The organism is Pseudomonadota bacterium (assembly GCA_026388255.1).
Lineage (GTDB): Bacteria > Desulfobacterota > Syntrophorhabdia > Syntrophorhabdales > Syntrophorhabdaceae > JAPLKB01.
This window is the reverse complement of the sequence record JAPLKC010000042.1, coordinates 1-57,671: the sequence shown is the minus strand read 5'-3', so window position 1 is coordinate 57,671 and position 57,671 is coordinate 1. Positions and strand designations below refer to the sequence as shown.

Here is a 57,671-nt window from a genome sequence, read left to right as displayed (position 1 = left end):
GTATTTGAACATTCCGGAAAAATATTCGGATATTACAACTTTAGTCATGGACGATACAAGCCATTTTACGAGCGAGAACGGCTTCTTGCCGTATACGAGGACAGGTTTATCCTTCATATTCAAAGCCTTTTTCATGTCATCTACCGTATCATAAAAAGTGCCTATCTTATCGACAAGCTTTAAATCTTTTGCCTGTGTCCCGATAAAAATTCTTCCGTCGGAAAGCTTCTTTACAGTATCTATGGGCAGTTTTCTCTCCTGAGCTACAACCTTTATAAATTGCTCGTGGATACCGTCCAATATACCCTGAAAATATATCTTTTCTTCGTCTTTCATCTTCCTGAATGGAGTGCCTGCATCCTTGAATGCGCCTGACTTTATGGTATTTGGCTGTAAACCGATCTTCTTAAAAAGGTCTTCTATGATCATATGCTCCATAATGACGCCTATGCTGCCGGTTATTGTAGCAGGCATGGCATAGATTTTTTCCCCTGCAACGGCAATATAGTATCCACCCGAGGCACATACGGAACCCATAGATGCATAGACCTTCTTTTTTGCCTTCAACTTTATGACTTCACTGTATATCTCCTGGCTGGGGCCAACAGAGCCTCCGGGGGAATTTATCCTGATGATCACCCCTTTTATGCTGTCGTCTTCTTTAAACCTGACTATGTCTTCCATAGCGTCTTTTGATTCGGTAATAACACCGCTTATTTCCACAACGCCGATCTTATCCCTGAACATTCCGTCGCTAATGCCTATTGCCATAGAGCCAAAAACGACTACTGCAATAAATATCAAAACTACCAGAAGAATTATCCGTGCTTTTCTGCTCGGCATATTTTAACCTCTCTTTAGTATTTAGTTTTCCCTTCTCTTAAGCACTATCTTCCCGAAAGGTTTTCGCTGAGAAATGGTTGCCATTTTTATCTTCGTGAGTTCAAGCATCCCGAGCATGGTAGCAACTTTATCGGCCTGCTCAACCGGGTCGTTTATAGACCATACAAAAAGGCCTGATGAGTCAAGAATGGTTTTAAGCATCTGTAATTTTTCTTCAAGTGTCGGCTTTATTTCCCTGATTACGATAAACTGTTCTTCATTGTTTTTTAATACTTCGAGGAATATATTGCAAAGCTCAAGCAGATCATACTCCATCTGCCCGTCAACTGTTTTTATTCCTCTACCGAAGGTATCCCTGTCGAGCATGGAAAGGTTGTCTATTTTCTCAACCATACCCCGGACTTTCTCGTATTCGATAATCCTATCAATAAGCTCTTCCCTCGGGTCATCTTCGTCCTGCACGGTAATTGCCGGAAGGAGCATCTTTGATTTAATAAATATCAGAAGAGAAGCCATCTCTATAAAATCTTCAGCTATCTTCAAGCTCATGTTGCTAACAAGCTCCACGTATTTTAAAAACCTGTCCGTAATCGTTGCAAGCGGTATATCCCAGATGCTTACCTTGTTCTTTTTTATGAGGGTAATCATAACGGCGAGAGGCCCTTCATAGCATTCCATTTTTACTTCAAGTGCTGGTACTAAAAGATCCATTTTCCCTTGCTCTCGTTTTGGATTTTGTATATTAAGATGCTTAGTTCCAAAAATTTTCACTTCGCACATTAAAATTTGGTGTCATAAAGCTTTCTTTTCAGTGTACTCTTTTAGAAAGTTTATCTCATCCTCTTTTGTTTTCAAACCCATATCTATTTTTGCTTCTTTCAGTGCATCCAGAATTTCTTTATAAACAGGTCCTTCTTTTATTCCCATTTTTTTGAGATCTTCCCCTGTGAGGACAGGGGTGAAAGTGTCTATGTAGGTAATATAATTTGAGATAGTTTTCTTGATCGCTTCGGACCTGGTTTTTGCCATAATAAGCAGCTTCGCTTCCTGCGAAAGCGGTTCCAATTGCTTGCAAACTTCGCTCTTTTTCATTGTTTTAAAATCAAATGCAAATTTTAGTATTGTATCTTTTATCTTTTTCCAGTTATCAAGTGTTTTTCTTTTTAATGCTTCCGACATTTCTGTTATTTTACAGAATTCAATGACCTCATCATCTTTCATCTGATCAATAAGCCCCAAAAGAAAGTACTGTATCCTGTCGCACTGTATGCCCCTGTAAAGCAGCTCGTACCATTTAAACACCGCGTGCATCTGACTAAAAAGTTTTTCCTTATCTTTCCCGAAGGTAAGGCCGGGGTATATGAATCTCAAGAGGTCAATATCCTGTAGTCTTTTTAATATCTTTTCCGGTTCATCTTCCAGCAGAATGAGGGTGAGTTCGGTCCATACCCTTTTACCGCGTATTTTTGAAAGGAAATTCATCTTTACAGCATTTTTTATCAGGTTCATGGTGTGTTTCCCGATATGAAAACCAAATCTGATCTCAAACCTGATAGCCCTGAACACCCGAGTCGGGTCTTCAACAAAACTCAGGCTATGCAGAACCCTGATTGTTTTTTCTTTTATGTCTCTTTGCGCCCCAAAAAAGTCAAGCAATTGCCCGAAGGAATTTTTGTTAAGGGATATTGCAAGCGTGTTTATTGTAAAGTCCCTTCTGTGAAGGTCAAGCTTTAATGAGCTGTGTTCCACGGTAGGGAGCGCTGCCGGGGCCTTATAGTATTCCAGTCTTGCTGTCGCAATATCTATTTTGAAACCGTCCTTGTAGGTAATCTTTGCAGTGGCAAATTCCTTATGCTGCCGGACCTTTACGCTGAATGCCCGCGACATCTCTTCTGCAAAGAGTATCCCGTCGCCCTCTATTACAATATCAATATCGAAGTTTTCGTTTCTGAGCAAAAGGTCTCTTACAAAGCCGCCGACTAAGTAGGCGTGATATCCCATTCTGTCTGCCAAACCCCCAATATCCGCAAGCTTATTCAGCGCTTTCTTGTCAAGCCTTTCATCCATAAGTTTCTTTACGTTCTTCTTTTTTTCATACATATCATGGATTTCGAGCTTTCCGAGGACGGTCTTTGATATCTCATCCTCAAGAATCCTTAAAAGGTCTGTTCTGGTGATTGCGCCTACAAGTCCTTCCTCTTTTGTTACGGGGAGAAACCGCTGGCCATTGCCGATGATGATCTCTTTTACCTTTTCTAGGGAGTCATCCGGTTTAACGGTTGAAGTCTCTGTGGACATATATTCCTTTACCGGTATATTTTCAAGTTTATGGAAGGCCGCTTTTTCCACAATCTGACGGGTGATAACGCCTACAACTTTTTCATTCGATAAAACAGGGAGGGCATTTATGTTGTACTTTACCATAATGTTGTTTGCTTCACTGATGGGACATTCGGCATCTATGGACTTAACAGGGAAAAACATAATGTCCTTTGCCATCCAGAGGGATTTTATGTTGTGTTTAAGGAGTTGTATGAGCCTTTCTCTGGCCTCAATTATCGTCATATCCTTCACTGTTGAAGAGGCAGCTTCTTTATGACCGCCGCCGCCAAACAGGGAAAGGATGTGTCCAACATCTACTTCAGCTATCCTGCTCCTGCCGATAATATATACCCTGTCTTCCATCCTGAAAATAGCAAAGATCACGTTTATATTTTCCATATCACGAAATTTATGAACAATAACAGCAAGGTCTCCAACATAATCTTCCGTGCTAACTTCTGTTATCACGATATCAACACCGTTGATGTTTAAGACAGATGCGTTACTTATCAAATCATTGAGTAGGAAGACCTGTTCCGGTGTAAGCTCCTTGACGAGCATATCCGACACAATATTCACATTGGCGCCTTTTGACAGAAGAAATGACGCTGCGGAAAAATCTTCCACCGTAGTGGACGGAAACTGAAAACTGCCTGTCTCTTCATATATGCCGAGCATCATAACTGTTGCTTCCTCAGGGGATATGTCAATGTCCTGTTCTTTAATCATGGACACGAGCATTGATACGGTTGCGCCTATGTTTTTTATATATTCTACGTCACCCTTTATATCATCATCAGAGGCAGGGTGGTGGTCATAAATATGAATCTTTGCTTTTTTTAAATCAATAACATGCGCAAATTCTCCAATTCTGTTTTTCTGCCTTGTGTCAACAAGGATGAGGGTGTCTATGGTGCTGTAGTCGATATCCTTCATTCTGGCAATATCAAATAGGTACAAGGTAGAGTGGATGAGAAATTCCCTCAGTGTTTTTTCCTGTGAACCGGGGAATGCAAAGATCGCATCAGGATACAATTTTTTTGCAGCAACCATTGAGGAGAGAGAATCGAAATCAGCGTTATTATGGGATGTGATGATCTTCATTATCCCCTCGGGTGGTATTTTTTATGAACTTCCTTCAACCTTTTTCTGTCAACATGGGTATAAATCTGGGTCGTTGAGATATCTTCGTGTCCGAGCAATATCTGCACAGAGCGTAAATCTGCTCCGCCTTCAAGAAGATGCGTTGCAAAGGTATGCCGTATGGTGTGAGGAGAAATATGGGTTTTTTCCATTTTGTTGCCATATTTTCTGATAAACTTCCATACTGTCTGCCTTGTAAGCTTTTCACCCTGTTTGTTTGGAAAGAGGAATATGCCTTTCGGTTTTTCTTTTTCAATGTACTGCTTTATCGCCTGTCTGGAAAACTCACCGAGCGGCACAACCCTTTCTTTTGACCTTTTCCCGGAGGCAATAAGGAAACCGCCTTCAAGGTTGATATCGCTCTTTTTCAATTGGATAAGCTCTGATACCCGTAAGCCTGTAGCATATAGCAGCTCAATCATTGTCCGGTCCCGAACAGATGTCCTTGATTCGCTCGGCATCTGGAGTAGAGTAAGCATTTCCTCTTCGCTTAGCACGTCGGGAATGGGCATTCTAAATTTCGGAGTCTCTAATTCTTCAAGGGGATTATGTGCAATGTTGCCATCAGCCAGAAGAAAATTAAAAAAACCTCTGAGAGCTGAAACCGCCCTTACGATACTTCTCGCTTTTTTCCCTCTGTCTCTTAGATTGCCCATGTATGCCTCAACGATATCAGGGGTTAATGTACAAGGGGTCAAATCTTTACTCTTTGACATATTTTCAATAGATAAAGATTTGACCCCGGTCTCTTCTGTCTCTGATAAAGATTTGGTCTCATCAGTTCCTTGCTCGAGGTATTTGATGAACCCCATAATATCCCTGTTATATGCGTCTATAGTATGAAGCGATGCGCCTCTCTCGGCTGTTAAGTAACTTATATAGCTGTCAAGGAAGGCATATAGGTTCATAATAACTCTTTAATGGGGTCATGACATATTGTCAATAGATAAAGATTTGACCCTGGTCTCTGAACAGGTATAATTCACTTTTGTGAACTTCCGGTATCCGGGTAGGCAAATGTAATTTGTAAATTTTCAGTAAAATTGATACCTGTAGAGCCGAATCCCCCTTCTCCCCTTGGTGTCTCGGGCAGCTTTTCAACTGCTACCCAACTTGCCTTAATGACATGCTTAAAGACCATCTGGGCAATCCTGTCCCCTTTTTGGATAGTAAAAGATTCTTTGCTGAGATTTATCAGCAAGATCTTTATCTCGCCCCTGTAATCACTGTCTATGGTGCCCGGTGTGTTAAGGATTGTAATGCCGAATTTGTGTGCAAGACCGCTTCGCGGCCTGATCTCTGCTTCGTACCCTTCGGGGATACTTATATATACACCCGTTGGGACAAGTATCCTCTCAAATGGCTTTAAAGCTATAGACTCATCTATAAAAGCCAGCAGGTCCATACCGGACGAAGCATCTGTGGCATATTCCGGAAGCATGGCGCCTTCTTTAGCTGTGATTAAAACTTTCAGTTCTTCCATATCGCTTTAACATTGTTTTCATCTGCTTTTTTTATTCTGCCAAGTATTGTAAGGGGTATATTTTGTGGATCCTCAAAAATTTCCCTTCCTATACTGTCTACCTCGGATTTTTTAATACTGTCTATCTCCCGGATAGTCTCCTTCAGGGGTATGTATTCACCGAAATAAATCTCGTTTTTTGCGAGTCTCCCCATTCTTGCTTCAGAGCTTTCCAGCGATATAAAGAGATTCCCTTTGATGTGTTCCTTTGAGAAGGCAAGCTCGCTTTCAGTGATACCGTTGTCCCGTATCCTTTCTATTTCTTCTTTTACAAGGGTTATCACTTCTTTCATTGACTCCTGTGACGTTGAGGTGGATATGCCGAATGTGCCAGTATCATGGTAGCAATTAACGTAAGAATAAATGTTATAGACAAGTCCCCTTTTCTCTCTCACCTCCTGGAAAAGATGCGAGCTCATGCTTCCACCCATAATAGCGTTCAGCACATAAAGAGCATATCTCCGCTTGTCAACCTGGCTTACACCTTTTGTTCCGATGCAGAGATACATATGTTCAAGGTCCCTTTCGTAAATATTCATATTTTTATAGGGGACCGGTTCAATTATAGGCGTCTTCTGAATGTCCTGTTTTTTTACATCACAAAAAAACTTTCCTACTTTTTCCACAAACATATCATGGTTAATTCTACCGGTTGCGGTTATAATCAGGTTGTCCGGTGAATAATAAGTTGCAAGATGTTCTACGAGCGCATCCCTTGTAAAGTGCTCTATGTTCACCTCTTTGCCGAGGATCGGCAATCCGAGAGGATGTCCCTTAAAGTAAGATGCATTGAACATATCGTATATATATTCTTCCGGGTTATCCTCGATCATCTTTACTTCCTGCATGATTACATATTTTTCTTTTTCGATGTCGTCATCTTTAAAAAGCGAATGTTTATGCATATCGGATAATACATCAAAGGCAAGGTCCATATCTTTTCTCAGCGTCCGTGCATAGAAGCAGGTATATTCTTTTCCGGTGAATGCATTTATTGTTCCTCCGACAGCATCCATATCCTTTGCTATATCAAAGGCAGTGCGTTTTGACGTCCCTTTAAAAAGCATGTGCTCTATAAAATGGGAAATACCGTTGTTTAACTCATTTTCGTGCCTTCCCCCTGTTTTTAGCCATAGCCCCATGGATACGGTTGGAAAATATGGAATAGACTCGGTTACTATGGTGATACCGTTTGGTAAGGATGTTTTTCTATACATTTATTTTATTGTCCTTATATATGACATAGGATTCAGAATACATCAGATAGAATCCAGGATTCAAGGATTGGCGGTCAGGAATCAGAAAGAATTCTGAATCTTTTATTCAAGATTCTTAATTCTGACTCCTGAATTCTATTGGGAAGCTATCATGCATCCTTTTGCCAGCCCTTCTCTTCATTCAGTAATGCCTTCCGTGACAGCTTGATTCTGCCGTTAGGTTCAACAGCTATGACTTTCACCATAAACTCGTCGCCCTCTCTGACAACATCCGATGTCTTTTTTATGTAGCCGTCGGCAAGCTGGCTGATATGGACAAAACCATCCACTCCGGGCGCTAATTCGACAATAACACCTGCATCTAAGACCTTTACAACCTTACCGAAGTATGTCTCGCCTATTTCAACTTCTTTGGTCAGTTTTCTGATTATTTCTATTGCCTTGGCTGCAGAATCTTCATCGGGCGATGCAATCGTAACAATGCCTGAATCTTCTATATCTATTTTCACGCCTGTCTGCTCTACGATACTCCTTATCATTTTTCCGCCGGGACCTATAACATCCCGTATCTTGTCGGTATTTATTCTGATGGTAAACATCCTCGGTGCGTACGGGGATAGCGATTCCCTTGGGCCCGGCAATGTTTCGGCCATTATGCCGAGTATCTTTTCTATACCTTCCTGGGCCTGGGTGACCGCCTTTGACATAATTTCTTTGGTTATCCCTTTTATCTTTATGTCCATCTGGATGGCGGTAATGCCTCTTTTTGACCCTGCGACCTTGAAATCCATATCACCAAGATGGTCTTCATCGCCCAGTATATCGGTGAGGACTATTTCCACTTCGCCTTCTTTTACAAGACCCATTGCAATACCTGCTACAGGTTCTTTTATCGGCGCCCCTGCGTCCATAAGCGACAAACACCCGGCGCAGACGGTTGCCATAGATGATGAACCGTTAGATTCGAGGATTTCCGATACTATCCTTATCGTGTAAGGAAAATCATCTTTCGTGGGCAGCATTGGAGTAAGGGCCCTTAAGGCAAGGTTGCCGTGGCCTATCTCACGTCTCGACGGCGCCCTGAGCATGCCTACTTCGCCCACTGAAAAGGGCGGGAAGTTATAGTGCAGCATGAAGGTTTTGTATAATTCCCCTTCCTGGAGGGATTCAACTTTCTGTTCGTCACTAGAGGTTCCAAGGGTCGTTATTGCAAGCGCCTGGGTCTCTCCCCTTGTGAAAATGGCTGAGCCATGTGTCCTTGGAAGCACACCGGTTTTGCAGGTAATATTCCTTACTTCGTCAGGCGATCTCCCGTCTATTCTTTTCCTGGTTGCAAGGAGTTGCTGCCGCAGGATATCCCTTGTTATGTCTTCAAATATCTTGTTCAGGATACTTGCTTCCGTACCCTCATACTCTTTTACCAGTTTATCACGTATCTCATCCTGCCTGCCGTATCTATCAAGCTTACTCCTTATAGCAAAGGCTTCCAGCAGGTCTTGCTCGATTTTTCCTTTTATTTCATCTTTCAGTCCATAGGGAATTTCCATTTCCCGAACAACCCACTTTTCCTTCCCGCATAACTCCCTTAACTTTTCCTGACATTCTATCAACGGTAACAGGCTTTGGTGACCGAAATGAATTGCCTCAATCAGGTCGCTGCTGGGTGCAAATTCTGCTGCACCTTCAACCATAAGTATCGCTTCTTTTGTACCCGCTACTATTATATCAATATCGCTTTCTTCCAGATCAGCATTAGAAGGATTTATGATAAAGGATCCATCTTTTCTACCTATTTTTACGCCGGCTATGGGGCCGGCAAATGGTATCTGTGAAATAGTAAGGGCGCAGGAAGCGCCGATGATACCGAGTATTACAGGATCGTTTTCCTGGTCAACCGAAAGTACGTTGGCTATTATCTGTGTCTCATTCCTGAAACTTTTTGGGAATAACGGCCGTAGCGCCCTGTCTATAAGGCGGGATGTAAGTGTTGTTTTATCCGTTGTTCTCCCTTCTCTTCTCAAGAAACCACCGGGAATCCTTCCGGCAGCATAAGACATCTCCTGGTAATTTACCGTGAGGGGGAGAAAATCCCTGTCAATAGGCCTTTTATCTGCAACTGCTGTAACGAGCATTACAGTGTCGCCGTATTGAACCAATACGCTGCCATCTGCCTGTTTTGCAACACCGCCTGTGCTTATTGTCAGTGGTCTGCCTGCATAATCAATTGTAATGTGTTCTTCCATGTAATATCTTCCTTTTTTTATTTTATTTTCTTAGTCCAAGTCTCTCGATGACCTTTTTGTATCTGTCCATGTTTTTCTGTTTCAGATAACTGAGCAGCTTCCTTCTACTTCCAACAATGATAAGTAGTCCTCTCCGTGAATTATGATCTTTAGAAAACTTCTTAAAGTGTTCGGTCAGGGATTTAATCCTTTCCGTGAGAAGCGCAATTTGAACTTCAGGAGAACCGGTGTCTTTTTCATGGATTTTAAATCCTTCTATAATCGTCTTTTTTTCTACAGTTCTTAGTGCCATGTAACGCCTCCTTAATTGTTTATCAACCTTTTGATTTTTATCGTCTTCGAAGCCAGATCTGTCATACCGATTCCTATGAGGGTACCTTTATTATTGAGTAGTTTCGTTGTTTCGCCATCCTTCCATCCCCTGGAATTGCCGAGTAGTGGAATGGGCATCCCGTTTTTCATGAACCTTTCTATGGCCTCCAACACCAAAATCCCATTAAAAGATTTTAAAACATTTTCCAGTGATATTAAAGAGTTTAATATATCATCCTTACTATTGAAAGTCTCTATATCTGTGCTCATCTCCTGGGTAAATTCGCCATGTTGGGTCCTTTTTAAAGAAAACAGGGTTGCGCCACAGCCAAGCATGCCCCCAAGATCGTTTGCAAGCGCCCTTATATATGTCCCCTTGGAGCATACAACTTCTATATCTATATGGGGATGTGAATAATCAAGGAGTTCTATGCTGAAGATCTCAACTTCTTTTTGGTGTGGATCTATGGCTATCCCTTTGCGCGCCAGTTTATACATGGGTTTTCTATGGATTTTCTTGGAAGAGTAAATAGGGACCTGCTGTGTAATTTTACCCTTAAACCGGCCCAGCAGGGCTTCTATAGTTTCTTTCTCAAATTTATCAGGGGTTACAGTTGTAAGCACCCTGCCTTCAATATCAAAGGTGTCTGTTGTGACCCCCAGAAGTATTTTTGCCCTGTAGGCTTTAATTTCATTTTCAAAAAAAGGTATCAGCTTTACCCCTTCGTTAATTGCAACAGGCAAAACTCCTGTAGCGTTTCTGTCAAGCGTCCCGATATATCCGATTTTTTGGAAAGGGCTCAGTTTTTTCAATCTTCTAATGACATCGTATGAAGACATGCCCGCACCTTTATTGACAATTAAAAAACCATTCATATAAATTCCTTAAGGAAACATTCATTAAGTTTATTTTTTACTTCTTCAAGTGTTCCATCCATTGTGCAACCTGCTGCATTTTTATGGCCACCGCCGCCGAAGAATCCACAGATGGCAGCAACATCTACAAACCCTTTTGACCTCATACTGATCTTGTATCTTTGTTTATTAATCTCCCTTATGAGGATTGCCGCTTCAACACCCCTGATTTCCCTAAAATATTCTACAAAACCATCGGAATAATCCTTATCAGTGTTAGTTTTTTTAAACATCTCCTCTGTTACGCATGCAATTGCCACCTTGTCCTGATAGTATGTTTCCATTGTCGAAAAGACCAGACCAAGCAGCCAAAATCTTTCTTTCGGGTGATTTTCGTGAACCATTTGGGACACATAAGCAGGCTTTACGCCAAGCCTTGTCATTTCCTCGCAGATGAGGAATGCGCTGGAACCCGTATTGTCATATCTGAAAGAACCTGTATCGGTAAAGATTGCAGTATAGATGTTTATTGCCATATCAAACGTTATCGGTATCTTTAGTGCGCGAAAGAGCCCGTAGAGTATTTCAGCCGTGGATGAAGCGTGCTCATCTATCAGGTTAACAACGCCGAAGGCCTCGCTTGTTCTGTGGTGGTCAATATTTATGAAAGCGCCCATACCTTTCAACCTTTCAAACCCGTCTCCTACCCTGTAAAGGTTTCCACAATCAAGGACAAAAATTGCATCATATTGATCAACGGGAAACTCATGGGTCATCTGCAGCGGTTTTGGTAAGAACCTATACATGTAGGGTACCGGATCTTTTAAAAAAACAGTTGCTTTTTTACCAAGCGCTTCCAAGGCATAATACATTGAGAATGACGAGCCCAGGGCATCGCCATCAGGATCCATGTGGGTGGTTATGAGGAATTTATTCCCTTTATCTATAAGTTGCCTAATTTCCTCGATCATGAGCTTCCTTTTTTATGATTTCTTCTATCCTGGCAATCTTCTCATAGGAATCATCAATAACAAAGCTGATATCCGGTGTATACCGCAGTTTCAATCTCTCTCCCAGGAGGACTTTCATATACCCCTTGGCTCTTTTCAGCGCTTGTATTGTTTTCTTTTTTTCCTCATCGCTTCCGTATATTGAGCACAGTACCTTTGCATATCTGAGGTCTTCAGTTATGTTCACATCGAGAATGGTTATAAAGCCTAATCCCGGATCTTTTATGTCTCTCTGGATCATCAAAGAAATTTCCTCGCGAAGGAGGTCCTGAAGTTTAAGCCGTCTATATCTCATTGCCTATTACTATTATTTCAGTCCGTGTGTCTATTATTTTGCCGATATATAAAGACTCTATATATGCATAAACATTATCGATAGCCTGGTTTACATGGTCTTTTTTTACTCCGACTATTGAAAATCCTATCTTTACCCTTTGCCAAAGGTTTGTCTGCTCTATTTCCATAATAGATATGTTAAACCTTGCCCTTGTTTTTTCCACTATCCTTTTTACCGCATGCCTTTTGTCTTTTAATGAATGATTTTCCGGTAAAAAGATCTCTATGCTTGAAACACCGACTACCATTTTTTTTAACCATCAAGAGTCTGTTTTTCCTTCTCCTCTATGAAAAGAACAAGGGTATCTCCTTCCTGAACGTCGTTGAAATTTTCTACTGAAATCCCACATTCATACCCTGTCAAAACCTCTTTTGCATCGTCTTTGAATCTTTTAAGGGATGCCAGCTTACCTGTGAACAGGGTACTATTGTTTCTCAATACCTTCACAAAAGCATTTCTGGTCGCCTTTCCCTCAACCATATAGCAACCGGCTATTATACCAAGCTTTGAAACACTGAATACCTTTCTTACTTCTGCTTTTCCGATGATTGTTTCTACGATTTTCGGCGCCAGCATACCTTCCATAGCCTTTTTCAGGTCGTCAATCATATCATATATGATGGAGTATGTCCGTATCTCTATTTTCTCATGCTCTGCAAGTGATTGAGCCTTTCCTACCGGTTTTGTATTAAATCCTATAACAATTGCCCCTGAAGCCATGGCAAGGTTTATATCCGTTTCTGTAATCGCACCAACGCCACTGTGTATGATTTGAATCTCCACAAGTTTGTTGGACATTTTATCCAATGTTTCAATAATTGCATCTATCGTTCCCCTTACATCACCTTTGACTATTAAATTCAAAACCGTTTTTTCAGATTCACCCATTTTAGTATAAAGCTCTTCCAGAGTTGTTCTTGAGTTCTTCAACGCCCCCTGTTCTTTCAACTTCTCCTGTCTGAATTTTGAAAGTTCCCTTGCATATCCCTCCTCTGTGGTAACAATGAACCTGTCACCGGCATGAGGAACATCTTGAAAACCTACTACCAGGACAGGGGTGGAAGGAGGCGCCTTCTGTATCCTGCGTCCCTTATCGTCAAACATAGCCCGCACCCTTCCGAACATGCTTCCTGCAATAAAAGGATCCTGGATTTTCAGGGTTCCTTCCTGGATAATAACCGTTCCAACAGGGCCATGGCCTTTATCAAGTTCTGACTCGATGATGATGCCTTTTGCTGCTTTATCCGGGTTCGCCTTCAATTCGAGCATCTCTGCCTGAAGAACAATCAATTCAAGAAGTTCCTGTATGCCTTCCTTCTTTTTTGCAGATATCTTTGAGAATAATGTTGTACCTCCCCATTCTTCAGGTAAGAGGCCAAACTCGGCAAGGTCTTTTATCACTTTATCCGGATTTGCATTCTGTTTGTCTATTTTGTTGATTGCAACAATTATTGGAACATTCGCAGCTTTTGCATGATTCATTGCCTCAATTGTCTGTGGCATTACACCATCATCAGCAGCTACAACAAGAATCACTATATCCGTAACTCTGGCGCCCCGAGCCCTCATGGCTGTAAAAGCTTCATGCCCCGGGGTGTCTATAAAAGCAATTTCTTTTCCATTTACATCAGCAACATATGCCCCGATATGCTGGGTAATGCCGCCTGCTTCTCCTTCAGCTACCTTTGTGTGGCGTATTGTATCGAGAAGTAGGGTTTTACCGTGATCGACATGACCCATTATAGTCACCACCGGCGGCCTGGGTTTCAAGTTTTCAACGCTTCCCTTCTCATCTTCTTCTTTTGCTATAAACTCATCTTCTATTGAAAGGGACCTTTCCGTCTCAAAACCTAATTCTGTTGTTATAAGATATGCAGTATCAAAATCCACAGTCTGATTGATCGTCGCCATCACCCCAAGGGATAGCAGCCTTGTAATGACTTCCTGGGCTTTTACGCCCAGTTTTTTTGCCAGTATATCAACCTGAATTCCATCCCCGATTTTTATAGTCTTTTTTGCCGGCTTTATCTCAAGCCGTTTTTCCTCTTCCGTCTTCCTTTCGGTTCCCCTTTCCTGCCTGTCTTTTCTGAAGGTCGCAGGCTTTCCTTTCCGTCTTCTGAATGCATACAGGTCTTCTTCTTTTATGATCACCTTTCTCTTAAGGGGACTTTTCTTTTTTAGTTTCTGTTCTTCAAGTTCCTGTTCTTCAAGTTTTTTCAGAAGTCTTTCTGATTTTTTCTTTTTCCGTTCCTCTTCTTCTTTTTCCTTGTCACCAAGGGTGACGTCCTTTTCAAGGTCATGCTTATATGCTTCTTCCAGTACCTTTGTAATCTCTTTCTTTTTTTCTTCGGCAATGACCTCTGTATCGCCCTTTAGCTTTTCTTCCTGGGGCTCCTCTGCAATCTCTTCTTTTTTGACCTCTACCATAAGAACTTCAGATAGTGGTAATGGTTTTTTCTTTAAGGCTACCCCTTCAGTTTCCAACGGTTCCTGTGGCATTAATATTGGCTTTTCAGAAATAACCCGCGCTTTTTCTCTCTTTTCTTTAATTATTTTATTCGCCGCGGTTTCTTTCTCCGGAGATTTTATTGTTTCTTTAGATACCGCTGCTTCTTTCGGCAGAGGGGGAGGTGGTTGAACTCTTCTCCTGATGATTGAGGATGCGATTCTCTTTTCTATAACCGTTTCGCCTGAAACTGGTGTTTTATCGTCTTTCCTTTCCTGAAGCACTTCTTCTTTATCTTTCTCGTTAAATTTAACCCCGATGTTTTTCAGCTTAGCAAGGATTTCATCATCGCTCATCTTATCGGTAAGGGTTGTTAATTTTATCTTCGCCATATAATTACCTAAGTCCTTACTTGATCGTTCAGGGTTCACAGTAATAACAAAAAATCTTGCTGTAAACCGTGAACTTTATTTATCTTTAAACGTTCTCTTTACCTTTAGTCCCCGCAATATTCATTATTGATTTTGCTTTATCAATAATCCGCGTACAATCCTCAACAGAAATGCTTGTTATTTTGTTTAATTCTTCCGGCGTCAGCTTGGCTATATCCCGCATGTCTCTTAAGTACTCATCGTGCAAAATCCGTGCAAGGATTTCACTGACCTCCAAATCCCCCATGAGCTCGTCTATTATCCTCTGAGATGTTTTTTCTACCTCAGACTCGCTGCTGATATCTATTTTCCACCCTGTGAGTTTTGATGCAAGTCTGACATTCTGGCCTTTTTTCCCTATCGCAAGGGAAAGCTGGTCATCGTTGACAATAACCTCCATTGAGTGTTCTTCCTCATTGATATATACCTTCGACACGCGCGCAGGCGCAAGGGTATTGCACACAAATTTTGCGATATCTTTTGTCCATGGTATTATATCTATTTTTTCGCCCCTCAGTTCCTGAACAACTGCCTGAACTCTTGAACCTTTTACGCCAACACAGGCTCCTATCGGGTCAACATCGGAATTTTCGCTGTATACGGATATTTTTGCCCTTTCTCCGGGTTCCCTTGCAGCACTTATAATTTTTATAATGCCTTCCTGAATCTCCGGCACTTCCAGTTCAAAGAGCTTCTTAAGAAAATCAGGGTGGGTTCTCGACATGAGGATTTTGCAGCCCTTTTGATCCTTTTCTGTGTCGATAATGCAGGCTTTAACCCTATCTCTTTGCCGGTAATTTTCACCAGGAATAGTTTCTTTCACCGGGAGAATGGCTTCTGTTTTTCCCAAATTAATAATATAAAGGTTTTTCTCTACCCTCTGGACCACGCCTGTTACTATTTCACCTTTCTTATTTTTATATTCGTTATAGATCACATCACTCTCTGCATTTCTTACTTTTTGCAGAATTACCTGTTTCGCTGTTTGTGCTGCAATCCTTCCGAGGGAAGATGTGTTCATTTTTATTCCTATGCTGTCACCTGTCAGGCAATCCGGATCATGTATTTTTGCCTCTTCAAGGGGTATCTCTGAATCCGGGTCATTGATTTCCTCGACTACTGTTTTAAACTGGAAGACTTCTATTTCTCCAAGCTCTTCATTGTATCGTGCTTCCAGATCAAGGTGGTTGCCGAATTTTTTCTTTGACGCTGAGAGTATCGCCTCTTCGAGGGTTTCTATGAGAGTATCTTTTGATATGCCCTTCTCTTTTCCCACCTGTTCAATGACATAATTTAAATCAAAATACATAGTTACTCCTTAAATCCCGAAATCCAAATGTGCCTTTTTTATATCACATATTGGGATTGTAAATACATCAATTTTTCCCTTGAGCTCTACTTCGTCTTCAGTTACATGGATAATTTCACCGGAAAACTCGTTTCTCTCCTGTAACGGTTTCGAGGTTATTATTCTGCATTGTTTTCCAACATATCTCTTAAAATCATTAATATTTTTTAGCGGTCGCGTAAGTCCTGGTGAGGAAACTTCGAGCGTGTACGGATGCTCGATAATATCTTCTATTTCAAGGGTTCTACCGAACTCCCGATTGACTTTTGCGCAGTCTGAAATTGTTACTCCGCCATCTTTTTCAATGTATATTCTCAGCAGCCATCTTTTCCCTGACGGTCTAAACTCAATATCAATAAGTTCTAAGCAGTCCTCTTCGAGGATAGGCGTTAAAATACGTTCGATCTTTTCTATTGTTTCCCTTTCGGATACCATTGTCCCAAAAATTAAAAAAGCGAGTCAAGCCCACTTCCATATATATTTTTTAACATACTACGAATGGCAATGCAAATAAAATGCGGAAGATAGAAGCTGGAAGGGGGTATTAAAGCCTGTTGCTTCAAATCCTATCTTCTGCTTTTCCTGTTGACTTTAAGGGATGTTGCAGGGTAAAAATAAAGAAAAAAACAGGAGGTTTAATGCACATTTCTGTTATTGGCGTAGGATATGTCGGTCTTGTATCAGGCGCTTGTTTTGCAGAAACAGGCAACGATGTTATATGTATCGATATTGACGGTGAAAAGATAGATAAGCTAAATCAGGGTATAATACCTATTTATGAGCCCCAGCTTGAAGAAATTGTAAAAAACAACATAAAAGAAGGAAGACTGAGTTTTACAACAGATATAAAAAAGGCAGTCGATCATGGCTTGATCATGTTTATCTGTGTTAATACTCCTCAGGATGAGGATGGCTCTGCCGACCTCCAGTATGTAATGGATGTTGCAGCCAGTATAGGGAAGATAATCGAGAAATACAGAATAGTTGTAGTGAAATCGACAGTCCCTGTAGGGACATGCGAAAAGGTGAAGGATGCGATAACAAAAGAGTTGAAGCAACGTGGGGTCGATGTGCCCTTTGATATCGCCTCAAACCCTGAGTTCTTAAAAGAAGGCGTGGCAGTAGATGATTGCATGAAGCCGGAAAGGGTGGTTGCCGGTGTGGAGCACGGCAGGGTGGAGGAGATCTTGCGGGAACTCTACGCGCCTTTCACGCGAACCGGAGCCCCATTTCTCGTCATGGATGTAAAGTCGAGTGAGATGACAAAGTACGCTGCCAACTCGATGCTCGCAGCGAGAATATCTTTTATGAATCAGATTGCAGAAATCTGTGAAAAGCTCGGCGCCGATGTAATGATGGTCATGAGAGGCATGGGCAGCGACTCCCGTATAGGCCCAAAATTCTTGTTCCCTGGCGTGGGATTTGGCGGTTCCTGTTTTCCGAAAGATGTGAGGGCACTTATAAAAACATCACAGAATTACGGATATGAACCCTCCATACTGAAGGAAGTAATGGATGTCAACGAGCGCCAAAGGATTTCCTTTACAGATAAAATCAGGGCATTTTACAGCGGCAGTATTAAGGGGAAAAGGTTTGCCGTATGGGGGCTTGCATTTAAGCCAAATACGGATGATATGAGGGAAGCCCCTTCTATTTATATAATAGATACCCTTACAAAAGAGGGGGCATTCTGCAAACTTTTCGACCCCAAGGCAATGGAGGTTGCCTCAAAGTATTTTGAAGGAAATCCGGATATCAGTTTTGTAAAAAATCAATACGAAGCACTTGAAGGTGCGGATGCCTTGATCCTTGTCACAGAATGGCTTTCCTTCAGAGAGCCGGATTTTGAAAGGATGAAATCTCTCATGAAAGCCCATGTTGTATTTGACGGCAGAAACCAGTACAATCCGAAAGTAATGGCAAAGATGGGCTTTAATTATGTATGCATAGGAAGGCCTGAAGTACAAGGAAAGTAAAAGGTTGAAGGTTAAAGGCTGAAGGAATTAAAATGTATAATTATTGCACATATAATTCCCCTAAAAAAGTGCTTGTCACCGGCGGAGCCGGTTTTATAGGTTCTCATCTGTGCGACAGGCTTATTAAAGACGGGCATGAAGTCTTATGCCTCGACAATTATTTTACCGGCGCCAAAGAAAATATTTCACACCTTTTTGGTCATCCCCGGTTTGAGTTCATCAGACATGACATAACCCAGCCTGTGCATCTTGAGGTAGAATGGATATTCAATCTTGCCTGCCCCGCAAGCCCCATCCATTACCAGTATAATCCTGTCAAAACAACAAAAGTGAATGTACTCGGCGCTCTTAACGTGCTCGGCCTTGCAAAGAGGGTAAGGGCAAGGGTTCTACAGGCATCTACAAGTGAGATATACGGCGACCCCGAAATTCATCCGCAGAAGGAAGAATACTGGGGGAATGTTAACCCTGTCGGCAGAAGAAGTTGCTACGATGAAGGAAAACGTGTGGCAGAGACGCTTTTTTTCGATTATCTAAGGCAAAATAAGGTGGACATTAAGGTTATACGAATTTTCAATACTTACGGGCCGCGGATGAGGCCGGATGACGGCCGTGTGATAAGTAATTTTATTATCGAGGCCCTTGGCAACAATCCGATCACGGTTTACGGAAACGGCGCCCAGACAAGGTCTTTCTGCTATATAGACGACATGATTGAAGGTATGATTCGCATGATGGACTATGAAACCGGGGAGCATGAGCGGGGAAGGGATTACACAAAATCATACCTTTCCGGATTTCCCGGTCCTGTAAATCTCGGCAATCCTCAAGAAGTTACAATACTGTCCATAGCCAAGAAAATAATTGAAATGTCCGGCTCTAAATCCGATATAATATTTGAAAAATTACCGGAAGATGACCCGAGGAGAAGATGCCCGGATATCTCAAAGGCAAAGAAATATCTTAAATGGCACCCGAGGATATCGCTGGAAAAGGGATTGTCTAAGACAATTGATTTTTTTATAGCTAAAATAAAAGAGTAACATTATGAAGAGAGAGGAAGAGCTTGCAGCAGCCGGTTGGGAAAAAAGATTTGTTGCATGTGAACCAAGATTATCAGAAATGGTTGGGGTGTATGACGAAATAGGGTTTGAGGTACATCTTGAGCCATTGCCTTCAAAAGAAGAGATAGACACCGAAAGCTGCGAAGCAAGCGGTTGTACAGCCTGTTTTGAAGTAGACAGGGAGTGCTACAGAATAATATTTACAAGACCGGCTGGTAATTAGCAGCAAGTGGGTTCAGACATTAAACGATAACGCAGAGGCCGTTGACTTTTTAGAGACACTTGTCTGAAGTATTATTAAGAAGAATAAAATGTAAATGGTGAATATTCTGAAGTTATTTACGGGAAAAAAGAGAAGAATAGACGACGATCCACGGATTTATGTAAAAAAAGACATATCCATAGAGGATTTTATTCGGGTTAATGACCAGTCTTACGAATACAGGGAAAAGGTTCTCCCTGCTGCCCTGACCGTTGAATTCTGGAGGGGCAGCGGTCTTGTAAACTTTTTATTGGACGGTCGTTTTTTGAAAAGCGAGATTCTCGATGTAGGTTGCGGCAGCGGCGAGATAGACATCATTATCGCCGAGAAAGATTACATAATTACAGCTATCGATATATCTCCTTACGCAATACATCTGGCACATAAACTTGCAGAGGGCTTCCCCGAATGTAAGGGAAGGTTTGATTTTTTAGTCGGTAATATCGAACAGATGGATTTCAATAAGAAATTTTCCTCGGCAATCATTTCTCATACCCTTGAGCATGTAATTAATCCGGAAAAAATGATGGAAAGGGTTATCAAGCTTTTAAATCCCGGATCATATATTTTAGTGGCAGTCCCGAACAAAAAAGCCTGGAATGACAGGACACATTTAAGACATTACAGCGAACGAGGTTTAAGAAAATTCCTTTCTCTATATTCTCACGAAATTGAAATTAAAATTGATAAGGTCGAAAAAATGATTTTTGCGGTGTTAAGGGTTCCTGACAGTCAACACTTGAAAACTCAATAAACAAAAAAGATCTTAAAATATAAAAAGTTTCAACTTTTCGGTTTCTTAAATGCATTTTCCCACAACCTTTCGGCCTCTTCCTTGCCTGATTTGTTTGCCTGATCATCCTTAAATCTGAAATATTCACAATAATTCGCCCTGTCTCTTTCTTTTACATAATCTGCCTGGGGCTCCCTGCATTTGTTGGCCTTGCCTTCATCGTAGAATATGCAGTTCAGGCATACGTGAAGGTCTGACCTGCATTGAAGACATTCTTCCCTGAAGGATACCTTTTCCGTGGACACAAGAGCCTTGCATTTAAAACATGTTTTCATATTTTATCCAGAAGCTCCAGAAGGTTTTGTATAACCCTTCCGTTGTTTTCCCTTGGCCCCTTGTCCATGTTTCCAGACCCGGAATTCCTGAAGTAATATGCCTCTATCCCCATGTCTGATGGAACTTTAAAATCAAATATTTCATGGTCTCCCACATGTATAACCTCTTCAGGCAATACATTAAGTATGCTGCATACCATTTCATAAAATGCCGTCTCTTTTTTCACCATATTATAATCTGTCGTTGCTGAAATGCTATGACTGAAGTATCGGGCAAGGTCTGTATATTCAAGCTCTTTCTCAACAAATATTCGGGCCGCATTAGAGGCTATAACAAGCGTATATGTTTCCTTTAATCTTTCGATAACCTCTTTTGCACCGGGAATAAGCTCAATAAATGTCTCATACTTTTTCAGTAGTTCACCGGCTGTAACCTGGAGGTTAAACTTCTTCAGCCAGTAGTCTATTTGATACCAGAGAATGCTTGAATCACCGACAGATGCATATTCTTTCGTAATGAGCATCCGTGCATCATCAAAGGGCATGGAATATTTTTTTGCATAAGCTTCGGGTATACCGTGATTCCACACCATATCGCCGAATCCGGCGTTGACGAGAGTCCCGTCAAGGTCAAAGGAGAATACTTTTTTCATGGGCGAAGTATATCATCTTTTCACAAGAAGAGTGCGTATTAATATTTCTACAGGCAAGCATGCGGGGATGAATGATGTACCTGGCGCATATTACCTTGTAATATTATATTTCTTGATCTTGTACCTTAGCATGCGTTCGCTTATCCCGATAATAGATGCAGCCCTTGTCTGAACCCAGTCGGCTTTCATGAGGGCTTCCATTACCATCCTCTTTTCCGTTGCCCCAACAACATCTTTAATAGTCCCTTCCGTAACAGAATGTTCGCCTTCTGCCAGAGACGGCAAGTCCTCCTTGGATATATATTCACCTCTTGTGAGCACTATTGCCCGTTCGACTATATTTTCAAGTTCCCTTACATTGCCGGGATAATCATATTTTATCAATGCATCCCTTGATTCTTTTGTAAATCCCTTAATGCTTTTCTTATGCCTGTCATTATATTTTTTCAGGAAAAAGTCAAGGAGCAGCGGTATGTCTTCCTTCCTCTCCCTCAAGGGAGGTATATCAATGGTAACTACATTCAACCTGTAGAAAAGGTCTTCCCTGAATGCCCCTTTTTTTACCTCTTCTTCAAGGTTTTTATTGGTTGCCGTTATTATCCTTACATCCACCTTTACCGGATGCAGCCCGCCAAGCCGTTCAACTTCCCTTTCCTGTATTACCCTTAATAGTTTTGACTGGAGCAGAAGCGGGATATCGCCTATCTCATCGAGAAAGATTGTCCCTTTATCCGCCAATTCGAACTTGCCTGCTTTTCTCTGATATGCCCCTGTAAATGCACCTTTTTCGTATCCAAAGAGCTCGCTCTCAAGCAGGGTTTCAGGTATGGCCGCACAGTTGACCTTCACAAGGGGCTGGTTTTTTCTCTCGCTCAAACCGTGGACGAGGTTTACAACAACCTCTTTTCCCACACCGCTCTCACCCCGTATCAGACAGGTAGAATCCGTCTTTGCGATCCTTACGATAAGGCTTACAACGTTGTGCATCTTTTCGCCGGAATAGATGAGGTCTTCTGCTTTAAGTCTGTCTCTCAGAGTTTCCTTGAGCACCATATTCTCCCGCACCAAGTGCCTCTTTTCCTCTATTTTTTTCAACTTGAAAAGCAGGTCGTCAAGGTCTATGGGCTTTGTTAAATATTCGGTAGCACCTGCTTTCAGCGCGCTGACCGCGTTTTCTATGCTTCCGAAGGCCGTAATCATAATGATTTCCACTTCAGGGTTTATCTCTTTGAACTCCTTGATGAGGGAGAGACCATCCGTATCGGGCAGTTTATAATCGAGAAGGGCGATATCAAGAACTTCTTCCTTAAATCTCTCGATTGCTGTTTTGCCATCACCGGCTTCCTTTACGGAATATCCTTCTTTTGTTAAAAGACCCCCAAGGAGTGATCTCTGTGCGTCTTCATCCTCAACAATTAATATACTTGCCCGTTCCATACTTTACCCCTTTTCTCGCCTTCTCATTCTCTTATTTTCTGCCCTTCTGGCGGTTGGTTCATTGGTAAGCTTATTAAAAATGTCGTGCCCTTCCCTGCATCGCTGAAGGCCCTTATGCCGCCTCCATGATCTTTGATTATTGTATACGAGATAGGCAACCCTAATCCAATGCCCTTATCCTTTGTAGTGTAATAATATTCAAATATCCTGAGAAGTTCTGTTCCCTTAATGCCCTGGCCTGTGTCTCTTACGCTGATATCGACATTTCCATCCTTGACGACCGTTGTTATATCAATGGATCCACTGTTATCTATAGCCTCGATTCCGTTTAAAATAATGTTATATAAAGCCTGCTTGAGCCTTTCTTTTTGTGATTGAATCACGATATCACAGCCAGCTTTATTGATAATTATATCAATGCCTTTTGAAGCAGCCTTTTCCCTGAGAATGACAACTACCTCCTCAATGATATTATAAAGGTTTTCATGAAAAAATGGTGCATGGGATTTGGTTGAGAGAAGGAACTCCTCAACGATCCTGTCAATCCTTGACAGCTCACTTCTCACAATATCAATAAATTGATAATATTCATCTTTTTTCTCTTCTATCGGCAAAAACTCCCTCTTTAACCTCTGTATCGACATGCTCACGGCATTCAACGGGTTTCGTATCTCGTGCGCCATACCTGAGGCAAGCTTTCCGAGCGACACAAGCCTTTCTTTCATCTCCAATTCTTTCTCAAACTCGCGCACTCTTTTTTCATGCCTCCTTTCCAGAAGGAATATCGCGTATGTACTCATTGCGCCCGATATTGCCAAAAGCACAAGGATAAACAGGAAATTCATGGTAGTTCTTTTTAAGATATCCCGGGCAAGTCCTTTTGATACAAGTATCTCAACAGTGAATTTTGAAAGGTATTGTGAGTCCAGTTGCTTAGACACAACATAAGACTCTTTATTATTTCCGTCGGAAGATATATATGGTACTCCCTTTGCATCATATATATTGATGCCTGCAATATTGAATCTCTTTTCCTCTGCTTCTACAATCTCTTTTACGGTAAGCTTTTTTCTGAGTGCATCAAGCTCAGCTTCATCAAGACTGAAGAACACGGCATTGCCTTTTGTCTTAATGCCCATTGTAAGAAATTTATCATTGCCGCTCGGTGTTTTGACAAAGGTTTTCTTTTCCCCTGACTGGAACGTCCTTATATAAGACTGTGTTATTTTTACCGATCCCTTTTTCACAACTGTTTTACCGCCACTGTCTATTACTATGAGATTCGAGATTGGTATCTTTTCTGCATCCATAACCTCTATATTGCTGAAAAGATTGTAGAGATCATCTATGATTGCCTCGTCATAAACCATGGTATTCAGAAAATTAGGCGTAATGATGGATGGAGATTTCTCAAGAAGAGTTATATATTCAAGGTTTATATCGATTTCCCTTTTGAGGTGACTAAAAATAATTTCCCCTTCGTTTTTAAGCAGCACCTCGATATTTTTCTTTATAATTCTGATCTGAAAATATCCTGTTATTGCAATGAGGAAAAAGAGCGTCGCAAACAACAGAGAGGGAAAGAAGAAGGTCCTTTTATCTCCCATATCCTCTCAATCCCAAGGGGCGCATGGATCTTTTTCTTTCGGAATCGCAGAAGTTGTTATATTTTTCGCGTTGCTCCTCGTTTAATATGCGTGAAATTTCTCCTCTGTATTGATTGTACAGATTTTCCCGTGAGATTTCTATTTCCAGAATCTCATTCTGAAGCTTCTCAATCCTGTCTCTATTAAGTGAAGGATTCTTGTACAAATCCCTCAGTTCCAACCTTTTTTTCATAACTTCCCTTCCTGATGCGCGCCATTCATCCATATATTTTCTCTTTATATCTTCTATACCGTTTCTTTGGGCATCCGATAGTTTGAGTCCCCTCTCGAAGTCGAAATATGAATGCTGGGCATAAAGAGGGGATACAATAAGAATAGAGAGCAGGAGTAAGGCACATAAGCATTTCATGGATTTATCGGCACCCATGCTCTATGGGTAGGAATCCATTTTCCGCCAACCCACTGCCCGGGAACTTCTACCCACTGCCCCGGAGGATTTTCAACACCTGCAGAAGATGCATAGGTCGAACTCTGCCTTTGCGCAGCAGCTATCTGCTGATTCGTATCATTCTGATCTATCGCATTACCTGCGATTACGCCAGCAAGGGCTCCTCCGGCAGCGCCGATGAGCGTTCCTGCGGTGTTGTTGCCTATGATCTGGCCTGCTATTGCCCCGAGTCCTGCGCCGATTGCTGCGCCTTTCTGGGTATTATAACCGTTGGATGCGCAAGAAAAGGTTAAAAGTCCTGTTAAAAGAATTAAAATAACCAGCATATGCTTCTTCATATTTATTACCTCCTTATTAGCCGAGTAGTCAAGTAAGTTGAGAGGCTGGGGGTGGTTGTTGGGGGGGTATGCCTTACTCAACTTACTCAACGTACTCAGCGTTAATTCCTATTTGCCTGTTTTTAACTTCTACCAGGACCAAATCCTGCGCCCTGTCCGCATGCTCCTCCGTGTCCTGCGCCTTTTCTGCCAAATCCGGGGCCGAATGAGGTCTCGCTTAACTTTTTAATTTGATCAGGCGTCAGAATCTTTCTCTGCTCAAGCCTCATCTGGGTCATTTTGTCCTGCATGCTCTGCCGGAGAGTGTTGAGTTCCTTTTGCTTCGCAAGGAGAGTTGCTTCATCTGCCTTTGGGTCAGCATAGAGATCTTTCAGTTCAATACGCTTTTGAAAAAGTTCAAACCGTAATTTCTGTGTGTCGTTATGAAACTTTTCTTTAGTCTGCCACATCTTTTCCGACTGTTCTTTTGAAAGATTCAAATTTGCTGCCATACCCATGGGACCTCCGAATCCTGCACCCTGACCGCCACACCGGCTAAACCCGTATCCTCCTTTGCCTCCAAAGGCGAATACTGTTGTGGTAAGCGCCAGAAAGAGCACTACCATAATTCCTACATGCCATCTTTTCATTAAAACCTCCTGTAAAATATTATTCTATACATGTCTTTATAAAAGCAATAGCCATGCCAAAACTTGGAATATTGTAATTAGCTGTAATTATTATTATATATTTTTAATGAACGACAAATGATCAGTTTTTTAAGGTATGGATTGTCGAACACGGCAGATAAGTTCGACAATTATGTCGATTTTGCCAATCTAAAATGTTGTCAGATCATGTGACAAACTCGAAAAGAAAAGATATAATATTTAAAGAAAATCAAATTCATGGGGTAAACAGGAGTTTAATCCATGGTGGATGAAGAAAAAACCAAAGAACAACTTATCGACGATTTACGCAAATGCGAAAACCGTTTTCATGCCTTATTTAACCTTCCGTTAATCGGTATGGCCATTGTTTCACCTGATATGCAATGGATCGAAGCAAATGACCGTCTCTGCGAAATGATAGGGTATTCGCGGGAAGAACTCCTCAAAATCACCTGGGCCGACGTTACACCGAAGGAAGATTTGGAACAGGAATTAAATGAATATTACAGACGGATATATTCAGGGGAAATCGCTGGTTATATACTGGAGAAACGTTTTGTCAGAAAAAACGGCGTTATTATCGACACTGCAATTTCAGTTAATTCTGTAAAAAAAGATGACAATTCCATTGATTATCTTGTTGTCCTGATTAAAGACATTAAAGAAAGTAAACGGGCAAAGGAAGCCCTCCGTAAGAGCGAAGAGAAATACCGAAATATCTTCGATAATGCCATTGAAGGCATCTTCCAGACAACCCCGGAAGGCAAATACGTTAGCGTCAACCGCTCTTTCGCAAGGATGTTCGGTTTTTCATCTGCTAAGGAGATGATAGAAAACATCGTTGATATAGGGTATCAAATCTATGTAAATCCAGAGGACAGGGAAAGATTAAAACATCTCCTCACAAAATATGGCGTTGTTGAAAGGCTTGAAGCCCAGGTATACAGGAATGACAAGAGCAAATTCTGGATATCCATCAATGCCCATGCTGTCCGTGATTCTGCCGGCAGTATACTTTACTATGAGGGGACTAAGGAAGATATTACCAAAAGAAAACTCGCAGAAGAGTTGTTAAAAGAAAGTGAGAATAAATTCCATCTGCTTTTTGAGAAATCACTGGACCCGGTTGTTTTACTTCATGGTTATAAATACGTAGATTGCAATGAAGCGGCTGTCAGGATTATGGGTTGCTCCAGTAAAGAGGAACTCATAGGGCTCCACCCTGGGCAGACATCCCCTGAGGTCCAGCCTGACGGAGAAAAATCCTTTGTGAAGGCCAGGGATATTATCGCCCGAACCATGAGAGAAGGGAGCAGCCGCTTTGAATGGGTACACAAAAAGATAAACGGCGAGGAATTCTGGTCGGATGTTTCCCTCACGGCAATTACTATCGGCGGTAAAGATTTAATTTATGATGTGTGGAAGGATATTACAGATCGTAAAAACATAGAAGCAGCCCTGAAAAGAAGCGAAATACGATACCGGCGGATGTTTGATCATAATCCTTTACCTGCTTTTGTCTTTGATTTAAATACCCTTGAAATTATTGATGTCAATGAGGCTGCGATTATCCATTATGGATACTCCTATGAAGAATTTACCAATATGAAGATTACGGAACTGCATCCTTCCGGAGATTTTTCATCTGTCCTGTCACAATTAAAAAAGCCTAAGCTTGGTAAAACAAAGGGGCCGTGGAAACATGTCAAAAAAGACGGAACTCTTATTGATGCTGAAATTTCAGGGCACACATTGGAATTCTCAGGTAAACTATGTAGAATTGCGATTGTGAATGATATTACGGATCGGAAGAAAGCCGAAGAAGAACTGAAAAGATCCTACGAGCAGCTCCGCATACTTTCAACCCACATCAATAAAGCAAGGGAAAAAGAAAGAAAGGATGTGGCAAGGGAATTGCATGATGAACTTGGACAGATACTAACAACTTTAAACATGGACATTTCCTTGATAAAAAAACAACTATCCTCGACAACTGCAAATACATTGCTTTTCGAGGAGGCAGACGCCATGTCCGTCCTTATAAAGCAGGCAATTAAAAGTGTGCAAAAGGTTTCAGCCGAGTTAAGACCTGTAATCCTGGATGACTTCGGGCTTGTGCCTGCCTTGGAATGGGCTGTAAATAAATTTAAAATACAGACCGATATTGATACTAAAATAACAATAGGGGGCGGCATAGACCTGGATGGAGAGCGTTCCACCCAAATCTATCGCATTGTCCAGGAATCGTTGACGAATGTTGCGCGCCACGCATCGGCAACAAAATTGAATATACGCCTGGAAAGAGAAGGTGACGATATAGTTCTGGAGATAAAAGATAACGGAAAAGGCATCTCAGATAAGGAAAAAACAGATATGAATTCTTTCGGGATTCTCGGCATGAAAGAAAGGGCGGTTATTCTCGGCGGCGAGTTCACAATAAACGGCATCAGAGGAAAGGGAACTACAGTGAAGGTGAAGGTACCCTTTAGCTCGCATAGTGAGCAAGAGGGGGAGGCCGGGGTACCAGCTTTAGCGGGTCGCGGCTTGATGCCGGGGGAGGGGGCAACCCCCTCACGGGGACAGGCGCAAGTCAGCACACAAGGCGTCAAAGGGTTAAGTAGCTCGCATAGCGAGCGAGAGGGGGAGGCTCCGACGGCTTTGCCGGTGGAGGGGGCGACGCAAGCCCCAGAAATGGAGGAGCAATGATCAAAATTCTCATTGCCGATGACCATACTATAGTCAGGGAAGGACTGAAACAGATAGTTGCGGAAGTCCCGGATATGGAAGTTTCCGATACGGCAAGCGATGGCCAGGAGGCCTTGAATAAGGCATTAAAAAATGATTTTGATGTAATTATTCTGGATGTTTCCATGCCCATAAAGACCGGTTTAGATGTTTTAAAAGAGCTAAAAGAGAAAAAACCGGGGGTTAACATTCTCATATTGAGCATTCATCCTGAAGAACACTATGCATTGCGGGTCCTTAAGGCAGGCGCATCAGGCTATCTTACGAAGGAAAGTGCCCCGGATGAGTTGATTACGGCAATAAGACGGGTATCCCAGGGAAGAAAATATATTACCCTCTCATTAGCTGAAAAATTGGCGCTTGATATCGAGTATCCGAAGGAAAAACTCCCCCATGAAATGTTGTCAGAACGGGAGTATAAGGTAATGTGCATGATCGGTTCAGGAAAGTCGATGAAAGAGATTGCTTCAGAGCTTTTTCTTAGCATAAAAACCATCAGTACATACAGAACCCGCATTCTGAAGAAAATGAACCTCAAAAATAATTCCGAACTTATTCGCTATGTTATTAAAAATAGCATTACAGAATAAGTAGGATAAATCCTACATAAAATTCAGATATATCCTACAATAAATTCAGTGTTATTCCTATTTTGTTTTCAAACCAACCAACCGAAAAATTAAATAGATTCAAAGATATTTATAAGAAGGAAGGCATATTGCAATGTTTGAGAGCAGGATAGAAGACAATGAAAAAAGCAAAGTTCTTGCATTATCCGGGGATTTGACGGTCTCCAATGCGGAATTATTTAAAATAACCCTGATCGATGCGATGAAAAACGCGGACAATCTTGTTTTAAATCTTACAGGTATTACAGGCGCTGACATTTCATGTCTTCAAATTGTGTGTTCGGCACACAAGAAGGCAATAAATTCCAACAGGTCTATAATAATAGATGACAATCCATCTATTATTTTCAAAGATGCGTTAAGAAATTCCGGATTTCTGAGACAGAAGGGTTGTCTGTCAGATATGCATGGCAGGTGCTTATTGACGGGTGAGAAAAATGCCTAAGACAATCATGACCGTAGACGACTCGGCAAGCATAAGACAGATGGTAAATTTTACGCTGAAAAAGGAAGGATATGAAATCATAGAGGCGGTTGACGGCGCCGATGCTTTATCTAAACTGAACGGCAAGGCCATTCACATGATCATCACCGACCTTAATATGCCTAATCTTAACGGTATCGGGTTGATAAAAGGTGCACGGAGCAACCCGTCTTTCAGGTTTATCCCTATTATTATGCTCACCACCGAATCTCAGGAATCAATAAAACTGGAAGGCAAACAAGCAGGCGCTACGGGTTGGATAATCAAACCCTTTAAGCCGGAACAATTAGTTGCTGTGGTAAAGAAGGTATTGGGATGACGATTACAAATACATACAAGGAAACATATAAGGAAGAGGCAAACGAGCAGTTGTTAGAACTCGAAACAGCTCTTCTGGAGCTTGAAGAAACCCCCGATGACACAGAACTCATTGGAAAGACATTTCGTGCCATGCACACCATCAAGGGGTCGGGCGCCATGTTCGGGTTTGATGATATTGCAGGATTTACTCATGAAATAGAAACGGTCTATGACAAAGTGAGAAACGGAAAAATTCCGGTTACAAAGGAACTGATCGACCTCACCCTTATGGCAAAAGACCGGATTAAATCCATGCTCGACGAGACCCCCCCTGACAAAGCCCGCATTGGGCTGACTTCATCAGAGATAGTTGCTGCATTTAAAAAGTTAGCCTCAGAAAAAGCGCTGTTTACAGCCCCCCCTGTATCATCTTCTTCTGAGCGGGCTTCGTCATCTTATACTTCCGATGGGGATATTTCCTACAGGATTCGTTTTAAACCCTCATCGGACATATTCCTGACAGGCACAAATCCATTACTCCTTCTTGGTGAGATTCGTTCTCTGGGAGAATGTAAGGTTATTGCACAGGTGGATGACATACCTTCTCTGGACGAGATGAACCCCGAATGCTGCTATGCATACTGGGATATAATTCTTACGACTAATAAGGGAATAGATGCAGTCAGGGACGTATTTATTTTTATAGAAGACTCCTGTGAATTGACAATAAATGCCATCGATTCCGGGAAAACGTTTGACATAGAGGAAGACTATAAAAAAATCGGTGAGATACTCGTTGAAAAAGGGGATATAAAAAAAGAAGATCTGCAGAAAGCGCTCACCGAGAAGAAGTACCTGGGAGAGATACTCGTTGAAAGAGGTTTAGTGGACTCTGATAAGGTAGAATCTGCCCTTATCGAACAGGAACATATCCAGAAGATAAGAGACAAAGCAAAAGCGAAAGAAGAGACACAATTAAATATCAAAGTCCCTGCAGATAAACTGGATATACTCGTCAATCTTGTGGGAGAACTTGTGACTGTACAGGCACGTTTAACTCAAACAACTTCCTTTCTTCATAATCCGGAACTTAACGCTATTGCAGAAGAAGTTGAGAGGTTAACCGCGGAATTGCGGGACAATACCCTGAATATACGTATGTTGCCCATAGGGACCACCTTCGGTAGATTTAAGAGATTGGTAAGAGACTTATCCGGCGAACTGGGCAAAGAGATAGAATTGACAACAGAAGGTGCAGAGACAGAGCTTGATAAGACTGTTATCGAAAAGCTTAACGATCCCCTTGTCCATCTCATCAGGAACTGTATTGACCATGGTATAGAACCTCCTGATGTGCGGGTATCGCAGGGCAAGCCTAGAACAGGCACCATACTCCTGTCTGCTGCCCACTCCGGGGGAAACGTGATTGTCCGGATTCAAGACAACGGGAAAGGTCTCGACAAGGAAGCAATTCTCGCCAAAGCTGTCGAAAAAGGACTTGTTGCCCATAACGCTGAGATTAATGAAAAAGATCTCTTTGGTTTTATCTTCCACCCGGGGTTCTCCACTGCCAAAGATGTAACAAATGTATCCGGCAGGGGTGTAGGCATGGATGTGGTGCAAAAGGCCATAGATTCATTACGTGGTTTAATCAGCATCACAAGCGTGAAGGACGAGGGGACCACCGTTACCATTACTCTCCCGCTTACCCTTGCAATAATTGAAGGCCTCCTCATTGCTATTGACAGAAGGCATTTTGTAATTCCTCTTTCCATTGTGGAAGAATGCGTGGAATTAACCGACGAAGATGTAAGAAAGTCCCATGGAAAGAATATTGCCCGCATACGCGGTGAACTGATTCCCTACATCAGGCTGAGAAACGAGTTTAATATCCGGGGAAAAAGACCTCCCATAGAGCAGATTGTTGTAACCGGGAGAAACGGTGAAAGGGTGGGCTTTGTAGTGGACCATGTCATTGGGGAACACCAGACGGTAATTAAGAATATGGGGAAGTTCTATAGAAATGTGGAAGGTATCTCCGGCGCCACAATTCTGGGCGATGGAACAGTTGCATTAATATTGGATGTACCGAAAATTGCAAAGAACATTGAGATGGCGGAGGCTATTTTTGGTTGATATTGTTTTAACTCTTTATCTGAAGAGAAGCTATACAGCGTGGAACCATGTGTCCTATAAAAGGAGGTAGTCATGAAAAAGTTTAAAAATTGGAAAATTTCAACAAAAATGATGGGGATTTCGGTATTTACCATTGCGGTAATAATATCTGGCATCATGTTTTATCTACTGCCCCTCGTGGAGAGAAAACTGATGGACGAGAAGAAGAATGCCACGAAAAACGTGGTGGATGTGGCTTATGCTACGATTGCCTCATACGAGGCAAAGATCAAGTCAGGAGAGCTGAAAACTGATGAAGCCCAGAAAAGGGCTCTTTTAGCCGTGAAAGTCCTCCGTTACCACGGAAACGAATATTTCTGGATTAACGACCTTCGTCCAAACATGATAATGCATCCCATGAAACCGGAAATGGACGGCAAGGATCTGTCAGGAGATAAAGATCCCAACGGGAAATTCATATTTGTAGAATTTGCCAAAGTCGCGAAAGATAAAGGTGAGGGGTTTGTTGATTACATGTGGCCAAAACCCAATGAAACCAAACCTTCGCCAAAGCTTTCTTATGTGAAACTCTTCAACCAGTGGGGATGGGTCATCGGCAGCGGCATCTATGTGGACGATGTGAACGCTGAAATCACAAAGATGCGCATGCAGATCATCATTGCCACCATTATTATTGCAGCGCTCATACTATGCATCGCCTTCTTTGTTTCGAGGATTATCACCCGTGCGTTAAACAAGGCCGTTACAGTCGTAAACGGACTTGCCGAGGGAGACCTGACTATTATTGTTGAAGCCGATTCAACAGATGAAGCCGGTCAGTTGTTAAACGGAATGAAAAATATGGTTGAAAAATTAAAGTTGATAGTTGCCGACGTTAAAAACTCTGCCGAAAACGTAGCGACAGCGAGTCAGCAGATGAGTTCATCTTCCCAGCAAATGTCACAGGGCGCTTCAGAACAGGCAGCCTCTGCAGAAGAGATTTCTTCCTCCATGGAGGAGATGGCATCCAATATCAGACAGAATGCAGATAATGCCCAGCAGACGGAAAAAATAGCCGTAAAAGCAGCCCAGGATGCAAAGGATGGCGGTAATGCTGTTACAGAGACTGTTTCTGCCATGAAGGAGATCGCCACAAAGATCAACATCATCGAAGAGATCGCCAGGCAGACAAACCTCCTGGCCCTCAACGCAGCAATAGAAGCTGCCAGGGCAGGTGAACACGGGAAAGGGTTTGCGGTAGTTGCAACTGAGGTGAGGAAGCTTGCAGAGAGAAGTCAGACAGCAGCAGGAGAAATAAGCAAACTCTCTACATCAAGCGTTGCGGTTGCAGAAAAGGCCGGTATCATGCTCGGGAAAATCGTCCCTGACATACAAAAGACAGCAGAACTTGTCAGCGAGATCAATGCTGCAAGCAATGAACAGACCATCGGGTCGGAACAGATAAATAAGGCAATCCAGCAGCTCGATCAGGTAATACAACAGAATGCCTCTGTTACTGAAGAGATGGCATCCACATCAGAGGAACTTTCAAGCCAGGCAGAGCAATTACAGGACACCATAGCCTTCTTCAGGGTAGAAGAAACCGGCTTGAAGAGAACTGCAGCAAGACTCGTAGCAGAAGAGAAGGGGGGCGGAGGAATAAGAACAATTAAAAAACAACATAAAGCACCGGCCCTGAGCAATCATGGGTCCGTACATATGGCAAAAAATAGAAACAGTAATGGCAACGGCAAACCATCCGGCGTCGCCCTTGACCTCGACAATGTCCATGATAAGCTTGACGAGGAATTTGAGAGGTTCTGATAATGGCAAGGGCCAGGGTTCTGTGGTCAGGCGCCGGCAAGGTCCCTGAATTCCGATAACTGGCCCGTGTCTATAAAAAGGAGGTTGACTTATGAGCGTTTTATCAATTATTGATACAAGACAATACTTGACTTTCCAGCTTGGAGAGGAAATCTTTGGAATAGATGTCTCCCATGTGAGGGAGATACTGGAATTCAGCACTGTTACAAAAGTGCCCGGGACCCCGGAATATATGAGGGGTGTCATAAATCTGAGGGGGAGCGTGGTACCCGTATTAGATATGAGATTAAAATTTGGCATGACTCAGACAGAGAAAAAGGTCAATACCTGTATCATCGTTGTAGAAGTTTTGTTTGAGAACGAAACTGCCATCGTCGGCTCCCTCGTGGACTCAGTCCAGGAGGTATTCGAATTAAATCCGGATCAGATAGAGCCTGCGCCCCGGTTAGGTATCCGATTAAAGAACGAATTCATTAAAGGCATGGGAAAGAGGGATGACCGTTTCATCATTATCCTTGACACTGACAAGGTCTTTAATGCAGAAGAACTGAATGCTGTTACCCAGGATATGGATATAAAGATAGCAGAAAATGAATAAGAACCAATGGACGAAGAATAAGCGCTTGTTCATCGTCCATTGAGATACATCTCAGGGTTTCTTGAGATACAATTTGAGATAATGTTTTCTTCGTAACTCATGTCAACAAGTCTTCTTGCAGACTCAATAATAGTCGTCGAGCCACCCCTGAGCTTTCCGTGGGTATCTGTTATACTCTGGAATTCATTGTCGAATTTTGAGTTTTGAGTTTTGAGTGTATCCTTTACAGAATCTGAGATAATAATAATCTTTTCAGGGTTTTTTACTGTAAAAATCAGTTTTATCGTATCCTGGTGGAGATGGTAAGGGTCTGCAATCACCTCGATATAAACATGGGGGTTTGTAAGTCCAAAACCTGCAATGCCCGTTTCTCTATGGTGAAAACCGCGCATTGCATTAAAGATATGCGTAATACCCCTTGCCCCTGCATGAAAACCGGCTTGGGCTTCCTCATATGTTGCATTGGAGTGTCCCATGCTGACTATAATCCCCATGTCGGCTATTGCCTTGATGAGCTTAGTTGATCCATTCAATTCAGGCGCTATGGTAATAATTTTTATAATATCCTCAAATCCTTCTGTAAGCCTTTTCAGGTTATCCGGGGTGGGATCTAAAAACAATAACGGATTCAGGGTACCGCATTGTGATGGGTTGAGAAAAGGCCCTTCAAGGTGAACCCCATTTATCTTCGCTTCTTCATATGAATCCGCTCCGAATGTTGAATGTTGAATGTTGAATGTTGAATTATCCAACTTTGTGCTCTGGACTTCGGGCCTTGAATCTTGAAAAGCCATTGCCTTTTTTACTGTCATCGTATGCGCGCGCATTTCCTCTATTGAAGCAGGATAAATTGCGGGCAGGATTTTTGAAACACCATGACTGCCATGGATTTCTGCAATCTTTAGAATATGCTCCACAATGGTCGTCTTTGTATCGTAACCGCCTATTCCGTGCGTATGAATATCAATAATTTTCATAAATGGTATCACTATAGATTTTACCTGAAAATGAATTTATGTCCAGCCTTCTTTACTTTGAGATTCCCCTCTGTTAAAATAAACTCAAGCCAAAATGTCCGTCAAAAAGAATATAATCCTGATCCTGTGTATTTTTTTGTTTCTTTCATGCTCGCAAAAAAAAGATGACGCCTTATTTAATGACCCCGGAAAACCGGGATACGGCGATACGATTATCACCGGCTCTATCGGTGAGCCCTCCAACCTGATCCCGATCTTATCATCAGACAGCGCATCCCATGAGGTCTCATCTTATATCTATAACGGACTTGTTAAATATGATAAAAACCTTAATATCATCGGCGATCTTGCCAAATCCTGGGATATTTCTAAAGATAATCTTTCCATTACATTCCACTTAAAAAAAGATGTAAAGTGGCATGACGGCAAGCCTTTTACCGCCCATGACGTTATGTACACATACAGGGTAATTATTGACCCGAAGACACCCACAGCCTATTCAGGTGATTTTAAGCTCGTCAGAGAGGCAAAGGTTATCGATGATTACACCTTCAGGGCCACATACAGCAAGCCTTTTGCCCCTGCCCTGATGAGCTGGGGAACATCTGTACTGCCGGCACACCTTCTGGAAAGCAGCGATATCACAGCGTCCCCGCTTACGAGAAAGCCTGTGGGTACAGGCCGGTATATATTTAAAGAATGGATAGCCGGGGACAGGGTGCTCTTATCTGCCAACAACAATTATTTTGAAGGCAGGCCTTACATAGACAGATACATTATGAGGATTATCCCTGACAGCGCCACTATGTTTCTTGAACTTAAGCAATACGGCATAGATATGATGGGTTTGACCCCACTGCAATCTGTCAGGCAGACGGACTATCCGAAGTTTAAAAGGGAATTTAATAAATTCAAATATCTTTCCTTCAGTTATGTTTACCTTGGCTACAACCTGAAACACAAATTTTTTAAAGATAAAGGGGTAAGGCAGGCAATAAGCTATGCTATTAACAAACAGGAGATCATTGACGGCGTGCTCCTCGGTCAGGGCGTCGAGTCAACAGGGCCTTTTAAACCGGATATGTGGTCCTATAACGGAAATGTAAGAAAATATGAGTATAATACAGAAAAGGCCCTTGCCCTCCTGCATGAGGCAGGCTTTAAGAAAGGGTCCGACGGCATACTTGAAAAAGACGGGGCGACCTTTGAATTTATTGTCCTTGTCAATCAGGGGAATACGGTGAGGATACAGTGCGCCGAACTGATACAGAAAAGGCTTTCCGAGATCGGTATTAAGGTTAGGATACGTGTTATCGAGTGGGCGAGCTTTATCAACGAATTTATAGACAAAAAAAATTTTGAAGCAGTGATACTCGGTTGGACCATTCCCCGGGACCCCGATATATTCGATATCTGGCATTCATCAAAACAAGGAAAAAAAGAGCTGAATTTTATATCTTTTGAAAATAAAGAGGTGGATGAGCTTCTTGTGAAGGCGCGGCATACTCTTAACAAGGAGGAGAGGAAAAAGTATTATTTCCGTATTCAAGAGATACTTGCTGAGGAGCAGCCCTATACATTTCTTTTCATCCCCTATGCAAATGTTGCTGTTCACAGGAGGTTCAAGGGTATTGAACCGGCGCCGGCAGGCCTGATGCACAACTTTGAGAAATGGTATGTACCGGAGGGACAGAGGAGGCACAAGATAAATGCTGCGCTATCTCCTTAAGAGATGCTTCTTTATGATACCAATGATATTCGGGATTACCCTGATTTCATTTGTTATTATACACCTTACACCCGGCGAACCGGACGTAATGGGCGGGGAAATGAACCCGAAGGTTACAAAAGAGGTGAGGGAAAGGATCAGAACCCTTTACGGGTTGGATAAACCGCTGCACATTCAGTATTATATGTGGGTAAAGAGATTTGTAAAGCTGGATTTCGGCATATCGTTTTCGCAGGACCGCAGACCGGTAATAGACAAGATTAAAGAGAGGATACCTGTCACAATCTCGATAAACCTCCTATCTATGTCATTAATCTTTCTTATCGGCATCCCTATCGGCATCTACTGTGCACGCTACAAGGACAGCATCCTTGACAAGGGTTTAACCGCCTTCGTGTTTGCAGGATATGCTGCCCCTACTTTCTGGATTGCCCTCCTTTTAATGATATTTTTTGGCGTGTACCTCGACTGGCTGCCCATATCAGGCCTGAAATCCTTCAATTATGAAGAATTCTCGCCTATCGGTAAAGTTTTTGATCTGACAAAACACTTAGCCCTGCCTATATGCATATCTGCCTTCGGCGGACTTGCCGGCATTTCGCGATATATGAAAAACAGCCTCCTTGAAGTGTTGAGGCAGGAATATATTGTAACCGCATATGCCAAGGGGCTTCCGGAAAGCATGGTCCTCAGAAAGCATGCACTCAGAAATGCCCTTTTGCCTGTCATAACTATTCTGGGGCTCTCGGTTCCGGGGCTGATCGGAGGCAGCGTTATTTTTGAGAGCATCTTTTCTATCCCCGGTATGGGACAGTTGTTCTATATGAGTGTTATGTCAAGGGACTATCCTACGATTATGGGGATTCTTGTGATAGGCGCATTCCTGACTTTGCTGGGCAACCTCATTGCCGACATCATGTATGCAGTTGCAGATCCGAGGATACGTATAGGATAAAAAAGAACAATTGCAAAATCTCCGGGCAAGCATTATATTTATTACATGACTGGCGAAGAAAGACATTTAATTAATGTTCACGCAAACGAGGTCTTCCACGGAAGGACGATTCGTCAGGAAACCCCTGTTTGTTATTGCGGTAAGGCCTATAATGAAAAAACGCTTTATGATGCGCCCGGGGTCTTTTTCAGGGATATTGATATTTTTGGAAAAACATTCACCCTGATAGAACCGATCTGCCCGATATGTAAGCAGAGAATTCAGGCAAGCTTCCACATACTCAACTAAAATAATGTGGATATGAGCCTTACAAAATTCGGGCAATTCACAAAACAAAATCTGTTTCTTGTATGGAATATTGTTGTAGAACTTTTCAAGAAATACCAGAGGGACAACGCAAATATCATTGTCTCATCCATTTCTTTCTACATCCTTCTCACATTTATCCCCTTTACGCTCCTTTCAATTTATATCCTTGGTCATGTAATTGATATAAGCAATCCCGGGATACATGTGGAAAAATTTCTCAGAAATATCCTGCCCGATCCATACAATACGATCATTGTCAAAAAGGTGATTAAAGAATTGAACGTAATCTCAGTCACAAAAAAGCTTTCAGGACCCCTGGGACTCATTTTCCTGTTTTTCTTTACAACAAAGCTTTTTTCCGTTATAAGGCCTTCCTTTCGATTAATATTCGGCAAACATCCTGAACGTTTTTTACGGGCAAAAGAAAAGGAGCTGTTTTTTGCCTTTATCTTCTCCATTATCCAAGCAATGCTTTTTTTCAGTTTCATTTTCAGCGTCGTTATCCGTACAAAGGTTGTGGGAGTACTCCCTGTCTTTCTTTCAAAAGCGCCCGTGGCTTTTATATTTTCGGTTCTGGACATGATGCTTACCTTTGCCATGTTTTATTTTCTATATTATTTTCTCACCCCTGTCAGGAAATCAAAGAGAATTGTTATCCTTGCAGGCGCAATAGGAACATTATTCTGGCATCTCGGGAAATCTTTTTTCAAATATTATATTCTGCATCTCGGTAAATTTACTGCTTTTTTCGGCGCCTACGGTGTGTCTATCATTTTTCTCTTCTGGGTCTATTTCTCTGTTTTTGTTTTTATCTCATGTGCCGAACTTGAATCAATACTATTACAGAGGCTAACGCCTGTCCGCCGTAGCGACAGCGAAGGTGGGACGCCCCTTACAACAACAGCAAAGACAGTGGTTTAGCTTAAGGAATGGGTACCATGTATGGCATAGTCAACCAGTTCTTTGATCGACATTCCTGTCAACCCGAGCTTATCGGCAGTGCGTCCTTCTTTCCAATAATCAACCCCGTTTGCCATGCAGGCAATATTTACGATTGCATCTATCTTCGGGGTAGGCATACCAAGGAGTTTTCCGATGCTTGCAACCGTTACCAGTCCGAAGGGCACATCCTCTGTAATATACCTGACCTGAAGATTCTCGGGAGCCATAAGCACGTTGTGGGCGCTGATCTGATACATTACATCATAGGCCTTTTCCCCTTTGACTCTGTAAAGCATTGACATGGTATCCTTAAAGGAAAAGGTCTCATAGCAGATTTGCCGGGCAACTGACATGCGTTCCTCATCTACTGCCTCCATGATGCGTGCAATGGAAGGAGTTATATCATAATGAGAACTGCGATACGGCCCCATCTGTTCGATACGGCTCATATTAAATATTGTGCTGATCGGATGCAGGATAATGCCCGGGGCGTCAATGCTCGTCTGAAAAACGCTTAGCGAGGGAGACATCTGCGGGTATATATCCATGAGGGTCATCAAGGCTTCGGCAGTACGTTCTGACGGAAGTGCCGAGAAAGGAAGTTCCTTTTTTATTCCTTTGATGTCTACATGTCCTAAACCCCTTGTCCTGGCAGCAAAGATAAGAGAGCTTGTCTCGCCAATGAGGAAATCGTCTGTTCTGCGGGCCTGACGCAGCATTTGCGCAAGCGCCAGGGTGCCGAACTTGCCGGGATTGAAAACAACGATCTGTCCTTTTTCGCCATGTTCCGTAATAAGCCGCATATAAGGCTCCTGAGCAAAGGCCGGGACCACGATCATAATAACCTGAGCCCCTTTGATGGCTTCAACACAGTCGGTGGTAAGCATGGCCGGTTTGGCAAATCCTGTCGGAACGCCGGTAGATGTCATGCCTTCTACAACAATACCCCCGATGGCCTGTAAAAGCTTCAGATTCGCAGAATGCTCCTCCACCGCAGCCAAACATATTTCATGCCCTGCCAATGTCAGATCCCCTGCTATTGCCTGGCCCCCGTGTCCTGCTCCAAAAATAGTAATTTTCATGGTTTTCCGCTCTCTTCCTCGGTTTATTTTATGTTTCCTGACATCCTTTATAATTGATTGATGCAATGTAATTACCTGATAAATAATATTGCTTTAACATAGATGTCAATATATATTTAAAAAATATTGCGCTCCTGTATTTCGGTCGTATCGATAGGCTTCAGGGATGTATTTGTAATAAGTTATGAAAAGATAGTCTTTATCTTGTACGGTATGATCGGCAGAAATCTATCGCATTAATTTTTTGCGCATTGATTGTTTGAGAGGGCAGCGAAAATGGCAGATGATCCGAAGAAACAAAGGCTAATCCTTTACAGCATTGCCTTTGCCACTTTTATAGGCAATCTTGATTATTATATTGTAAATGTCGCATTGGTCGCCATTGCCAATGATTTTCAGGCAACAACCGGCGATGTGTCCTGGGTGCTCCTTTCTTATCAGCTTACTATTACCTCTTTTCTGCTTCTTTTCGGTAAACTTGGCGACAAGTTTGGAACGAAGCGGGTGTTTTTGTTCGGTTTTTTGATGTTTTCAATAGGGTCTCTTGCCTGCGGTCTTGCATCTTCATTATTTGTTCTGGTTTTAAGCCGTGCCCTCCAGGGATTGGGGGCATCGGTACTCTATTCCATGCCGCCGGCAATGGTTACCAAATATCTTCCTGAAAATAAACGGGGTTATGCCTTTGGCATCCTTTCAACAACAGCAGCCATCGGCATGATTCTCGGGGCGCCGCTGGGCGGTATAATCACCGGATATTGTTCGTGGCGCTGGGCATTCTTAATCAACATACCCATTGGCGCCCTCGCAATCTACATTGCAAACAAGATGTTGCCCGGAGATAACGTACGGGAATCCGGAAAGCCTTCGGAAGGTTTTGATACCTTTGGCGCCTTTTTTTCTTTCGTTGCTACAATCAACTTTTTCTATGCCTTAAGCTCAATTGGCGTGAAGGGCTGGACATCCCCTGTCATTCTTACCTGTCTGGCAATATCGATCATGAGCATTTTCCTTTTTATAAAATGGGAAAGAAGGCATCTCAGCCCTCTTGTGGATATTACTCTCTTCAGAAATCGCACATTTGTTGCGGAAAATGTCTCATGCGCGCTGGCCTATGCATTTCTGGCAGGCAACAACTTCCTCATGCCTTTTTATTTACAGGCTTTCCAGGGCCTGTCTCCACAGAAAACGGGGATGGTTTTTATACTCTATTCTCTTGTATACATGGTTACCGGGCCTGTTGTCGGCAAATTGCTGAACATAGTAAAACCGAGGATATTATGTTCTGTAGCAATGTTTTTTGCTGCCTTTGCCATCTTCGGCTTTTCTGCTTTTTTTACAGCTTCAAGCCTTATTCCGGTTTGCATCTTTTTTGCTTGTAACGGCTTTGCCATGGCAACATTCGGCACAGCAAACAATACCTCTGTCATGGACTCTGCGCCGAAAGGCAAAGAAGGCATGGTTGCCGGCATTCTTCGCATGATGATGCGCCTCGGCATGGCAGTGGGCGTATGTATGTTTGAGATGGTTTTTTCACGGGCTATTCTTGACCATGGTGCTGTTGCAGGCAATAATCTGGCCTTATTGCCCCCGGATAAATTATCCTCAGGCTTCTTCTACAGTCTCATCGCCGCCGGTGCTCTATGCCTCATAGCGGCTATCCTTCCGTTGCTTTCAGGAAAAAAGAAGGATAACCGGAACGGCCCGGCCCAAAACCTTCCTGCGTCATAACCGTCCTAAATAACGAATGTTCTGCAACAAATAATGAGATAAATAGTTGATTTAATTGTTGCATTTTTACGGGAGACCCATGTATTCTTAAAAGAAAGGGGAACTTCGTATATTAAATTGTTGTGCGACTATATGAAATATGACATCATGGTATTTTTTCCTTTTGAGCATACTTCTGGATAGATGATAAAAACGTAAATATGCCCTCTACCATTATCAAAGAGTTTATCACAGCCCTTGACCAAGAAATTGCCGCTATCAAGAGAGGCAAGGGGGGAAGCATCGTCAAAGTATTTAACGGCCGCTTCCTTCGTGAGGTCTCGGGCCTTTTTGTGTATGTCTTCAATCTCGAAAACTTTTTGGCTGTCCTGGATGATTCTCCTGCTGAAATAGAAATCCGCGGCAACCGATACCCCGCACAGGTTCTGCTGACGCAGGGGTTGGAAGTAGAAATTGGGATTGAACGGTTTTGTGGGCAATATGTTTCAGAGGCCAAGCTTCAAACCAATCTGTGGTACCTGCTCGATTTACTCAAAAAGAAGTTTACCGAATTGCAGAATGGCACCGCCCCTGCTGTCAGCGAAGCTCTCCTGAGCGGCATATCCGCTACAATACCGGGCTTTGAAAATATGGTATCATGCGGAAACTGTGGAACCAAAAATAGACTGACAAATTATGTATCGTCACAGACTCCAATCTGCGGCAGGTGCAAGCACGAAATAAGGCCACAGTATTCACTTTCTGCAAGACCACCTGGCTGTTATTTGGGGTCCACCGGGAACAGGCAAAACCACGACCGTAGCGCAAGCCATAGAAGCCCATCTTAATGCTGGACGGCGCGTTCTTCTTGTTTCACACGCCAATGCTGCTGTTGATGAGGCATTGGAGGACGTTGCCGAACAGTTAAGGGCTACGCCCTTTTACAATGAGGGCAAGCTCGTTAGGCTTGGCATCCCACAACCCAGCCACTTGGAGAAACTGACTGAGAAATTTCCTTTGGTGTTGCTGGACAAGATTGCAGAAAAACTCGGCGAGTCATTATCGAAGGAAAAGCGTGATTTGGAGGAAGAAAAGATTCGGCTTGAGGGCATTCTCGATCAATATGACACCCTACTTCAGGTGGTTCAGACTGTCAGAACCCTATCTTCTGAACTGGCTGCCCTTATATCTGAACTATCCGGACTATCGGGCAAGCTTTCTGTTACCAACAATGAACTTGGGCGATTGGAAGAAACGCAGACAAAAAACAGGGAAAGATTGACTGAGGCTCAATCATCGGGCTCGATAAAGAGATTCTTCAAAGGTCTCGATCCTCATAGAATTCAGCGAGAGATTGATCAAACGAGTATAGCTATTGACTCCAAGAAAAGGCTTGCAAAAGAGATAACCGACCGCATCCACATGCTCAAGGATTTGCAGATTATAAAAGAGAAGGAGGTTGAAAGGGCGAAAGCAGCAGCCGACAATCTCTTGGCTCGGGCGAGGGTCTCCTTTGCGGAAATGGAAAACAAGAAGAAAGAAATGACATTGAGAAAAGATGTGATCCTGGCAAGGCTCGCGGAAATAAATCAGCAACTGGATGAAATCCAGAAAAGGATTCTTTCCGAAGCAAGGCTTATTGCTACCACTTTGACAAAGACATTTACGGCAAAACAATTTCCGGATACACCCTTCGACGTGCTCATCCTTGATGAAGCCAGTATGGCACCATTACCGCAACTATACTGGGCGGCCAGCCGATGTCGTGGATACATCACTATTGTCGGAGATTTTCTCCAACTTCCACCTATCTGCATTGCAGAAGAAGATATGGCCCAAAAGTGGCTGGGGCGAAGTCTCTTTGATGTTCTGGGTATTGACCAGGTGAAAGAGGCTATCCGGGATAACCGGGTTACGTTTCTCGACACACAGTACAGGATGGCTCCGGAGATTTCCGCAATTCCAAATAGGTTTTTCTATCAAAACATGCTGAAGGATGATCCGAGTACAAGCAATCGAAGCCTGGATGACGGTGTTTCAAAATCACCACTTGTGCTGATAGAGACAGGGGCAATGAACCCGTGGTGCAGTCGGCTTTCCACGGGCGGACGGTTCAACCTATATAATGCCTTGCTCTGCTGTACGCTTGCCAGAATGATTATCCCTAACGCTGCTGACGGCAAGATTGGGATAATAACCCCATATGCGGCCCAAGCGCGCTTGATAAACAAGATAGCAAAGGATTGGGAAATACTGGACAGCATACGTACAAGTACTGTTCATCGCTTTCAAGGCGGGGAAGAATCGATAATCATCTTTGATACTGTTGAGGGGTCGGGCACCCGGGTTGCACCCATGCTTGACGACAAGAAGCCCGATTCTGATGCAAAGTGGTTGTTGAATGTCGCAGTCACGCGGGCCAAGTACCGGTTCTATTTGGTTGCGCACACGAAGCACCTGCTTTCGGATTTGCACGCAGATTCTTTCCTATCAAGGATGATCCAGCACTTCTATGGTAATGCACAACAAATCGCATCGGAAAACCTTGTGGACAGCTACTTCACAAATGATTTTGAAAGGTGGGCTGATGCCCTCCTGTCAACCGGCGGAAACCCTGACCCTGTCTATGGTCACATGTATACAGAAAGAAACTTTTGGGCCAAATTCTTTCAGGACATGCGGACTATCCAACAGCGACTCATGATCCTCAGCCCTTTCCTTACAGTAAGGCGCAGCAGCACCTTTATGAATTTCTTCAAGGCTATGAAAGGGAGGGGTATAGATATCCGGGTTTATACGCGGCCAAGAAATCAGCAGACTGGTGAGATGGCAAACCAGGCGGATATTGTAATCGACCAACTACGCAGTATTGGTGTCAATGTCGTTGAGCGGCGCAGCATGCACCAAAAAATAGCGATTATTGATGACACCATAGCTTGGGAAGGCAGCCTGAACATACTCAGCCACAAAGATACGGAAGAACACATGAGACGGTTTGAGGGCCCTTCAACTGTTGAAGAAATTATCAGAAACTTAGAATTGGATGAAGAGAACCCCACTGGAAAACAAACGAAAGAACCATGTCCAACGGAATGCGGAGGATACCTTGTAGTTCGTAGTAAATATGGGAGAAAATTTTTCGGTTGTTCAAATTACCCAAGATGTCGGTATACCAGGGCCCTGTGAAGATCTACCACCAAGGCAAACAAAGTTTGTTCTGGCTTGGGTGGCGAGGGGGATATCTTAAAACATTAAATAACTCTGGAAACAGGGGTATCATTGAAGACGGGGAGTCAATGATTGACCGTGTCGGGCGATTACGGATACTGTATCCTAAACATTTACACCAACAGTTGGTGTAAAACAGGAAATCTCTGCAAACCTAATACTGGACTTGCTTTAGGACGCGTAGTCTTTTTTCTCTCACTGTGAGAGAAATTACCCCATCCATAGAAAAACTTCTTCGAAAGAGGGGTAAATGAAACTCCCGACAGCAGAGCTTCGAGAAATCTATTGATTGGAAGAAAGAGGAACTTCGTATATTAAATTGTTCGCCCTCAAGTGACTTGACATTTACTCGATGCTGACGTACCATATGTAGTACGATAAGGAGGCGACGAGAAATGACAATATTATCGGCATCAGAAGCAAGAAGACGGTTATATAACCTGGTCGACGAAGTAAAAGAAACCCACGAACCGGTTCAAATTGTGGGGAAGCGCAGCTCCGCTGTTCTGATCTCGGAGGAAGACTGGCGGGCAATAGAAGAGACTCTTTACCTCACTTCTATTCCCGGCATGCGTGAATCCATCAAGAAAGGTCTTAAAACTCCCGTTGAAAAGTGCGCCGAGGAGCCGGGCTGGTGAGTTGGCAACTGGTCTTTACCAAACAGGCTCAGAAAGACGCAAAAAAAATAGCTCAGTCGGGTTTTAAGCTTGCGGCTTTGAAGTTACTTGATACCCTTAGTAAAGACCCTTACCAGAATCCACCTCCTTTCGAGAAACTGGTGGGCGATCTCTCCGGTGCATATTCCCGGAGAATTAACATACAGCATCGGCTGGTCTATCAGATTCTTGATGATCAGAAAACTGTAAAGATTATTCGGATGTGGACACACTATGAATAATAAGAGCACATGGTAAAACCAGTCGCTTGAGCCAATCGGCAGGAAAAGAGCCTATCTCTCGGGTGGAAAAATAATATTTCATAAAAAGGGGGTGGTGGTAAAATGAACGATAATCTGCAACATATCGAGAAAGGAGCATGGATACGGAGGGTAATCGAAGATTTTATTCAATCCCCCAGGAAACAGAGACGATGAAGCTAAAAGACATAAAAAAGGTTACAATGCCATGCAGCCAATCGGCCATAAAGCCGGCCTCTCGTTGATGGGTGTGTTATGCCAAAGAAAAATCATGTGAAACATTAGAGAATTTTTAATGATTATGTTAAATTATTATCATGTTATTAACATTTGGGAGGTTATGATATATGCCAAAACATGCTGAGAGCATTCTTGCCGAGGCGCTTGAATTGCCGCCAATGGAAAGGGCCGAGTTGGTTGAGAACCTTCTTTCCAGTTTTGAGTTTCAATCGAGAAAATTCATTGATACATTATGGGCTCAAGAAGCAGAAGACCGAATAGATGCATTCGAGCGCAATGAAATGACCGCAATTCCGGCAAAAAACGTATTCGCCGAAATCGAGAAAAGCAAATAATCATGGAAATTGCTTTTCTCCCACCTGCCAAATATGAACTGACTGAAGCTATATCTTATTTCAATTCACAGAGCGAAGGTCTCGGTTATGAGTTTGCTGCGGAAATCAAGAGGACGCTTGAACGAATAGCTCAGTACCCGGACGCATGGTTTAAACTGTCAAGTCGTGCTCGCCGTTGCAGGACCAATAGGTTTCCTTATGGGGTCATCTATCAAGTTAGAAAAGAGACCCTGCTCATCGTTGCGGTTATGCACTTAAGCAGAGAACCGGAAACATGGAAGTTGCGACTCAAAAAGAAAGAGTTATGAATGACCGAACGGGGACACAGGTAACACTTTTGTATTAACCCATAGACACTTCAAGGAGATTTCTATGGGTTGGGAAGGAGTTACTATCATTAACCAGAGAGTAAGATTCATAGCAGAGTAACTGAATGAGTATTTCGTTAGAGTACTATTGAGTATCGAAAAATAGTTATCAGGTAGAAAAATAATATTTCATAAGAGGGTAGTCTAATGAACGATAATCTGCAACATATCGACAAAGGAGCATGGATACGGAGGATAATCGAAGACTTTATTCAATCCCCTGAAAATACCCTTGGAAATAGTTCCAACGACAGGGCTTTTGACAAGCCCATCGTAGGATATGCCAGCGGAGATGACCCGATCTTTGAGGAATTGAAAGCAGATATCGGCCCCTTTTACTTAACTCCAAAGGAGGTATTCGAAAAAGTCTATCCCGACGCTGGTGCGCAACCTGAGGAGTTGACTGTCATAAGCTGGATATTGCCTCACATAAAACAGACAAAGATGGATAACAGGAGAGAAAAGACCTACCCTTCTGAGCGGTGGGCAAGAGGAAAAAAGTTCGGCGTTCCCGTAAACATGAAGCTTCAGAATCATCTGATAAAGATATTGGGAGAAGTCGGCTGCAAGGCTATGGCGCCATGCGTCCCGTCCCACTGGTCGGAACAGCTATCCGAGAAATACGGCTATGCCTCGACCTGGTCTGAAAGACATGCTGCATATGCCGCGGGACTTGGTACCTTTGGACTCTGTGACGGACTAATCACGCCTGTAGGCAAGGCAATGAGATGCGGCTCAATTGTGGCGCAAATTACCATCCCCCCTACAAAGATACCTTACAAAAAACATACGGAATACTGCCTTTTTCTGACGGGAGGTGCCTGTGGACTTTGCATGACCCGATGCCCGGTAGGGGCTATTACGGAAAAAGGTCATGATAAGAAGAAATGCAGAACCTACTGTGACGGAATTTGCACCGAATATGCAAAGACACACTTCGATCTTGAAATCAATGTCTGCGGCCTCTGCCAGACAAAAGTCCCATGCGAGTCGGGGATACCTAAAAGGAAAACGAGCCGTGGAAAAGCAACATAGAGCGCTTCAAGGAGTAGCATAAGGCTAATCGTGGGCTTCCGTCCAGTTCCTGCCCTTGCCGAGAGATACCTTCAGGGGTACGGCAAGGTTGATTACATGCTCCATCTCATGTCTTACGATCTTCTCCATATCAGCAAGCTCATCCTGCTTCACTTCAAAGACAAGCTCATCGTGAATCTGCATAATGAGCCTTGAGGCAAGGTTGTTTTCTTTGATCCTTCTGTGAATATTCACCATTGCCATTTTGATGATATCCGCTGCCGTGCCCTGGATCGGCGTATTCATGGCAGCCCTTTCGCCAAGCTGCCGTATTGTTGCATCACGATTATTGATCTCCGGTATATAACGAACCCTTCCAAGGAGTGTCCTTACAAAACCTCTTGATCTTGTCTCTTCCAGCACTGACTCGATATAGGCTTTTACGCCCTTATATCTTACAAAGTACTCGTCTATATAATTTTGGGCATCTCTTTGCGGTACGCCAAGCTCTTTCGAAAGTCCGTAGCCGCTCATGCCGTAAACTATCCCGAAATTTATCACCTTTGCAGCCCTCCGCATCTCCTGTGTCACCTCGTCTGCCTGTACCCCGAAAACCTCCCGTGCTACATTTGTATGGATATCTTCATCCTTCAAAAAGGCATCAATCAAAAGCTCATCCTGCGAGATATGGGCAAGAATCCGCAGCTCTATCTGCGAATAATCCGAGGAAAGGAGTACAAAACCTTCTTCGGGTACAAAAGCCTCACGTATTTTCCTTCCTTCTTCGCCCCGTATGGGGATGTTCTGGAGGTTCGGATCGCTGCTGCTTAATCTCCCTGTGGCAACGACCATCTGGTTAAAAGAGGCGTGGATCCTCCCTGTATGAGGGTTCATAAGGGTGGGCAGGACATCGACATATGTGCCCTTCAGTTTGGTAAGGGTCCTGTATTCGAGAATCTCCTTTGGCAGCGGGTGAACCAAAGAGAGTTTCTCAAGGACCTCTATATCCGTTGAATAGCCTGTCTTTGTTTTTTTACCGGGCAGAAGTTGTAACTTTTCAAAAAGGATGCGGGAAAGCTGCTGTGGAGAGTTAATGTTGAAAGGCTCGCCTGAAAGGCTGTAAATCTCCTTCATAATGCCGGTAAGCCTTTTGTCAAAATCCCTTGAAAGTTCGGCAAGCATCCTGCGGTCGACTTTTACTCCGGCATATTCCATACTGGCAAGAACTTCTACAAGGGGTATTTCTACAGTACGAAAGAGGGTTGCCAGGCCCAGCCCTTCCATTTTCTCAGTCAGTATGTCTTTCAGCTCAAAGAGATATTGAACGGTTTCTGTAAGGGTATGTCTTGCATCACCGGGAGATATATCTGCATCGAGATACTCCTCTACTATGGCGCCGATCCCATAGTCTTTTCTCAGCGGGTTGAGCAGATATGATGCGAGCATGGTGTCGAAAAAGCGGTGAAAGGTAAAAGGTAAAAGGTGAACGGTGAAAGGATTTAAAACTTCGGTTTTATTTAATGAAAAGAGTAAAATCGGTTTGATATTGTGGACTACGATCTCTTCTGCACTGCCTATGATGTCAACCAGCTCATCCTCATTCCGGGAGAAGTACACTCCTTCATTGTCAAATGCAGCAAATCCGTCCAAATGTATGTCATAGGGGTTTTTACCCTGAAAACTTGTAACAATTGCCACGCGTTTTCTTTTTAAGGAGGAAAGTTCTATTTCCTGCGATGCCTTTTTCTTTGTGTTCTTTGCCTCAATCTCCTTATAGAGCGAAGTAAACTCAAGCTCCCGGTAAATTCTCCTTAAGGCATTGGAGTCCTCTTCCTTTTGAACCAGATGCTCAACCTCCTTGCCTATAGGGACATCCAGCCTGATCGTTGCAAGCTCCTTGCTCATATAGGCCAGGTCTTTGCCGGCAATAAGTTTCTCTTTTACCGATGCCTTTTTCACTTCTTCAAGGCGCTCATAAATCTCGTCGATTGACCCTATGCTGTCTATGAGTTCTTTCGCCGTCTTTTCACCGACACCGGGTACGCCCGGTATGTTGTCCGAGGCGTCGCCGCATAATGCCAGAAAGTCTGTCATAAGGGCGGGTTTAACGCCGAATTTTTCTATTACTTCCTGCTCCCCTATTAACAGGTTTTTCATCGTATCACGGATAAAGACCCTGTCCGATACGAGCTGCATCATATCTTTATCGCCTGTAACAATATATATCTGTGCATTTTCTTCCCTGAACTTTTCTGTTATGGTGCCGATAATATCGTCGGCCTCAAACCCCTCCTGTTCAAGTACCGGTATGCCCATAGCCTCCATGACCATCTTTACATATGGAATCTGGACAGAAAGGTTGTCCGGCATGGGAGGTCTCTGCGCTTTATATGCCTTCGAGATTTCTTCGCGGAAGGACGGGGCCTTTGAGTCGAATACTACAATCAGGGTGTCCGGTTTTTCTTCGTTCAGGAGTTTCTTCAGCATACTGATAAAGGCATATGTAGTATTGGTTGGTATGCCTTTCGAGTTGGACATATACGGCGTGGCATGGAAGGCCCTGTACAGGTAAGAATGGCCGTCAACCAGGAAGACCCTTCTTGGATTTTGGATTTCAGAGTTTTTTAATACTTCATTCATAATTAGCAACCTTATAAAACTTATTTTAACAGCCGCCGGTAGTCACCGGTTTTAACCTGCGGCGCCTGGTATGCGCACATCGTGCATTACAATGGTTCACACCGGGAAATAGGTTTTTATCTTGAATACCTTTTTTTCAGGGAACCGGTAAATTTTGATTGCGTACTTATTCTCCATGTCTGAAAGGAAACCTTCAATTTCATCGCTTGTTTTTGCAGCAATGGTAAACCAGATATTCAAATCGCCGTCCCTCTCGTAGTTGTGGGTAACGCCGCTGTGTTTATTGATCTCATCTACAAAGTCCATTAGCTTGCCTTCATCCACGTGAACCCCGCAAAGAGTGCTAACGTACTTGAGTTTCTTTCGTTCAAGGATAGGGCCTATCCTTCTTATATAGCCATCGTTTTTCAACCTTCTGACCCTTTCGATCACCTCTTTCTCTTCCAGGCCAAGGGGCTTCCCCACTTCGGCAAAGGGTCTTTGGGCCACAGGAAATTCCTCCTGCATCATATTCAATATTTTTTTATCAAATTCATCCATTGCCATCGTTTTGACCTTTTTATTTTTATACCAGTTTGTGCTTGAAAAGTAACGACAAAAGGGAAAACAAAGTAACCCTTCATTTATTATACTGGAAAATATCTCTTCCGTTCACCAACTCAGGGTGTCGTGTCATAGTATACGTACACCACACCATGGCCACCCAGCTCTTAAACACCGATACCTCTCCACCATCCAGGACCTTCCGGGGCATGGCCGCCTCATCACGACCCAGCGATATTGTAGGGTGTCGAACCTTGAAAGTGCAGCGGGACTACTGTAACGCAATTGATACCAATTCGGATTTATAGATAGCACCCAGAGGGTACCCGGGCAACGAGGAACACCCGCGAGCGGGTACCCGGAAGCAGGCGTGCTTTCCGGTACGTCGAGGAGAGTGACGACAAGGTAACGAAGTTATATGATTGAAGGCGAATTGGTATGAGGTGGGCATGCAGCGGAGTCGGGCAGGAGGTGGGAATAAATGGTTACTCCAAATAAGACTGAATGTGGTGGATGATCATATGCTATATTTACAAGAAGAAGGTGCCGTGAGTGAGAGGAAAACAGGTTTTGTTACGTATAGCTGTAATTGAGTTTTTCACAAATAAGCAATTTATGCCATCTTTGAAGCGGCAATGAAGGAAACTATAAAATTTTGTTGACATATTTGCACACAATATAAAAATGAAACAATGATTTATACGAAAAGCGGGTAAGGAGGTTTGCTATGTTTCACACAATATATCGAGTTTTTAAATTGGTGTTAGCTCTTTGTCTTGTTGTAACAATGGTTAGTTACGCTTTCACCACAGAACCACAGCCTGCGCCTGCGCAGAAGCCGGCAGGACAGATCGCCAATCCTGCTTCTGAAAACTGTATCAGGCAAGGCGGCACACTGGTAATTAAGAAACACAACGATGGCGGCGAATATGGCGTGTGCATATTCCAAGATAACAGGCAATGCGAGGAGTGGGCTATGTTCCGCGGCGAGTGTCCGGTCGGAGGTATCAAAATCACCGGCTATGTCACCCCTGCAGCTCAGTACTGCGCTATCACAGGAGGAAATTATAAGGTCAAGGGTAACAGTAACACAGACAAAGAGCAGGAAACCTGTACATTCAAAAATGGAAAAATCTGCGATGTGTGGAATTATTATACTGGAAAATGCAATTCCAACATCGAGGCGGGGCAATCAACATATAATAACCCCTTTGCATACTGTGCAGCAGTAGGGACCATTGACACGCCAGATAAGCGATACAATGGCGCCAAGATCCCGAATTCTATTATTCAAGGCATAATCCGGCAAGGGATCGTGTCCGCTGATGCACCAATAGAGTTCCAACAGAACATAGTGTGGAGGTGCATGAATCATAAGGTATGGGTTTGCCAATTTGGAGCCAATATCCCTTGTCTGGAGAAAGCCGACATGTCACAGGCGCCGACCCCCGGGATGGTAGACTATTGCAAGACAAGTCCCACAGCGGATAACATCCCGGCTTATGCGACAGGACGAGCAACAGCGTACGAATGGAGGTGCAGGCATGGAAAGCCGGAAGTAGTCAGGCAACTTTTTAAGAGTGATCCGCAAGGATACCCGACTGTCTTTTGGTATGAACTAACGCTATAGTGAGATTTCATGAGGCAAGTTTATAAAATCAACTGTCTTGCTATTTTGAAACTATTACTGTAAGGTAAACAAATCTTGCCGATAAAATATCTCAAAGGACAATTTCTATGAGCTTATGCAAATACTGTAGCAAAGATATCGAAGACCAGAAAACAACAACCTGCTTTAACAGCTATGTTGATTTCGAAGATAATAGTTCATGGCCGCGGGAAGTATATCCTGAAGATGAAAAAGAAAGATGTTCAGTCTGTAATGTTGTCCCCGGAGCAATCCATCATAAAGACTGTTATATGGAGAGATGTCCGAAATGTGGCAAGAGGCTTGTTTCCTGTGGATGTCTGATAAAAAGATAAACCGGCAAAGAAATAAATGAAGACCAGGCGGGCCTTCGGGTCCGCTTTCTTTTTCTTAATGAAAATCGCATGAAAATTGAAAGCAAGCGAGACAGATATAGAAAATGCGGTTACCGGAAGTTTCTTATGAGCAGCAATTTCTCTGCTCTGGATAATTTCTTTATCTCTGCTTCTCGCTTTAAGGCAATAGAAGGAGTGGAACATGCTTCTACATAGACCAACCTTACGGGCCTACGGCCCCGTGTATACTTTGCGCCTGCCCTGGTATTGTTATGCTCCTGGATTCTCTTTTCTATATTATTGGTGGTACCTGTGTATAGGGTTTTATCGGAGCATTCCAGAATGTAGACGTAATTATTCATGGGGTGTCTTATTTTTATTGACACGTTCCGGATAGGCAGGTAAGGTAATACTACTCAATAACCGAATAGGAGAATCAACCATGGCTATGAAAGTTGAAATCAAAGATAACAAACTCTTCATCGAAATTGACCTGGAAAAGCCAACACCGTCATCATCCGGCAAAACCCTTGTAGTAGCAAGTACGCATGGGAATACCGTTACCACTGCTGAAGTGGATGGTAAGCCTGTTACCATAGGGCTGAATGCTTATATTAAACGCTGAGTTGCTATTACCCCATGCCGTTGATCTTGGCCACTTTCAGGGACACCGGGTTAATTTATCCTGGTCTTCCTTGCAGGCCTAAAATATTAAAACCCCTATAATCAGTTCTTCAGCTTGCGAACATTCTCAGCAGCAGGACCCTTGGGGCCCTGGACGATATCAAAACTGACAAGATCACCCTCGGCCAGCGATTTAAAACCTTCTCCCTGAATCGCGGAATGATGTACGAATAGATCCTTGCCACCTTCCTGCTCGATAAAACCAAATCCCTTTGCATCATTAAACCATTTAACTTTTCCTTCTGGCATCTTTAATACTCCTTATGTATTGGGTTTCTCCGTGAAACCATTTGTAACATCAGAACAAGTATGTATAATTATTTTTGAAAATGCAAGATTATTCCATGTTCACCATCAGGTATTGATGAAATGATCAAGTTTTTCATGACTCTGCCGGATTTTTGATATTAGAAAGTTATTGTTTTGAGTCTCAACAACAACCTTTACGTATCAAACATATCATTCCTATCTATCTTCAACATCACCATTACATGCCATCCGATTCCACTTCCAATAAAATAGTAAGGAAAATCTGACCAGGCAAAAGTGTTCCCCGATATGGTTTTGCCTTTGGGAAAACAAAGAGAAATACCAGATACCAGAACATCTCGTAGAATACACCGCATTACAAATCATTTACCCACTGAGAAGCTGGACCTGAATAGAATTTACTGTAAAAGCCTATGGGGACAAGGATTATGAGAGAGATCAGTATCTTATTCTCAAATGGAAGAAAGGTGATGCTTTTCCCGTAAATCATATTGTGGTGCACTTGATTATCTGTTGTCAGGAAACTCCGGACACAGCCTTATTGACAACATAGGATGTTTTTTATTAATATCCTTATTAAACAATGACCATATATATCCTTTATATTGTACTTGCATACCTTATCGGCGCCATACCTGTTGGCGTAATCCTTTCGAAAATAAAGGGGATTGACCCGAGAAAGACCGGGAGCGGCAACATAGGCGCTACGAATGTCATGAGGGCGGCAGGTAAAGCCTTTGGTCTGCTCACGCTCATAGGGGATGCCCTGAAAGGACTTATCCCGACCTTAATAGCTATTAATTCCGGATTACCCTCTCCTGTAATCGCTGCAATCGGATTGGCCACTTTCCTTGGACACCTCTTTCCGGTTTATCTGAAATTCAAAGGAGGCAAAGGTGTTGCCACTGCTCTCGGTGTCTATATCGCAATAAGCCCGTATGCAATATTGATAAGTTTTATTATTTTTATACTGACGTTTTTAAAATGGCGTTTTGTATCACTGGGGTCGCTCATCGGGACAGCCGTCATGCCTTTTGCTCTGTTAATATTGAAGGCGCCAATGGAATATACCTATCTTTCTCTGGTTGTAGGCATATTAATATTCATAAAGCACAAGGATAATATCAAAAGGCTTATCGCGGGCAAGGAAAACAGATTCGGCCGTTCAGGCTGATCATTCATATGCGGAAGTTACATCAACAACCCGGCATGCTTGACAAATACTTGAACAAAACATTGAGATACAGATGGATCATATTCTGGATCCTTGCCATACAATACCTGCTTGTCTATTTCCACAGGGTTTCACCGGCTGTTGCAGCCCCGGAACTGATCAGGACATTTGACATATCGGGGGCACAGCTCGGTGTGCTCGCCTCAGCATATTTCTATTCTTACTGTATCATGCAGATACCTGTCGGTATACTTGCCGACGCCTGGGGGCCGAAAAAAGTTATAACCCTGTTCAGCCTCATCGCTGCCCTTGGCGCTGTTTTATTCGGGTTTTCGCCGAACTTCAGGTTCGCAATTATTGCGAGGATATTTGTCGGGCTCGGCGTCTCGGCGATCTTCATATCGTCTATGAGGTTGCTCGCCAACTGGTTCAGGGCAACTGAATTCGCAAGAGTCTCGGGCGTCCTCATGGCAGTAGGCGGTGTAGGATGGCTCACAGCAACAACACCCCTTGCCTTTCTTCTGCAAGGCTTCGGGTGGCGGGAATCGTTTATAACAATAGGGATATGTTCTTTGATACCTGTCATCCTTACAAGCCTGTTTGTCGCCGATACGCCAGAAAAAAAAGGCTTACCCGGCATACTTACCGAGCCGATAGCCTATTCGGACAAGACAAACAAAAAAGTAATGGATGACTTAAGACTGATTTTAAGGGAAAAACATTTCTGGGCTATCGCAATCTGGTTTATATTCCGGGGAGGCGCTCTTTTCGGCTTTTTCGGTCTGTGGGCAGGCCCCTATCTTATTGATGTTTATAAGCTTTCCAAGCAGACCACGGGAAATATTCTCTCAATGATTGCCTTTGCCATGATATTTTTGAGCCCTGTCCTGGGGCATTTTTCTGATAAGACGCTCATGAGCAGAAAGAAGGTGCTGGTCAGCACTTCAATTCTTAATTCGATATGCTGGCTTTTCATGCTTATCTTCTACAATAATCTATCCATATTAGGGCTATATATAGTCTTTTTTGTTATGGGCATTACGATAAGTTCAGTCGGCACTATAGCAATTGTTGCCACAAAAGAACTTTTCCCGCCTGAAATTGCGGGCACTTCCATGGGAACCATGAATATATTCCCATTCATCGGAGGGATCATGTTCCAGCCTCTTATGGGTTATGTGCTTGATAAGGCAGGTAAAATTCAAGGCATGTACCAACCGTCCGCCTATAAACTTATGCTATGGATCTTTTTTATTACAAGTCTTCTGTCCCTTATCAGCATCATGTTTTCCAAGGAAACACTCAAAAAGAAATAATAACAAGTTTCATCCAAGCCGACACTTTGGAAATGGAATTAGGGCAAGTATTGAGGACAACCTGGGCACCCGGACGATCTTGTTGATTTTACATTGATTTCATAAAAAAATCATTGTTAAATAGGGTATGATCTCTCTTATTAAAGAAAAACTGAATAGTTATATTGGAAAGATATTGGAAAGCCCTCAGGATATATGCGCAGGCGTTATGATACCGATATTTGAAAAGGACGGGGAGACATTTATTGTCCTCACAAAAAGGACTGAAATGGTAAAAGCGCATAAGGGTGAAGTATCGTTCCCCGGTGGTATGTGTGAAGACGAAGACAGCAGCAAGCTTAATACTGCCCTGCGGGAATGCTTTGAAGAGATAGGCCTCAGAAAAAAGGATGTCAGGGTGATCGGAAAGTTAGATGATATGATAACTTTTACAGGTTTTGTGATATCACCTTATGTGGGTATTATGCCATATCCATATACATTCAAGACAAATCCACAGGAAGTAGCATACCTTATATATTTGCCTCTCAAGTTTTTGATGGAAACCGATCCTGTTATGGAACAAGCCGAATATGAAGGCAGGGTCGAGCAGGTTCCTTCATTTCATTACAATGGTGACCGGATATGGGGCGCTACGTGCAGGATACTCCTCCAGTTCAGGAACATCCTGAAATCATAATAGACCTGTTGAGCCCGAAGCGCTGCCTTTGATCGATCTCGTCAAGAATCCTTGCCTCATAGATTACGATGCCGGGTTGCGCAAGTCCTGGCCCCATAATGTCTCACGCAAGGGCAACGCTTCTCTGCGGGGCAAAGGCGTAAAGCTCCGGGGGCGGCAGAATGAAATCTGTGTTATGGTGGAACATAGCATCAGAGGTTCACAAAAGGCTTCAATGTCAAGAATAAACGGCCTGTTGCCCAAATCCCCTTAACCTTTGCGAGGGTAGTCCAACTATTTTGCTACAATGTCCACAATAGTATACAATAAACTGGCATTTTATGCCTTCATATGATACAATAACTCATCTCAAC

General features: G+C 42.9%; 57 protein-coding genes and 1 pseudogene (1 of these 58 running past the window's edge). 29 read left to right on the top strand and 29 right to left on the bottom strand.

The genetic code is table 11. The annotated features are described in order from the left end of the window. The 15 genes and pseudogenes from sppA to NT178_05415 all read right to left on the bottom strand — a co-directional run. Nucleotides 1–843, bottom strand: partial view of a signal peptide peptidase SppA gene (gene sppA / locus NT178_05485; GenBank protein MCX5811983.1) — the 5' portion only. Its footprint begins 15 nt before the window's first position; 843 of the gene's 858 nt are visible here — the first part of the coding sequence; the start codon lies at nucleotides 841–843; its stop codon lies off the left edge, out of view. A 21-nt stretch (nucleotides 844–864) separates the two neighbouring features. Beyond that, complete coding sequence (locus NT178_05480) at nucleotides 865–1,554, bottom strand: segregation/condensation protein A (GenBank protein MCX5811982.1); 690 nt, start codon at nucleotides 1,552–1,554, stop codon at nucleotides 865–867. A gap of 81 nt (nucleotides 1,555–1,635) precedes the next feature. Further along, complete coding sequence (locus NT178_05475; protein MCX5811981.1) at nucleotides 1,636–4,269, bottom strand: CBS domain-containing protein; 2,634 nt, start codon at nucleotides 4,267–4,269, stop codon at nucleotides 1,636–1,638. A 21-nt stretch (nucleotides 4,270–4,290) separates the two neighbouring features. After that, nucleotides 4,291–5,216, bottom strand: a pseudogene (locus tag NT178_05470) (tyrosine-type recombinase/integrase). A gap of 74 nt (nucleotides 5,217–5,290) precedes the next feature. Next, nucleotides 5,291–5,791, bottom strand: a complete 501-nt coding sequence (gene dut / locus NT178_05465; protein ID MCX5811980.1) for a dUTP diphosphatase — start codon at nucleotides 5,789–5,791, stop codon at nucleotides 5,291–5,293. Further along, on the bottom strand, nucleotides 5,779–7,047 hold the full coding sequence (locus NT178_05460) for a pitrilysin family protein (GenBank protein ID MCX5811979.1): 1,269 nt from the start codon (nucleotides 7,045–7,047) through the stop codon (nucleotides 5,779–5,781). Before NT178_05460 ends, dut begins: the two co-directional genes overlap by 13 nt. A 149-nt stretch (nucleotides 7,048–7,196) precedes the next feature. Next, nucleotides 7,197–9,290: a polyribonucleotide nucleotidyltransferase gene (pnp, locus tag NT178_05455; GenBank protein ID MCX5811978.1), complete on the bottom strand. Its 2,094-nt coding sequence runs from the start codon at nucleotides 9,288–9,290 to the stop codon at nucleotides 7,197–7,199. 22 nt (nucleotides 9,291–9,312) lie between these two features. Further along, nucleotides 9,313–9,582, bottom strand: a complete 270-nt coding sequence (rpsO, locus tag NT178_05450; GenBank protein MCX5811977.1) for a 30S ribosomal protein S15 — start codon at nucleotides 9,580–9,582, stop codon at nucleotides 9,313–9,315. A gap of 11 nt (nucleotides 9,583–9,593) precedes the next feature. Continuing rightward, nucleotides 9,594–10,478 carry a tRNA pseudouridine(55) synthase TruB gene (truB, locus tag NT178_05445; protein MCX5811976.1) on the bottom strand — a complete coding sequence of 295 codons (885 nt, stop codon included), beginning with the start codon at nucleotides 10,476–10,478 and terminating at the stop codon, nucleotides 9,594–9,596. After that, a complete protein-coding gene (locus NT178_05440; protein MCX5811975.1) occupies nucleotides 10,475–11,428 on the bottom strand; it encodes a bifunctional oligoribonuclease/PAP phosphatase NrnA in 954 nt (317 codons plus the stop codon). The genes truB and NT178_05440 overlap by 4 nt, the downstream gene beginning before the upstream one ends. Continuing rightward, on the bottom strand, nucleotides 11,412–11,762 hold the full coding sequence (rbfA, locus tag NT178_05435) for a 30S ribosome-binding factor RbfA (GenBank protein MCX5811974.1): 351 nt from the start codon (nucleotides 11,760–11,762) through the stop codon (nucleotides 11,412–11,414). Before rbfA ends, NT178_05440 begins: the two co-directional genes overlap by 17 nt. Next, complete coding sequence (locus NT178_05430; GenBank protein MCX5811973.1) at nucleotides 11,752–12,051, bottom strand: DUF503 domain-containing protein; 300 nt, start codon at nucleotides 12,049–12,051, stop codon at nucleotides 11,752–11,754. Before NT178_05430 ends, rbfA begins: the two co-directional genes overlap by 11 nt. Before the next feature lie 5 nt (nucleotides 12,052–12,056). Beyond that, nucleotides 12,057–14,642, bottom strand: coding sequence for a translation initiation factor IF-2 (infB, locus tag NT178_05425; protein MCX5811972.1), 2,586 nt, complete (start codon nucleotides 14,640–14,642; stop codon nucleotides 12,057–12,059). An 85-nt stretch (nucleotides 14,643–14,727) separates the two neighbouring features. Beyond that, nucleotides 14,728–15,990 carry a transcription termination factor NusA gene (gene nusA / locus NT178_05420; GenBank protein ID MCX5811971.1) on the bottom strand — a complete coding sequence of 421 codons (1,263 nt, stop codon included), beginning with the start codon at nucleotides 15,988–15,990 and terminating at the stop codon, nucleotides 14,728–14,730. 9 nt (nucleotides 15,991–15,999) lie between these two features. After that, a complete protein-coding gene (locus NT178_05415) occupies nucleotides 16,000–16,464 on the bottom strand; it encodes a ribosome maturation factor RimP (protein MCX5811970.1) in 465 nt (154 codons plus the stop codon). Nucleotides 16,465–16,667: 203 nt separating this feature from the next. Between NT178_05415 and NT178_05410 the strand changes: the two genes are divergently transcribed. The 4 genes from NT178_05410 (at nucleotide 16,668) to NT178_05395 (ending at nucleotide 20,085) form a co-directional block, all read left to right on the top strand. Beyond that, nucleotides 16,668–18,005, top strand: a complete 1,338-nt coding sequence (locus tag NT178_05410; GenBank protein ID MCX5811969.1) for a UDP-glucose/GDP-mannose dehydrogenase family protein — start codon at nucleotides 16,668–16,670, stop codon at nucleotides 18,003–18,005. A 32-nt stretch (nucleotides 18,006–18,037) separates the two neighbouring features. Beyond that, nucleotides 18,038–19,048, top strand: a complete 1,011-nt coding sequence (locus NT178_05405; protein ID MCX5811968.1) for an SDR family oxidoreductase — start codon at nucleotides 18,038–18,040, stop codon at nucleotides 19,046–19,048. A gap of 4 nt (nucleotides 19,049–19,052) precedes the next feature. After that, nucleotides 19,053–19,292, top strand: a complete 240-nt coding sequence (locus tag NT178_05400; GenBank protein ID MCX5811967.1) for a hypothetical protein — start codon at nucleotides 19,053–19,055, stop codon at nucleotides 19,290–19,292. Nucleotides 19,293–19,386: 94 nt separating this feature from the next. After that, entirely contained in the window at nucleotides 19,387–20,085 is a 699-nt protein-coding gene (locus NT178_05395; GenBank protein ID MCX5811966.1) for a class I SAM-dependent methyltransferase, read from the top strand. A 29-nt stretch (nucleotides 20,086–20,114) separates the two neighbouring features. On the opposite strand, the gene NT178_05390 is transcribed toward NT178_05395, so the two are convergent. From NT178_05390 to NT178_05360, 7 genes are all read right to left on the bottom strand, one after another. After that, complete coding sequence (locus NT178_05390; protein ID MCX5811965.1) at nucleotides 20,115–20,399, bottom strand: hypothetical protein; 285 nt, start codon at nucleotides 20,397–20,399, stop codon at nucleotides 20,115–20,117. Beyond that, nucleotides 20,396–21,052 (bottom strand): HAD family hydrolase, encoded by a 657-nt coding sequence (locus tag NT178_05385; GenBank protein ID MCX5811964.1) that lies wholly within the window; start codon nucleotides 21,050–21,052, stop codon nucleotides 20,396–20,398. Before NT178_05385 ends, NT178_05390 begins: the two co-directional genes overlap by 4 nt. Before the next feature lie 90 nt (nucleotides 21,053–21,142). Continuing rightward, nucleotides 21,143–22,489 (bottom strand): sigma-54 dependent transcriptional regulator, encoded by a 1,347-nt coding sequence (locus NT178_05380; protein MCX5811963.1) that lies wholly within the window; start codon nucleotides 22,487–22,489, stop codon nucleotides 21,143–21,145. A 23-nt stretch (nucleotides 22,490–22,512) separates the two neighbouring features. Next, a complete protein-coding gene (locus NT178_05375; GenBank protein ID MCX5811962.1) occupies nucleotides 22,513–24,096 on the bottom strand; it encodes an ATP-binding protein in 1,584 nt (527 codons plus the stop codon). Further along, nucleotides 24,086–24,523, bottom strand: a complete 438-nt coding sequence (locus NT178_05370; protein ID MCX5811961.1) for a Spy/CpxP family protein refolding chaperone — start codon at nucleotides 24,521–24,523, stop codon at nucleotides 24,086–24,088. The genes NT178_05375 and NT178_05370 overlap by 11 nt, the downstream gene beginning before the upstream one ends. Continuing rightward, on the bottom strand, nucleotides 24,502–24,882 hold the full coding sequence (locus NT178_05365; GenBank protein MCX5811960.1) for a glycine zipper domain-containing protein: 381 nt from the start codon (nucleotides 24,880–24,882) through the stop codon (nucleotides 24,502–24,504). The genes NT178_05370 and NT178_05365 overlap by 22 nt, the downstream gene beginning before the upstream one ends. A gap of 122 nt (nucleotides 24,883–25,004) precedes the next feature. Then, on the bottom strand, nucleotides 25,005–25,511 hold the full coding sequence (locus tag NT178_05360; GenBank protein ID MCX5811959.1) for a Spy/CpxP family protein refolding chaperone: 507 nt from the start codon (nucleotides 25,509–25,511) through the stop codon (nucleotides 25,005–25,007). A 282-nt stretch (nucleotides 25,512–25,793) separates the two neighbouring features. Between NT178_05360 and NT178_05355 the strand changes: the two genes are divergently transcribed. From NT178_05355 to NT178_05325, 7 genes are all read left to right on the top strand, one after another. Further along, a complete protein-coding gene (locus NT178_05355; protein MCX5811958.1) occupies nucleotides 25,794–28,238 on the top strand; it encodes a PAS domain S-box protein in 2,445 nt (814 codons plus the stop codon). Then, complete coding sequence (locus NT178_05350; GenBank protein MCX5811957.1) at nucleotides 28,235–28,867, top strand: response regulator transcription factor; 633 nt, start codon at nucleotides 28,235–28,237, stop codon at nucleotides 28,865–28,867. Before NT178_05355 ends, NT178_05350 begins: the two co-directional genes overlap by 4 nt. 133 nt (nucleotides 28,868–29,000) lie before the next feature. Further along, a complete protein-coding gene (locus tag NT178_05345; GenBank protein ID MCX5811956.1) occupies nucleotides 29,001–29,351 on the top strand; it encodes an STAS domain-containing protein in 351 nt (116 codons plus the stop codon). Next, nucleotides 29,344–29,709, top strand: coding sequence for a response regulator (locus NT178_05340; GenBank protein MCX5811955.1), 366 nt, complete (start codon nucleotides 29,344–29,346; stop codon nucleotides 29,707–29,709). Before NT178_05345 ends, NT178_05340 begins: the two co-directional genes overlap by 8 nt. Then, the gene (locus NT178_05335; protein MCX5811954.1) at nucleotides 29,706–31,826 is read left to right on the top strand and encodes a chemotaxis protein CheA; all 2,121 of its coding nucleotides are present in this window, start codon (nucleotides 29,706–29,708) and stop codon (nucleotides 31,824–31,826) included. Before NT178_05340 ends, NT178_05335 begins: the two co-directional genes overlap by 4 nt. Nucleotides 31,827–31,898: 72 nt before the next feature. Continuing rightward, nucleotides 31,899–33,629: a methyl-accepting chemotaxis protein gene (locus tag NT178_05330; protein ID MCX5811953.1), complete on the top strand. Its 1,731-nt coding sequence runs from the start codon at nucleotides 31,899–31,901 to the stop codon at nucleotides 33,627–33,629. Nucleotides 33,630–33,720: 91 nt separating this feature from the next. Next, nucleotides 33,721–34,227, top strand: coding sequence for a chemotaxis protein CheW (locus tag NT178_05325; GenBank protein ID MCX5811952.1), 507 nt, complete (start codon nucleotides 33,721–33,723; stop codon nucleotides 34,225–34,227). Nucleotides 34,228–34,256: 29 nt separating this feature from the next. Here NT178_05325 and NT178_05320 read toward each other — a convergent pair whose 3' ends face one another. Continuing rightward, nucleotides 34,257–35,204: a hypothetical protein gene (locus tag NT178_05320; GenBank protein ID MCX5811951.1), complete on the bottom strand. Its 948-nt coding sequence runs from the start codon at nucleotides 35,202–35,204 to the stop codon at nucleotides 34,257–34,259. Between the two features lie 94 nt (nucleotides 35,205–35,298). On the opposite strand from NT178_05320, the gene NT178_05315 reads away from it, so the two are divergent. The 4 genes from NT178_05315 to NT178_05300 are packed head-to-tail and all read left to right on the top strand — an operon-like array spanning nucleotide 35,299 to nucleotide 39,118. Beyond that, the gene (locus NT178_05315) at nucleotides 35,299–36,933 is read left to right on the top strand and encodes a peptide-binding protein (protein MCX5811950.1); all 1,635 of its coding nucleotides are present in this window, start codon (nucleotides 35,299–35,301) and stop codon (nucleotides 36,931–36,933) included. Continuing rightward, on the top strand, nucleotides 36,914–37,888 hold the full coding sequence (locus NT178_05310) for an ABC transporter permease (protein ID MCX5811949.1): 975 nt from the start codon (nucleotides 36,914–36,916) through the stop codon (nucleotides 37,886–37,888). Before NT178_05315 ends, NT178_05310 begins: the two co-directional genes overlap by 20 nt. Before the next feature lie 45 nt (nucleotides 37,889–37,933). After that, a complete protein-coding gene (locus NT178_05305; protein MCX5811948.1) occupies nucleotides 37,934–38,176 on the top strand; it encodes a hypothetical protein in 243 nt (80 codons plus the stop codon). A gap of 12 nt (nucleotides 38,177–38,188) precedes the next feature. Next, entirely contained in the window at nucleotides 38,189–39,118 is a 930-nt protein-coding gene (locus tag NT178_05300) for a YihY/virulence factor BrkB family protein (protein ID MCX5811947.1), read from the top strand. Here the strand turns inward: NT178_05300 and NT178_05295 are convergent. Next, nucleotides 39,115–40,221 carry an NAD/NADP octopine/nopaline dehydrogenase family protein gene (locus tag NT178_05295; GenBank protein ID MCX5811946.1) on the bottom strand — a complete coding sequence of 369 codons (1,107 nt, stop codon included), beginning with the start codon at nucleotides 40,219–40,221 and terminating at the stop codon, nucleotides 39,115–39,117. The genes NT178_05300 and NT178_05295 overlap by 4 nt on opposite strands. Nucleotides 40,222–40,497: 276 nt before the next feature. Here NT178_05295 and NT178_05290 point away from each other — a divergent pair, with 276 nt between their 5' ends. The 8 genes from NT178_05290 (at nucleotide 40,498) to NT178_05255 (ending at nucleotide 48,050) form a co-directional block, all read left to right on the top strand. Next, nucleotides 40,498–41,949, top strand: coding sequence for an MFS transporter (locus NT178_05290; GenBank protein MCX5811945.1), 1,452 nt, complete (start codon nucleotides 40,498–40,500; stop codon nucleotides 41,947–41,949). A 200-nt stretch (nucleotides 41,950–42,149) separates the two neighbouring features. Further along, the gene (locus NT178_05285; GenBank protein ID MCX5811944.1) at nucleotides 42,150–42,776 is read left to right on the top strand and encodes a hypothetical protein; all 627 of its coding nucleotides are present in this window, start codon (nucleotides 42,150–42,152) and stop codon (nucleotides 42,774–42,776) included. After that, nucleotides 42,712–45,114: an AAA domain-containing protein gene (locus NT178_05280; protein ID MCX5811943.1), complete on the top strand. Its 2,403-nt coding sequence runs from the start codon at nucleotides 42,712–42,714 to the stop codon at nucleotides 45,112–45,114. The genes NT178_05285 and NT178_05280 overlap by 65 nt, the downstream gene beginning before the upstream one ends. A 437-nt stretch (nucleotides 45,115–45,551) precedes the next feature. Further along, complete coding sequence (locus tag NT178_05275) at nucleotides 45,552–45,794, top strand: type II toxin-antitoxin system Phd/YefM family antitoxin (protein ID MCX5811942.1); 243 nt, start codon at nucleotides 45,552–45,554, stop codon at nucleotides 45,792–45,794. Continuing rightward, nucleotides 45,788–46,054, top strand: a complete 267-nt coding sequence (locus NT178_05270; GenBank protein MCX5811941.1) for a Txe/YoeB family addiction module toxin — start codon at nucleotides 45,788–45,790, stop codon at nucleotides 46,052–46,054. Before NT178_05275 ends, NT178_05270 begins: the two co-directional genes overlap by 7 nt. A gap of 365 nt (nucleotides 46,055–46,419) precedes the next feature. Then, entirely contained in the window at nucleotides 46,420–46,647 is a 228-nt protein-coding gene (locus NT178_05265) for an addiction module protein (protein MCX5811940.1), read from the top strand. 2 nt (nucleotides 46,648–46,649) lie between these two features. Beyond that, nucleotides 46,650–46,955, top strand: a complete 306-nt coding sequence (locus NT178_05260) for a type II toxin-antitoxin system RelE/ParE family toxin (GenBank protein MCX5811939.1) — start codon at nucleotides 46,650–46,652, stop codon at nucleotides 46,953–46,955. A 207-nt stretch (nucleotides 46,956–47,162) separates the two neighbouring features. Continuing rightward, on the top strand, nucleotides 47,163–48,050 hold the full coding sequence (locus NT178_05255; GenBank protein ID MCX5811938.1) for an epoxyqueuosine reductase: 888 nt from the start codon (nucleotides 47,163–47,165) through the stop codon (nucleotides 48,048–48,050). A gap of 24 nt (nucleotides 48,051–48,074) precedes the next feature. On the opposite strand, the gene polA is transcribed toward NT178_05255, so the two are convergent. The 3 genes from polA to NT178_05240 form a co-directional block, all read right to left on the bottom strand. Beyond that, nucleotides 48,075–50,669 carry a DNA polymerase I gene (polA, locus tag NT178_05250; GenBank protein ID MCX5811937.1) on the bottom strand — a complete coding sequence of 865 codons (2,595 nt, stop codon included), beginning with the start codon at nucleotides 50,667–50,669 and terminating at the stop codon, nucleotides 48,075–48,077. Nucleotides 50,670–50,765: 96 nt separating this feature from the next. Continuing rightward, entirely contained in the window at nucleotides 50,766–51,215 is a 450-nt protein-coding gene (locus NT178_05245) for an Lrp/AsnC family transcriptional regulator (GenBank protein ID MCX5811936.1), read from the bottom strand. 73 nt (nucleotides 51,216–51,288) lie between these two features. Further along, a complete protein-coding gene (locus tag NT178_05240) occupies nucleotides 51,289–51,423 on the bottom strand; it encodes a hypothetical protein (protein MCX5811935.1) in 135 nt (44 codons plus the stop codon). Nucleotides 51,424–51,939: 516 nt separating this feature from the next. On the opposite strand from NT178_05240, the gene NT178_05235 reads away from it, so the two are divergent. Beyond that, nucleotides 51,940–52,842 (top strand): DUF333 domain-containing protein, encoded by a 903-nt coding sequence (locus tag NT178_05235; GenBank protein MCX5811934.1) that lies wholly within the window; start codon nucleotides 51,940–51,942, stop codon nucleotides 52,840–52,842. A 107-nt stretch (nucleotides 52,843–52,949) separates the two neighbouring features. Then, nucleotides 52,950–53,195 (top strand): hypothetical protein, encoded by a 246-nt coding sequence (locus NT178_05230; protein MCX5811933.1) that lies wholly within the window; start codon nucleotides 52,950–52,952, stop codon nucleotides 53,193–53,195. Nucleotides 53,196–53,305: 110 nt separating this feature from the next. Here the strand turns inward: NT178_05230 and NT178_05225 are convergent, their stop codons facing one another. After that, nucleotides 53,306–53,557: a GIY-YIG nuclease family protein gene (locus NT178_05225; protein ID MCX5811932.1), complete on the bottom strand. Its 252-nt coding sequence runs from the start codon at nucleotides 53,555–53,557 to the stop codon at nucleotides 53,306–53,308. Nucleotides 53,558–53,637: 80 nt separating this feature from the next. On the opposite strand from NT178_05225, the gene NT178_05220 reads away from it, so the two are divergent. Continuing rightward, nucleotides 53,638–53,820 carry a hypothetical protein gene (locus NT178_05220; protein ID MCX5811931.1) on the top strand — a complete coding sequence of 61 codons (183 nt, stop codon included), beginning with the start codon at nucleotides 53,638–53,640 and terminating at the stop codon, nucleotides 53,818–53,820. Between the two features lie 101 nt (nucleotides 53,821–53,921). Here the strand turns inward: NT178_05220 and NT178_05215 are convergent, their stop codons facing one another. Continuing rightward, the gene (locus NT178_05215; protein MCX5811930.1) at nucleotides 53,922–54,128 is read right to left on the bottom strand and encodes a cold-shock protein; all 207 of its coding nucleotides are present in this window, start codon (nucleotides 54,126–54,128) and stop codon (nucleotides 53,922–53,924) included. A gap of 604 nt (nucleotides 54,129–54,732) precedes the next feature. On the opposite strand from NT178_05215, the gene plsY reads away from it, so the two are divergent. From plsY to NT178_05200, 3 genes are all read left to right on the top strand, one after another. Next, nucleotides 54,733–55,323 (top strand): glycerol-3-phosphate 1-O-acyltransferase PlsY, encoded by a 591-nt coding sequence (gene plsY / locus NT178_05210; GenBank protein ID MCX5811929.1) that lies wholly within the window; start codon nucleotides 54,733–54,735, stop codon nucleotides 55,321–55,323. A 50-nt stretch (nucleotides 55,324–55,373) separates the two neighbouring features. Further along, nucleotides 55,374–56,639 (top strand): MFS transporter, encoded by a 1,266-nt coding sequence (locus NT178_05205; protein ID MCX5811928.1) that lies wholly within the window; start codon nucleotides 55,374–55,376, stop codon nucleotides 56,637–56,639. Nucleotides 56,640–56,766: 127 nt separating this feature from the next. Next, on the top strand, nucleotides 56,767–57,318 hold the full coding sequence (locus NT178_05200) for a CoA pyrophosphatase (GenBank protein MCX5811927.1): 552 nt from the start codon (nucleotides 56,767–56,769) through the stop codon (nucleotides 57,316–57,318). Nucleotides 57,319–57,671: the final 353 nt, after the last annotated feature.

Coding starts and splice junctions, on each gene's coding strand:
- NT178_05365 (MCX5811960.1), bottom strand. CDS start 24,882: ATGAAGAAGCATATGCTGGTTATTTTAATTCTTTTAACAGGACTTTTA.
- NT178_05300 (MCX5811947.1), top strand. CDS start 38,189: ATGAGCCTTACAAAATTCGGGCAATTCACAAAACAAAATCTGTTTCTT.
- NT178_05360 (MCX5811959.1), bottom strand. CDS start 25,511: ATGAAAAGATGGCATGTAGGAATTATGGTAGTGCTCTTTCTGGCGCTT.
- rbfA (MCX5811974.1), bottom strand. CDS start 11,762: ATGAGATATAGACGGCTTAAACTTCAGGACCTCCTTCGCGAGGAAATT.
- NT178_05440 (MCX5811975.1), bottom strand. CDS start 11,428: ATGATCGAGGAAATTAGGCAACTTATAGATAAAGGGAATAAATTCCTC.
- NT178_05240 (MCX5811935.1), bottom strand. CDS start 51,423: ATGCCCCGGAAGGTCCTGGATGGTGGAGAGGTATCGGTGTTTAAGAGC.
- NT178_05325 (MCX5811952.1), top strand. CDS start 33,721: ATGAGCGTTTTATCAATTATTGATACAAGACAATACTTGACTTTCCAG.
- truB (MCX5811976.1), bottom strand. CDS start 10,478: ATGAATGGTTTTTTAATTGTCAATAAAGGTGCGGGCATGTCTTCATAC.
- NT178_05375 (MCX5811962.1), bottom strand. CDS start 24,096: ATGGGAGATAAAAGGACCTTCTTCTTTCCCTCTCTGTTGTTTGCGACG.
- dut (MCX5811980.1), bottom strand. CDS start 5,791: ATGGAAGAACTGAAAGTTTTAATCACAGCTAAAGAAGGCGCCATGCTT.
- NT178_05340 (MCX5811955.1), top strand. CDS start 29,344: ATGCCTAAGACAATCATGACCGTAGACGACTCGGCAAGCATAAGACAG.
- nusA (MCX5811971.1), bottom strand. CDS start 15,990: ATGTATTTTGATTTAAATTATGTCATTGAACAGGTGGGAAAAGAGAAG.
- NT178_05475 (MCX5811981.1), bottom strand. CDS start 4,269: ATGAAGATCATCACATCCCATAATAACGCTGATTTCGATTCTCTCTCC.
- NT178_05230 (MCX5811933.1), top strand. CDS start 52,950: ATGAGCTTATGCAAATACTGTAGCAAAGATATCGAAGACCAGAAAACA.
- NT178_05370 (MCX5811961.1), bottom strand. CDS start 24,523: ATGGGTGCCGATAAATCCATGAAATGCTTATGTGCCTTACTCCTGCTC.
- NT178_05350 (MCX5811957.1), top strand. CDS start 28,235: ATGATCAAAATTCTCATTGCCGATGACCATACTATAGTCAGGGAAGGA.
- NT178_05310 (MCX5811949.1), top strand. CDS start 36,914: ATGCTGCGCTATCTCCTTAAGAGATGCTTCTTTATGATACCAATGATA.
- plsY (MCX5811929.1), top strand. CDS start 54,733: ATGACCATATATATCCTTTATATTGTACTTGCATACCTTATCGGCGCC.
- NT178_05295 (MCX5811946.1), bottom strand. CDS start 40,221: ATGAAAATTACTATTTTTGGAGCAGGACACGGGGGCCAGGCAATAGCA.
- NT178_05395 (MCX5811966.1), top strand. CDS start 19,387: ATGGTGAATATTCTGAAGTTATTTACGGGAAAAAAGAGAAGAATAGAC.
- NT178_05220 (MCX5811931.1), top strand. CDS start 53,638: ATGGCTATGAAAGTTGAAATCAAAGATAACAAACTCTTCATCGAAATT.
- infB (MCX5811972.1), bottom strand. CDS start 14,642: ATGGCGAAGATAAAATTAACAACCCTTACCGATAAGATGAGCGATGAT.
- NT178_05285 (MCX5811944.1), top strand. CDS start 42,150: ATGCCCTCTACCATTATCAAAGAGTTTATCACAGCCCTTGACCAAGAA.
- NT178_05390 (MCX5811965.1), bottom strand. CDS start 20,399: ATGAAAACATGTTTTAAATGCAAGGCTCTTGTGTCCACGGAAAAGGTA.
- polA (MCX5811937.1), bottom strand. CDS start 50,669: ATGAATGAAGTATTAAAAAACTCTGAAATCCAAAATCCAAGAAGGGTC.
- NT178_05345 (MCX5811956.1), top strand. CDS start 29,001: ATGTTTGAGAGCAGGATAGAAGACAATGAAAAAAGCAAAGTTCTTGCA.
- pnp (MCX5811978.1), bottom strand. CDS start 9,290: ATGGAAGAACACATTACAATTGATTATGCAGGCAGACCACTGACAATA.
- NT178_05330 (MCX5811953.1), top strand. CDS start 31,899: ATGAAAAAGTTTAAAAATTGGAAAATTTCAACAAAAATGATGGGGATT.
- NT178_05355 (MCX5811958.1), top strand. CDS start 25,794: ATGGTGGATGAAGAAAAAACCAAAGAACAACTTATCGACGATTTACGC.
- NT178_05200 (MCX5811927.1), top strand. CDS start 56,767: ATGATCTCTCTTATTAAAGAAAAACTGAATAGTTATATTGGAAAGATA.
- NT178_05275 (MCX5811942.1), top strand. CDS start 45,552: ATGACAATATTATCGGCATCAGAAGCAAGAAGACGGTTATATAACCTG.
- NT178_05225 (MCX5811932.1), bottom strand. CDS start 53,557: ATGAATAATTACGTCTACATTCTGGAATGCTCCGATAAAACCCTATAC.
- NT178_05380 (MCX5811963.1), bottom strand. CDS start 22,489: ATGGAACGGGCAAGTATATTAATTGTTGAGGATGAAGACGCACAGAGA.
- NT178_05400 (MCX5811967.1), top strand. CDS start 19,053: ATGAAGAGAGAGGAAGAGCTTGCAGCAGCCGGTTGGGAAAAAAGATTT.
- NT178_05235 (MCX5811934.1), top strand. CDS start 51,940: ATGTTTCACACAATATATCGAGTTTTTAAATTGGTGTTAGCTCTTTGT.
- NT178_05335 (MCX5811954.1), top strand. CDS start 29,706: ATGACGATTACAAATACATACAAGGAAACATATAAGGAAGAGGCAAAC.
- NT178_05415 (MCX5811970.1), bottom strand. CDS start 16,464: ATGGTATCCGAAAGGGAAACAATAGAAAAGATCGAACGTATTTTAACG.
- NT178_05245 (MCX5811936.1), bottom strand. CDS start 51,215: ATGGCAATGGATGAATTTGATAAAAAAATATTGAATATGATGCAGGAG.
- NT178_05315 (MCX5811950.1), top strand. CDS start 35,299: ATGTCCGTCAAAAAGAATATAATCCTGATCCTGTGTATTTTTTTGTTT.
- NT178_05305 (MCX5811948.1), top strand. CDS start 37,934: ATGACTGGCGAAGAAAGACATTTAATTAATGTTCACGCAAACGAGGTC.
- NT178_05430 (MCX5811973.1), bottom strand. CDS start 12,051: ATGGTAGTCGGTGTTTCAAGCATAGAGATCTTTTTACCGGAAAATCAT.
- NT178_05405 (MCX5811968.1), top strand. CDS start 18,038: ATGTATAATTATTGCACATATAATTCCCCTAAAAAAGTGCTTGTCACC.
- NT178_05460 (MCX5811979.1), bottom strand. CDS start 7,047: ATGTATAGAAAAACATCCTTACCAAACGGTATCACCATAGTAACCGAG.
- NT178_05320 (MCX5811951.1), bottom strand. CDS start 35,204: ATGAAAATTATTGATATTCATACGCACGGAATAGGCGGTTACGATACA.
- NT178_05255 (MCX5811938.1), top strand. CDS start 47,163: ATGAACGATAATCTGCAACATATCGACAAAGGAGCATGGATACGGAGG.
- NT178_05290 (MCX5811945.1), top strand. CDS start 40,498: ATGGCAGATGATCCGAAGAAACAAAGGCTAATCCTTTACAGCATTGCC.
- rpsO (MCX5811977.1), bottom strand. CDS start 9,582: ATGGCACTAAGAACTGTAGAAAAAAAGACGATTATAGAAGGATTTAAA.
- NT178_05385 (MCX5811964.1), bottom strand. CDS start 21,052: ATGAAAAAAGTATTCTCCTTTGACCTTGACGGGACTCTCGTCAACGCC.
- NT178_05215 (MCX5811930.1), bottom strand. CDS start 54,128: ATGCCAGAAGGAAAAGTTAAATGGTTTAATGATGCAAAGGGATTTGGT.
- NT178_05260 (MCX5811939.1), top strand. CDS start 46,650: ATGGAAATTGCTTTTCTCCCACCTGCCAAATATGAACTGACTGAAGCT.
- NT178_05480 (MCX5811982.1), bottom strand. CDS start 1,554: ATGGATCTTTTAGTACCAGCACTTGAAGTAAAAATGGAATGCTATGAA.
- NT178_05410 (MCX5811969.1), top strand. CDS start 16,668: ATGCACATTTCTGTTATTGGCGTAGGATATGTCGGTCTTGTATCAGGC.
- NT178_05265 (MCX5811940.1), top strand. CDS start 46,420: ATGCCAAAACATGCTGAGAGCATTCTTGCCGAGGCGCTTGAATTGCCG.